Origin of the sequence: Belliella baltica DSM 15883 (genome assembly GCF_000265405.1) — a bacterium.
GTDB lineage: Bacteria > Bacteroidota > Bacteroidia > Cytophagales > Cyclobacteriaceae > Belliella > Belliella baltica.
This window is the reverse complement of sequence record NC_018010.1, coordinates 3,393,782-3,451,452: the sequence shown is the minus strand read 5'-3', so window position 1 is coordinate 3,451,452 and position 57,671 is coordinate 3,393,782. Positions and strand designations below refer to the sequence as shown.

The 57,671-nt window shown below is 36.1% G+C and carries 41 protein-coding genes and 1 CRISPR repeat array (2 of these 42 running past the window's edge); of the genes, 26 read left to right on the top strand and 15 right to left on the bottom strand.

What is annotated here, in order from left to right:
• The 3 genes from BELBA_RS15675 to BELBA_RS15665 all read right to left on the bottom strand — a co-directional run.
• Positions 1-69, bottom strand: the 5' portion of a protein-coding gene (locus tag BELBA_RS15675) for a hypothetical protein (RefSeq protein WP_041779410.1). The gene continues 786 nt to the left of window position 1, outside the view; only the first 69 of its 855 coding nucleotides appear in the window; the start codon lies at positions 67-69; its stop codon lies off the left edge, out of view.
• 20 nt (positions 70-89) lie between these two features.
• Positions 90-1,055 (bottom strand): vWA domain-containing protein, encoded by a 966-nt coding sequence (locus tag BELBA_RS15670; protein ID WP_014773655.1) that lies wholly within the window; start codon positions 1,053-1,055, stop codon positions 90-92.
• A 99-nt stretch (positions 1,056-1,154) separates the two neighbouring features.
• Complete coding sequence (locus BELBA_RS15665; RefSeq protein ID WP_157466107.1) at positions 1,155-1,730, bottom strand: peptidylprolyl isomerase; 576 nt, start codon at positions 1,728-1,730, stop codon at positions 1,155-1,157.
• 353 nt (positions 1,731-2,083) lie between these two features.
• On the opposite strand from BELBA_RS15665, the gene cas9 reads away from it, so the two are divergent.
• From cas9 to cas6, 5 genes are all read left to right on the top strand, one after another.
• A complete protein-coding gene (gene cas9 / locus BELBA_RS15660; RefSeq protein WP_014773653.1) occupies positions 2,084-6,142 on the top strand; it encodes a type II CRISPR RNA-guided endonuclease Cas9 in 4,059 nt (1,352 codons plus the stop codon).
• 161 nt (positions 6,143-6,303) lie between these two features.
• Positions 6,304-6,882 (top strand): transposase, encoded by a 579-nt coding sequence (locus BELBA_RS15655; RefSeq protein WP_014773652.1) that lies wholly within the window; start codon positions 6,304-6,306, stop codon positions 6,880-6,882.
• A gap of 52 nt (positions 6,883-6,934) precedes the next feature.
• Positions 6,935-7,831, top strand: a complete 897-nt coding sequence (cas1, locus tag BELBA_RS15650) for a type II CRISPR-associated endonuclease Cas1 (RefSeq protein ID WP_014773651.1) — start codon at positions 6,935-6,937, stop codon at positions 7,829-7,831.
• Positions 7,824-8,171, top strand: coding sequence for a CRISPR-associated endonuclease Cas2 (gene cas2 / locus BELBA_RS15645; protein ID WP_014773650.1), 348 nt, complete (start codon positions 7,824-7,826; stop codon positions 8,169-8,171). Before cas1 ends, cas2 begins: the two co-directional genes overlap by 8 nt.
• Before the next feature lie 147 nt (positions 8,172-8,318).
• A CRISPR array of direct repeats spans positions 8,319-9,651; the repeat unit is 46 nt; unit sequence GCTGTGATTCCCTTGGGAAGATATCAATTTGAAAGCAATTCACAAC.
• A 1,024-nt stretch (positions 9,652-10,675) separates the two neighbouring features.
• A complete protein-coding gene (gene cas6 / locus BELBA_RS15635) occupies positions 10,676-11,455 on the top strand; it encodes a CRISPR-associated endoribonuclease Cas6 (RefSeq protein ID WP_014773649.1) in 780 nt (259 codons plus the stop codon).
• A 1-nt stretch (position 11,456) separates the two neighbouring features.
• Here cas6 and BELBA_RS15630 read toward each other — a convergent pair whose 3' ends face one another.
• Both BELBA_RS15630 and BELBA_RS15625 read right to left on the bottom strand, forming a co-directional pair.
• The gene (locus BELBA_RS15630) at positions 11,457-12,554 is read right to left on the bottom strand and encodes a DegT/DnrJ/EryC1/StrS family aminotransferase (protein WP_014773648.1); all 1,098 of its coding nucleotides are present in this window, start codon (positions 12,552-12,554) and stop codon (positions 11,457-11,459) included.
• A complete protein-coding gene (locus tag BELBA_RS15625; RefSeq protein WP_041779720.1) occupies positions 12,529-13,842 on the bottom strand; it encodes a glycosyltransferase family 4 protein in 1,314 nt (437 codons plus the stop codon). The genes BELBA_RS15630 and BELBA_RS15625 overlap by 26 nt, the downstream gene beginning before the upstream one ends.
• Before the next feature lie 170 nt (positions 13,843-14,012).
• Here BELBA_RS15625 and BELBA_RS15620 point away from each other — a divergent pair, with 170 nt between their 5' ends.
• From BELBA_RS15620 to BELBA_RS15600, 5 genes are all read left to right on the top strand, one after another.
• Entirely contained in the window at positions 14,013-14,402 is a 390-nt protein-coding gene (locus BELBA_RS15620) for a Dabb family protein (protein ID WP_014773646.1), read from the top strand.
• A gap of 57 nt (positions 14,403-14,459) precedes the next feature.
• On the top strand, positions 14,460-15,800 hold the full coding sequence (locus BELBA_RS15615; protein ID WP_014773645.1) for a S41 family peptidase: 1,341 nt from the start codon (positions 14,460-14,462) through the stop codon (positions 15,798-15,800).
• A 134-nt stretch (positions 15,801-15,934) separates the two neighbouring features.
• Entirely contained in the window at positions 15,935-17,185 is a 1,251-nt protein-coding gene (locus BELBA_RS15610; protein ID WP_014773644.1) for a metallophosphoesterase, read from the top strand.
• 36 nt (positions 17,186-17,221) lie between these two features.
• Complete coding sequence (locus BELBA_RS15605; RefSeq protein ID WP_014773643.1) at positions 17,222-17,632, top strand: DUF4174 domain-containing protein; 411 nt, start codon at positions 17,222-17,224, stop codon at positions 17,630-17,632.
• 126 nt (positions 17,633-17,758) lie between these two features.
• A complete protein-coding gene (locus tag BELBA_RS15600) occupies positions 17,759-17,983 on the top strand; it encodes a hypothetical protein (RefSeq protein WP_014773642.1) in 225 nt (74 codons plus the stop codon).
• 53 nt (positions 17,984-18,036) lie between these two features.
• Here the strand turns inward: BELBA_RS15600 and BELBA_RS15595 are convergent, their stop codons facing one another.
• Together BELBA_RS15595 and BELBA_RS15590 are read right to left on the bottom strand one after the other, a co-directional pair.
• Positions 18,037-20,163, bottom strand: a complete 2,127-nt coding sequence (locus BELBA_RS15595) for an ATP-binding protein (RefSeq protein ID WP_014773641.1) — start codon at positions 20,161-20,163, stop codon at positions 18,037-18,039.
• Positions 20,164-20,347: 184 nt separating this feature from the next.
• A complete protein-coding gene (locus BELBA_RS15590; RefSeq protein ID WP_014773640.1) occupies positions 20,348-21,730 on the bottom strand; it encodes a hypothetical protein in 1,383 nt (460 codons plus the stop codon).
• 229 nt (positions 21,731-21,959) lie between these two features.
• On the opposite strand from BELBA_RS15590, the gene BELBA_RS15585 reads away from it, so the two are divergent.
• Both BELBA_RS15585 and BELBA_RS15580 read left to right on the top strand, forming a co-directional pair.
• Entirely contained in the window at positions 21,960-24,173 is a 2,214-nt protein-coding gene (locus tag BELBA_RS15585; protein ID WP_014773639.1) for an alpha/beta hydrolase family protein, read from the top strand.
• 88 nt (positions 24,174-24,261) lie between these two features.
• Complete coding sequence (locus BELBA_RS15580; protein ID WP_014773638.1) at positions 24,262-24,597, top strand: hypothetical protein; 336 nt, start codon at positions 24,262-24,264, stop codon at positions 24,595-24,597.
• On the opposite strand, the gene BELBA_RS15575 is transcribed toward BELBA_RS15580, so the two are convergent.
• Positions 24,594-26,885 (bottom strand): acyl-CoA dehydrogenase family protein, encoded by a 2,292-nt coding sequence (locus BELBA_RS15575; RefSeq protein WP_014773637.1) that lies wholly within the window; start codon positions 26,883-26,885, stop codon positions 24,594-24,596. The two genes, BELBA_RS15580 and BELBA_RS15575, sit on opposite strands and share 4 nt — an antisense overlap.
• A 164-nt stretch (positions 26,886-27,049) precedes the next feature.
• On the opposite strand from BELBA_RS15575, the gene BELBA_RS15570 reads away from it, so the two are divergent.
• Both BELBA_RS15570 and BELBA_RS15565 read left to right on the top strand, forming a co-directional pair.
• Positions 27,050-28,717 carry an RluA family pseudouridine synthase gene (locus BELBA_RS15570; RefSeq protein WP_014773636.1) on the top strand — a complete coding sequence of 556 codons (1,668 nt, stop codon included), beginning with the start codon at positions 27,050-27,052 and terminating at the stop codon, positions 28,715-28,717.
• Between the two features lie 115 nt (positions 28,718-28,832).
• On the top strand, positions 28,833-32,069 hold the full coding sequence (locus BELBA_RS15565) for a S41 family peptidase (protein WP_014773635.1): 3,237 nt from the start codon (positions 28,833-28,835) through the stop codon (positions 32,067-32,069).
• Between the two features lie 312 nt (positions 32,070-32,381).
• On the opposite strand, the gene BELBA_RS15560 is transcribed toward BELBA_RS15565, so the two are convergent.
• Positions 32,382-32,852, bottom strand: coding sequence for a copper resistance protein NlpE (locus tag BELBA_RS15560; RefSeq protein WP_014773634.1), 471 nt, complete (start codon positions 32,850-32,852; stop codon positions 32,382-32,384).
• A 296-nt stretch (positions 32,853-33,148) separates the two neighbouring features.
• On the opposite strand from BELBA_RS15560, the gene BELBA_RS15555 reads away from it, so the two are divergent.
• Positions 33,149-35,419 (top strand): outer membrane beta-barrel protein, encoded by a 2,271-nt coding sequence (locus BELBA_RS15555; protein WP_014773633.1) that lies wholly within the window; start codon positions 33,149-33,151, stop codon positions 35,417-35,419.
• 93 nt (positions 35,420-35,512) lie between these two features.
• Here BELBA_RS15555 and istB read toward each other — a convergent pair whose 3' ends face one another.
• Together istB and istA are read right to left on the bottom strand one after the other, a co-directional pair.
• Positions 35,513-36,256: an IS21-like element helper ATPase IstB gene (istB, locus tag BELBA_RS15550; protein ID WP_014770947.1), complete on the bottom strand. Its 744-nt coding sequence runs from the start codon at positions 36,254-36,256 to the stop codon at positions 35,513-35,515.
• Between the two features lie 15 nt (positions 36,257-36,271).
• Positions 36,272-37,828, bottom strand: coding sequence for an IS21 family transposase (gene istA / locus BELBA_RS15545; protein ID WP_014771937.1), 1,557 nt, complete (start codon positions 37,826-37,828; stop codon positions 36,272-36,274).
• A 158-nt stretch (positions 37,829-37,986) separates the two neighbouring features.
• On the opposite strand from istA, the gene BELBA_RS15540 reads away from it, so the two are divergent.
• Positions 37,987-38,280, top strand: a complete 294-nt coding sequence (locus BELBA_RS15540; protein WP_014770860.1) for a transposase — start codon at positions 37,987-37,989, stop codon at positions 38,278-38,280.
• Positions 38,277-39,113, top strand: coding sequence for an IS3 family transposase (locus BELBA_RS15535; RefSeq protein ID WP_014771031.1), 837 nt, complete (start codon positions 38,277-38,279; stop codon positions 39,111-39,113). Before BELBA_RS15540 ends, BELBA_RS15535 begins: the two co-directional genes overlap by 4 nt.
• A 997-nt stretch (positions 39,114-40,110) precedes the next feature.
• Here BELBA_RS15535 and BELBA_RS15530 read toward each other — a convergent pair.
• Both BELBA_RS15530 and BELBA_RS15520 read right to left on the bottom strand, forming a co-directional pair.
• Entirely contained in the window at positions 40,111-40,905 is a 795-nt protein-coding gene (locus tag BELBA_RS15530) for a Fic family protein (RefSeq protein WP_014773632.1), read from the bottom strand.
• A gap of 1,179 nt (positions 40,906-42,084) precedes the next feature.
• Positions 42,085-43,668 (bottom strand): ArnT family glycosyltransferase, encoded by a 1,584-nt coding sequence (locus tag BELBA_RS15520; RefSeq protein WP_014773630.1) that lies wholly within the window; start codon positions 43,666-43,668, stop codon positions 42,085-42,087.
• A 112-nt stretch (positions 43,669-43,780) separates the two neighbouring features.
• Between BELBA_RS15520 and BELBA_RS15515 the strand changes: the two genes are divergently transcribed.
• The 9 genes from BELBA_RS15515 (at position 43,781) to BELBA_RS15475 (ending at position 55,962) form a co-directional block, all read left to right on the top strand.
• Positions 43,781-44,911, top strand: coding sequence for a glycosyltransferase (locus BELBA_RS15515; protein WP_014773629.1), 1,131 nt, complete (start codon positions 43,781-43,783; stop codon positions 44,909-44,911).
• A gap of 8 nt (positions 44,912-44,919) precedes the next feature.
• Entirely contained in the window at positions 44,920-45,918 is a 999-nt protein-coding gene (locus BELBA_RS15510) for a polysaccharide deacetylase family protein (protein ID WP_157466106.1), read from the top strand.
• A 362-nt stretch (positions 45,919-46,280) separates the two neighbouring features.
• Complete coding sequence (locus tag BELBA_RS15505) at positions 46,281-47,105, top strand: ABC transporter permease (RefSeq protein WP_014773627.1); 825 nt, start codon at positions 46,281-46,283, stop codon at positions 47,103-47,105.
• A 32-nt stretch (positions 47,106-47,137) separates the two neighbouring features.
• On the top strand, positions 47,138-48,784 hold the full coding sequence (locus BELBA_RS15500) for a glycoside hydrolase family 10-like protein (RefSeq protein ID WP_014773626.1): 1,647 nt from the start codon (positions 47,138-47,140) through the stop codon (positions 48,782-48,784).
• Entirely contained in the window at positions 48,781-49,725 is a 945-nt protein-coding gene (locus tag BELBA_RS19160; RefSeq protein ID WP_014773625.1) for a GNAT family N-acetyltransferase, read from the top strand. The genes BELBA_RS15500 and BELBA_RS19160 overlap by 4 nt, the downstream gene beginning before the upstream one ends.
• Positions 49,726-49,864: 139 nt before the next feature.
• Complete coding sequence (locus tag BELBA_RS15490) at positions 49,865-50,293, top strand: response regulator (protein ID WP_014773624.1); 429 nt, start codon at positions 49,865-49,867, stop codon at positions 50,291-50,293.
• Positions 50,294-50,922: 629 nt separating this feature from the next.
• Positions 50,923-53,145, top strand: coding sequence for a sodium-translocating pyrophosphatase (locus BELBA_RS15485; protein WP_014773623.1), 2,223 nt, complete (start codon positions 50,923-50,925; stop codon positions 53,143-53,145).
• 74 nt (positions 53,146-53,219) lie between these two features.
• A complete protein-coding gene (locus BELBA_RS15480; protein ID WP_211208393.1) occupies positions 53,220-54,404 on the top strand; it encodes a geranylgeranyl reductase family protein in 1,185 nt (394 codons plus the stop codon).
• Positions 54,405-54,744: 340 nt separating this feature from the next.
• On the top strand, positions 54,745-55,962 hold the full coding sequence (locus BELBA_RS15475; protein ID WP_014773621.1) for a GAF domain-containing sensor histidine kinase: 1,218 nt from the start codon (positions 54,745-54,747) through the stop codon (positions 55,960-55,962).
• Between the two features lie 19 nt (positions 55,963-55,981).
• On the opposite strand, the gene BELBA_RS15470 is transcribed toward BELBA_RS15475, so the two are convergent.
• Both BELBA_RS15470 and BELBA_RS15465 read right to left on the bottom strand, forming a co-directional pair.
• Entirely contained in the window at positions 55,982-57,124 is a 1,143-nt protein-coding gene (locus tag BELBA_RS15470) for a 1-acyl-sn-glycerol-3-phosphate acyltransferase (RefSeq protein ID WP_014773620.1), read from the bottom strand.
• Between the two features lie 166 nt (positions 57,125-57,290).
• Positions 57,291-57,671, bottom strand: partial view of a T9SS-dependent choice-of-anchor J family protein gene (locus tag BELBA_RS15465; protein WP_014773619.1) — the 3' end only. 4,164 nt of this gene lie beyond the right edge of the window; only the last 381 of its 4,545 coding nucleotides appear in the window; its start codon lies beyond the right edge, outside the window; the stop codon is at positions 57,291-57,293.

Here is a 57,671-nt window from a genome sequence, read left to right as displayed (position 1 = left end):
AGATATTTCTAACCATGAGGAAGGAATAAGTAGAAGAATGAATAAAATAAGCCTGCTAGTTAAAATCATAATGATTGGATAACAATAATTTACAAGTTGATAGTTCGTAATGGGAAAATCATGTCAATAAATGCCAGACATAAACCAATAATAAGGAAATAGAAGTATTTGTTTGCTGAGGCTTCAACCATTCTACTTCCTGTGACAGCACCTTCTTCTCTTTCAATAGCAGCAATTAAATCAGGAATTTCTTGATTTTCATCACTCAGTTCAAAGTAAGCCCCTTCGGTTTGTGCTGCCAAGAATTTCAAATTTGTTGTCTCTAATTTCGTGATAGCGGGTTGATTAGTTTTTGGATCGATGATTAGGTTATTTCCTCTAGGAATTGTGGAACCTTGTGAAGTACCTACTCCTAAACTAAAAACTTTGATTCCTGAATTGGTAAGTTCATCGATGATTGGACGGAAATTATCACCAAAATCTTCTCCATCAGAAACCAATATAACAGACCTGCTATTGGTTTCTGGCCTTTCGTCGGTTTGAAATTTACTCAAAGCCATCTGTAAAGGCGCATTGATATCTGTTCCCTGACTAGGTACAAGTCCTGTATTCAGCCCATCGATATGGAGCTGCAATACATTTTGATCAAAGGTAAGGGGACATTGTACAAATGCTTCAGAACTGAAAATAATCAATCCGATCCTATCTCCGGCAAAACTCTTTGTTAGATTTTTCAATTCGAATTTCACTCTCTGCAATCTAGATGGGCCGATATCTGTAGCATTCATTGACTGAGATAAATCGATCGCTATAAAAATGTCTTTTCCTTCTTCTTTGATTTCTTTCATCGAGGTACCAACAGAAGGTCCTGAGAGCGCGATCAAAAAAAGTACAAAGTAAGAAGTACGCAACATCACTTTTATGAAAATGCGATGCTTTTTCACCTGTAGTTTTCTGTTGATGAGATAAAATCGATATAAATAAATGGTGTAAAGCAATATAAAAATCACTGCCAACCATGTTAATAAACTTCCGTCCGGATATGCCCAAATCATGCCTTGAAATTATGAAATATAAACGAAAATCGGATAGTAGTATTTGATTTTGTTTGAAAAAGAATGTTTTGTTACTGTGAATTGATAGGATAGCTCAAGTTAGTTTTCTTGAAGTTTTTCAATTTCAATATTTGTCATTTGAACTATACTAATTTTCATTGAAATGTCAGTAAGAGGCTCATCATCAGCATCCGTTTTTTGAATTACGATTTTATCTACGATATTCATTCCTTTGATTACTTGACCAAAAACAGTGTAATCATTATCTAATCTATTTAATCCATTTTTGTTTTGAACGATATAAAATTGACATCTTGCAGATAGTTTTCCAGGGTTATCATCTCTTCCTGCACCAACGGCGCCATAGACATGGGTAATTCCTTTGACAAACTCTGGTTCTAAGAGATATTCTGGGTCATTGAACCCTTCTTCAGTATCTGGGCAACCTGCTTGAGCGACAAAATTTGGAATTACTCGGTTGAAGGTCAATGAATCCCAATAACCACTTTGTGCTAAAGAAATAAAACTTGCCTTATGCTTCGGTGTTTCCTCAAATAGTTTGATGTAAATATTGCCATAACTCGTTTCAATCAATCCAATCGGATTGGTTTTTTGACCAAAGGAGCAATTAAGAAACATCAAACAGATTAGGGTGAGTGCTGCTTTTATTTTCATTGAGCTAATATATGAATCTAGATTTGAATAGCTTCTTCTAAGTCAGTTGAATTTTTAATGTTGAGAAATTTTAAAATATTAAGTTTGACATAAATTGTCGTACATTTTATAACTGGGGTGAAAATACCCACTTGTTGGTATTTTTTTATAGAAAAGTTTAGGTTATTTTAGAAAATCAAAAAAAGTGAGAGATTGATCAGTTAGGAGATTTTAGAAAACAAAAAAGACGACCCCGAAAGATCAAATCCTTCGGGGCCCTCTTAAATGTTTCCACAACGGAATAATCCTTATTGTGAATTGCTTCAAATTGATGACGCTAATATAGATTTTAAACTTTAAACTTTTATAAAAATATGAAAAAGATTTTGGGATTGGATTTGGGGACTACTTCAATTGGTTGGGCTTTTATCAAAGAACCTGAAAAAGATGTGGTTGGAAGTGAAATTGTTGATATGGGAGTAAGGATAGTACCTCTCAGTTCTGATGAAGAAAATGACTTTGCTAAGGGGAATACTATATCAATTAATGCAGATAGGACTCTTAAAAGAGGAGCCAGAAGAAACTTACAACGATTCAAGCAAAGGAGAAATGCACTTCTTGAAATCTTTAAAGAAAAGAAATTAATTTCTACAAACTTCAAATATGCTGAGGATGGTCCATCTTCTACTTTTTCAACATTGAATCTAAGAGCTAAAGCAGCCAAAGAAAAAATTGAGCTCCAGGATTTAGTGAAAGTCCTATTACAAATCAATAAAAAAAGAGGCTATAAAAGTAGTAGAAAAGCAAAGTCAGAAGAAGATGATGGTTCTGCCATTGATAGTATGGGTATAGCTAAGGAGTTATATGAAAATGACCTAACTCCTGGACAGTGGGTCTATGAAGCTTTGCAAAAAGGAAGAAAGAATGTTCCTGATTTTTACAGATCTGATCTTCAGGAAGAATTTAAGAAAATTGTGAATTACCAATCTGAATTCTTTCCAGATATTTTTAATGCATCTTTTGTTGAAGATTGGATGGGAAAAGCTAGTACTCCTACAAAGCAATATTTCAATAAAAAAGGAGTTCAATTAGCCGAAAATAAAGGAAAACGGGAAGAAAGAAGATTACAAGAATATAAATGGAGAGCTGAAGCAGTAAACTTTAAAATAGATCTTTCGGAAATCGCATTAATTCTTTCCCAAATTAATTCTCAAATATCCAATTCCAGTGGCTATTTAGGTGCTATTAGTGATAGAAGTAAGGAGTTATACTTCAAAAATTTAACTGTTGGGCAATATCTGTATCAGCAAATCAAAAAGAATCCCCATACAAGATTGAAAGGACAGGTTTTTTATAGACAGGATTATTTGGATGAATTCGAAAGGATTTGGAGTGTACAGTCAAGTTTTTATCCTCAATTAAATGATGCATTAAAAAGGGAGGTTAGGGATATTACTATTTTCTTTCAGCGTCGGCTTAAATCTCAAAAACACCTTATTAGTAATTGTGAGTTTGAAGATCATCATAAAGTTGTACCTAAATCACATCCTGTCTTTCAAGAATTCAGAATATGGCAAAACCTGAACAATCTCCTTCTAATTAAGAAAGACAATCTTAATGAGAAATTTGATCTCGAACTGGAGAGTAAAATTGCTTTGGCTAATGAATTGGCTTTTAAGAGGGAGTTAAATGTAAAAGATGCCTTGAAAATTTTAGGCTTAAAGCCTAATGAATGGGAATTCAATTTTACAAAAATAGAAGGCAACCGTACCAACCAAGCTTTTTTTGATGCATTTGCAAAAATCATTGAATTAGAAGATGGTGAGCCAATAGATTTGGGTGATTTGAAAGCTGATGATATTTTGGATCAGTTTTCTGAAGCTTTTTTGAGAATTGGCATAGATACAGAATTACTTCAAGTAAATAGTGATATCGAGGGGGCAGAATATGAAAAACAGTCCTACATTCAATTTTGGCATTTATTATATAGCTCTGAGGATGATCAGAAATTAAAGCTAAATTTGATCAGAAAGTTTGGTTTCAAACCTGAACATGCAAAAATTTTGGCAAGTATTAGTCTTCAAGATGATCACGCTTCCTTAAGTAGTAGGGCAATAAAAAAAATATTACCACATCTTCAATCTGGGCTTATTTACGACAAGGCTTGTACCTATGCAGGATATAATCATTCTTCTTCATTTACAAAAGATGAAAATGAAAAGAGGGAGTTGAGAGCAGAGTTGGAATTATTAAAAAAGAATTCTTTAAGAAATCCTGTCGTAGAGAAGATTCTTAATCAGATGATAAATGTAGTAAATGCGATTTTAAAGGATCCAGAGCTAGGAAGACCTGATGAAATAAGAGTTGAAATGGCTCGAGAGCTAAAAGCAAATGCTGAACAAAGAAAAAATATGACTTCCAATATTGCGTCAGCAACTCGAGACCATGATAAATATAGAGAAATACTCAAAAGTGAATTTGGACTAAAAAGAGTTACTAAAAACGATTTGTTACGCTACAAGCTTTGGCTTGAAACAGATGGGATTTCTCTTTACACTGGTAAGCCAATTGAGGCCAGTAAACTTTTTTCCAAGGAATATGACATTGAGCATATTATTCCCAAAGCAAGGTTATTTGATGATTCTTTTTCGAACAAAACTATTTGTGAAAGACAGTTGAATATTGATAAAGCGAATGTTACTGCGTTTAGTTTTCTTCAAAATAAACTATCTGCTGATGAGTTTGAGCAATATCAATCTCGAGTGAAATCGCTTTACGGGAAATTGAGTAAGGCCAAAATACAAAAGCTTTTGATGGCCAATGATAAAATCCCAGAGGATTTTATTGCTAGACAGCTTCAAGAAACTCGATACATCAGCAAAAAGGCGAAGGAAATTCTCTTTGAGATTTCAAGGAGAGTTTCAGTTACTACAGGAACTATTACCGATAAACTAAGGGAAGATTGGGGATTGGTAGAGATTATGAAAGAGCTGAATTGGGAAAAGTACGATAAGTTAGGTTTGACCTATACAATTGAAGGGAAACATGGTGAAAGGTTAAATAAAATCAAAGATTGGAGTAAAAGGAATGATCACCGCCATCATGCGATGGATGCACTTACTGTTGCTTTAACAAAACCAGCATATATTCAATATCTCAATAATTTGAATGCTAAAGGATTAAATAATAAAAAAGGAACAGAGGTTTTCGCCATAGAACAAAAGTATCTTAAAAGAGAAAATGGGAAACTTTGTTTTATTCCTCCCATAGAAAATATTAGATCTGAGGCTAAAAAGCACCTTTCAAGGATCTTGGTTTCTTACAAGGCAAAAAATAAAGTTGTTACAATTAACAAGAATAAAACGAAGAGTAAAGCAGGTTTAAATGAACAAATTGCATTAACGCCAAGAGGTCAGCTTCATAAGGAGACAGTTTACGGGAAGTCCTTTCACTACAGTACAAAGTTTGAGAAAATCGGTGCTTCTTTCAATGTTCAGAAAATTAATACTGTTGCCAAGAAAGAAGAAAGAGAAGCCCTTTTGAAAAGGCTAGCTGAGAATGGGAATGACCCCAAAAAAGCATTTACTGGAAAAAATACCTTGAATAAAATGCCAATATATTTGGATCTGGGGAAAAATATCAAGCTATCTGAAAAAGTTAAAACTGTTGTGCTCGAGCAAAATTACACCATCAGAAAAAATATTGATCCGGATTTGAAGGTGGATAAAGTTATTGATGTTGGTATAAAAAGAATATTAGAAAGCCGATTGGAAGAGTTTGGAGGTAATGCTAAGCTTGCATTTTCAAATCTTGAAGAAAATCCTATCTGGCTAAACAAGGAGAAAGGTATTTCAATTAAAAGAGTCAAGATTTCAGGTGTTAGCAATGTAGAATCACTTCATGTGAAGAAAGATCATTTCGGAGAACCAATTCTTGATCAGGAAGGAAATGAAATACCAGTTGATTTTGTCAGTACAGGTAATAATCATCATGTTGCGATTTACGAGGATGAAAATGGAAATCTTCAAGAAGAGGTAGTTTCCTTTTTTGAGGCCGTTGTTAGGCAGAATCAAGGTTTACCAATTATCAAAAAAAACCACACTTTAGGATGGAAGTTCTTATTTACGCTGAAACAGAATGAGTACTTCGTTTTTCCTTCAGATGATTTTGTCCCTGCTGACGTAGACTTGATGGATGAGCAAAATTACCATTTGATTAGTCCAAATTTATTTAGAGTGCAGAAAATTGCTAGAAAGAATTATGTTTTTAACAATCATTTGGAAACTAAAGCAGTGGATAATGATCTGTTAAAGTCCAAGAAAGAGCTATCTAAGATTACCTATCATTTTTATCAAACACCAGAACATTTAAGGGGCATAATTAAAATTAGAATTAATCACCTTGGGAAAATTATTCAGATAGGAGAGTATTAGAAAATGGAAATAGAAAAATCCTACCATATCTACAATCACGCCAATGTAATTGAGAATATCTTTCGTGAAGAAGAGAATTACGGGTTCTTTTTTCACCTCTTCCAAAGTTCTAAAACTTTGGAAGAGTTATCCTATATGCTAGTCGTTCAAAAATTTAACTTATGGAGCTAGGCCAATCCTACCATATCTACAATCACGCCAATGGAATGGAGAATATATTTCGTGAAGAAGAGAATTATAGGTTCTTTTTGCAGCAATGTGCAAAGTATTTGGCTGGAGTAGTAGATACTTATGCCTATTGCCTGATGCCAAATCATTTCCATTTGCTGGTGGGGGTTAAGGAAGAGGAGCAGTTAAAGTCAACTTTTCCAAAGTTCGAAACTTTGGAAAAGTTAATCTCCAAGCAATTCGCTAATTTCTTCAGTTCTTACACTCAGTCTTTTAATAAAGTGTATGATAGGAAAGGAAGTTTATTTATAAAAAATTTCAAAAGAACCCCAATCCTCGACGAAAGTCAATGGCAAGAAACTTTCCTATATATCCACCTCAACCCCGTGAAGCATGGGTTTGTCAAAGATCACCAAGATTGGAAGTGGTCAAGTTGGCATGCCTACCAGAATCTCAAAAAGCCTTCAAATCTGGACAGAGAATACTTTACCAATTTCTTTGATGGTTGGGAGCATGTGAGAAATTTGATGGAAATGAAAAAGGATTGGTTGATGAATAAAAATTTGGAGTAAGATTCAGACCTGGCAGGTTTCAAAAACCTGCCAGGTCTTTAAATAACAATTTATGATCAAAAGAACCCTCTTCTTCGGCAACCCTGCTTACCTCAGCACCAAAAACGAGCAGCTACATATCAGTTTTCCTGAGGCCGATAAAGCGGATAGGACAGTTCCTATCGAAGACTTGGGGATGATTGTATTGGAAAATCAGCAGATTACTATCACGAATGGCTTATTAGCCAAACTTACCGATAGAAAAGTAGCTATTGTTTCTTGCAATGCACAACACTTGCCGGAAGGCCTGCTGCTACCGATGCAGGGGCATTCTGAACAAACAGAGCGGGTTCGCTATCAATTAGAGGCTTCTCAGCCTCTCAAGAAAAATCTTTGGCAACAGACAGTATCTGCAAAAATAAAAAATCAATATACTTTGCTTTTAGAAAAAGGAAAAGAGTCCAAACGGATGGAGTACCTCTATAAAAATGTGAATTCCGGAGATTCTGGTAATCATGAAGCTCAGGCAGCAGCGATTTATTGGCAGAAATTGTTTGAAATCCCTGATTTTAATAGAGGTCAGCAGGGTATTCCCCCCAATAATTTATTGAATTATGGCTATGCCATTTTAAGAGCGGTGATTGCGAGGGCCTTGGTTTCTTCTGGGATGCTTCCAGGAGTGGGGATTTGGCACCGAAACAAATACAATGCGTACTGCCTTGCAGATGATATCATGGAGCCATACAGGCCTTATGTGGATTTGGTGGTGTCTCATATCGTAGAGACTCAGGATGATTTTTCAGTGTTGACTACTGAATTGAAAAAGGAATTGTTAAGTATCCCTGCTTTGGATGTGAAGATTGATGGGCAAAAAAGTCCACTCATGGTGGCAGCTTCTAGGACGACTTCCTCTTTGTTTGAGTGTTTTGCTGGAATCAGTCGAAAAATCATTTACCCGGAATATGGATGAAAAATATTTTTCAAGACTTAATCAATATAGAAGTTTGTGGGTCCTAGTCTTTTTTGATTTGCCCACGGAAACCCGCAAGGATAGAAAAGTAGCCACTTCTTTCCGGAAAAAACTGCTGGATGATGGTTTTGCCATGTTTCAGTTTTCTATTTATATGCGCTTCTGTGCCAGTAGAGAGAATGCGGATGTTCATATCAAGCGAACCAAGAAGAATCTTCCTCCTAAAGGGAAAGTTGGAATCATGTCCATAACCGATAAGCAGTTTGGGATGATGGAGGTGTTTTTTGGAACGAGTAAGCAAGAGACAGAGCCTCCATCGCAGCAGTTGGAGTTATTTTGATAAGGTTCGTAAAACTTTTCCAAAGTTCGAAACTTTGGAAAAGTTAAAATTGGTCAGTTCTCAATCTAAGGCTTCAGGATCCAATAGTTTTTTAAATTCAAAAATAATGTATAAAAAACAGCATACCAGCCACTTAACGTGGGGTATGCTGTGATTCCCTTGGGAAGATATCAATTTGAAAGCAATTCACAACAGAAGCTGATAAAATTAGCTCAAATAAGAAGCTGTGATTCCCTTGGGAAGATATCAATTTGAAAGCAATTCACAACCCTGTAGACTCGCTTGTCAGCATCAATTAAGCTGTGATTCCCTTGGGAAGATATCAATTTGAAAGCAATTCACAACTTGCTAAAATCTTTGAAGATACTCCGAAAGCTGTGATTCCCTTGGGAAGATATCAATTTGAAAGCAATTCACAACCTTTACCAAGCCTTGATAACTCCTGAAATCGCTGTGATTCCCTTGGGAAGATATCAATTTGAAAGCAATTCACAACTAGGTCTTCCTCCAGCCATACCCCAAATATGCTGTGATTCCCTTGGGAAGATATCAATTTGAAAGCAATTCACAACCACTTCTTCGCAATCGTATTCAAAGAAATGGCTGTGATTCCCTTGGGAAGATATCAATTTGAAAGCAATTCACAACAACAAGATATACTAAAAGCAAGTGCAAAGAGCTGTGATTCCCTTGGGAAGATATCAATTTGAAAGCAATTCACAACAAGAATTTGAAGGCATCTTAGACGAGGCAGCTGTGATTCCCTTGGGAAGATATCAATTTGAAAGCAATTCACAACCAGCTTTGTCCTGACTCTCAGGAGCAACTTGCTGTGATTCCCTTGGGAAGATATCAATTTGAAAGCAATTCACAACGGTGTTGTCAGTGCTAATTTCCAAGCTGCGGCTGTGATTCCCTTGGGAAGATATCAATTTGAAAGCAATTCACAACCACAAATACTTTGTTTTTAACTTCTGAAGGCTGTGATTCCCTTGGGAAGATATCAATTTGAAAGCAATTCACAACGAGGTCTCCAATTTTTCATCATTTCTTTATGCTGTGATTCCCTTGGGAAGATATCAATTTGAAAGCAATTCACAACTATTAACCTGGTATTATATATCGCACCATTGCTGTGATTCCCTTGGGAAGATATCAATTTGAAAGCAATTCACAACATGATTTAGATATCATGATGGACGTCTTGGCTGTGATTCCCTTGGGAAGATATCAATTTGAAAGCAATTCACAACGCTTCATTGTCCAGGGCAGAATATCTGCAGCTGTGATTCCCTTGGGAAGATATCAATTTGAAAGCAATTCACAACTGTATTTCAATCTGAGTTTGAATGGTCGCAGCTGTGATTCCCTTGGGAAGATATCAATTTGAAAGCAATTCACAACGAAACTAAAGCGGAATACTTGATTTTTGCCGCTGTGATTCCCTTGGGAAGATATCAATTTGAAAGCAATTCACAACGGTCCGAAGTCTAGTTGACCGTTCCAACCCGCTGTGATTCCCTTGGGAAGATATCAATTTATTCACGTTTTGATTATTTTCAAAGGAGTTCATGAATCTCCCTATGGTCGATTTGAAAGCAATTCACAACTACATGTTACCAATTAAAAAATAATCCTCCGCTGTGATTCCCTTGGGAAGATATCAATTTGAAAGCAATTCACAACCACACCTGAAGGATTTTATGAATGGCAAAGGCTGTGATTCCCTTGGGAAGATATCAATTTATTCACGTTTTGATTATTTTCAAAGGAGTTCATGAATCTCCCTATGGTCGATTTGAAAGCAATTCACAACACTAATCAAAGAATGAATTCATATTCATCCGCTGTGATTCCCTTGGGAAGATATCAATTTATTCACGTTTTGATTATTTTCAAAGGAGTTCATGAATCTCCCTATGGTCGATTTGAAAGCAATTCACAACGTACCTTTTGCATCTCCACACTCTTTACTTGCTGTGATTCCCTTGGGAAGATATCAATTTGAAAGCAATTCACAACTAAAGTAGTAGGTTTTATAATATATATATTGCTGTGATTCCCTTGGGAAGATATCAATTTATTCACGTTTTGATTATTTTCAAAGGAGTTCATGAATCTCCCTATGGTCGATTTGAAAGCAATTCACAACAACAATGTTTAAACAAAGGCCTAAAAACTAGCTGTGATTCCCTTGGGAAGATATCAATTTATTCACGTTTTGATTATTTTCAAAGGAGTTCATGAATCTCCCTATGGTCGATTTGAAAGCAATTCACAACTGACGTGCTTGGCGTTACTTATGGTAATGGCTGTGATTCCCTTGGGAAGATATCAATTTGGTTAATTCGAACATAATTATTGATTTTATTTAGACCTGTCAGGTTTTTGAAACCTGACAGGTCTTGTCTCTAATTATGATAAATAAATAAAAAATACCCAGAACAGGGTATTTTATCTCCTGACTTGAGTGGCTAAATTGCATAATATTTTATATTAGAACTATGCAATTTTTAATCAAACTCAAAAGAGAAAGTGAAGCGTGTCAATTTGCGCTGAACTATCAATATCAACTCTCTGCTGCACTAGAAGGGATTTTGGAAAAGGCAGATTTTTCAAAACTTCATCTGTTTTTGAATGATAAGGAGGAGTTTGTTAGGTACATCCCTTTTACTTTTTCACATTTGGACCTTGATCAAATAAAAATTATTGAAGAAAAGGGTTCTTTGGTGCATCTAGGAGAAGAAGGTACACTTGATATCAGAATCTTGCTAGAAGATGATGCTATAGATTATTTATATCAGTTGATTTACGGAAAAAGTATCAGGTTTAATTCAGGAGAAAGTTTTGTAGATTATAAAATAGTTGATCTAGAGGTAATTCCACCACCTGTTTTTAAAAGTGAGATGGTGTATAGTGCTGTAACACCTGTCTTTTTATATGATCAATCCCAGTCTGGAGGGTTTGAATTTATCTCTCCTTCACATGATCGGTATTCCGAGCTTTTTAAAAATGATTTATTAAAACGTTTTGTATCAGTTATTCCCGAATTAAAATCTATCACTGAATTGGAGAAATATTGTCCTGAAATAGAATTTCAGCCGATTTCTCAAGCTGAAGAAGAGGAGATTGTATTAAATATGTATCAATATGAACTGGTTCATTTGAAAGGATTTAAATATGATTTCAAATTAAAAGCTTCTCCATTGCTTCAAGAGTTTGGTTATTATGCTGGTTTCGGAGCTCAAAATTCTTTAGGGTTTGGATGTGTCAATGTAAAGTAATTCACTTTAACTTAAAGTTTTTGATCAACTTACAAATGTGAAGAACTTCCTGTTGGCTCAAAAAAGGATTTAGAGGTAAAGAAAGTACATGGGAGACAAGTTGCTCACTTGCAGTAAAATTTTGATCAAATAGATAAGGTTTCATCTTTGGAATTATTCTTGGATAATGAATGCTTGTTCCGACTCCTTTTTCTTCCAAATAGCTTTTTAATTGGTCTCTCTCTCTACATTGTACGGTAAAAAGGTGGGCGTTGTGAGTTGACTTTTCTATGTCTCTTGGCAATTTTAACCATTCTAAATGTTTCAATTCTTCTAGATAAACATGAGCCAGAAATTTCCTTTGTTTTTGCCAAGGCTCAAAATAGGGGAGGATTGTATTTAAAAAGCCTGCTTGAAGTGTATCTATTCGAGCATTTCTTCCAACAAGTATATGATGATCTCTTTTGATTTGACCATGATTTATCAAGGCTTTAAGTTTTCTAGCTAATTCCTCATCCTTACAGGTTAATGCCCCAGCTTCTCCTAATGCTCCAAAATTTTTGGTGGGGTAAAAACTAAAACAGCCAATGTCACCAAATAAGCCTGCACTACAATTGCCTTGAAAAGCCCCAAAAGCCTGTGCAGCATCTTCTATAACTTTTACCTGCTTAATTTTTGCCCAATCAATTAAAGTTGGCATGTCAACTAGATTACCATATAAATGAACAGGGATAATCGCTTTGGTTTTCGATGTGTAAACCTGATCTAAAAGTGATAAATCTATTAAACCTTCGGAATTGGTATCGATAAAAACTGGTCTTGCTCCACAGAGTAAGACTACCTCAGCAGTAGAAACCCAGGAGAGCGCAGGCACTATGACATCATCCCCTTGACCAATATTCAAAGCACGCAATGCAATTTCCAGTGCATCTGTTCCATTGGAACAAACAGAGAGAAATGGAGCACCAAGGTACTTTTTGAGCTCAGCTTCTAAAATTTCCACCTCCTCTGAGCCAGAGAAGATACCCTTTTCCAATAATTCAGAAAATTTATTCTTTAATTCCGTTTGAAGCTTTTTTGGAAATCGACTGAGATCAAGAAAGGGAATCTTTGCTGGCATCTAGAAGTTTGGCTAATTTTTTGGTTAAATTTTTTCTGGAATAAATTTCCGAATCTGCTGTATCATTTGAACTTAGCCCAGGCTTGAAGTTAGATAAAAATGATTCAATGCCTTCTTGGTCATTATGTTTGAACACCGCATTTCTAGTAGAAGATTTCAAAATTTGAGCAGAGTCCCCATTTGGATCACCTAAAGCCAAAACAGGCCTGCTTGTTGCTATATATTCAAATATTTTGCCAGGGATATTTCCTTTAGCATTTTTGGTGTCTGTTAGGATCAAGAGCAATAAATTTGCTCGCTTATAATATTCAAAAACTTCTTGATGACTCACATATCCTTCAAAATGTACATGTTTCTTTAGCCATTGATCTTTGCTTACAAGGTTTTCAACTGAGGAAGAAACTTTGCCTACGAAACGTAAGTTGGCTTTTTTTTCTTTTTCTTCGAAAACTGATTTGAAAGCCTCAATAAAAGGTATAGGGTTTCTAATGGCATCAATCACGCCTGTATATACGATTTCGATTGTACCATTTCCATCGTTTTGAGAACTCCAGTTATTAGGTAGGTCATCTGGATCAAAACCATTGGTTAAAAGTGAAATGTCTTTCCCCGCAATTTTTGATAAATCTTCCTGAAATGTAGGGCTGATGGTAGTGATGACATCTGCTTCTTGGAGAACAGTTTGTTCTAGTTGCTCATGCTTTTTTCTGACCAAGGTTGTCATAGGAAGCGTATCGAGAAATTCCCACTGAGACCAAGGGTCTCTAAAGTCTGCTAACCAAAAAATATTGGTCTTACGCTTGAGCGCCCTACCTATCATGTGCAAACTATGTGGTGGTCCTGTCGTGATGATAGCTTCAACTTGATTATTCACAATGATTTTCTCTAAAAAACCCACTGATGGTTTTACCCAAAATACTCTTGGGTCAGGAATAAGCAAATTAGCCCTTGCCCAAATCCCTATCTTGTCAATCAGAGACTTCTTCTTTTTTTCTAAAACTTTTGAGGTGTCTTTTATTTTTTCTTTTTTCAAAGAACGAAAAAGCGCATACGGTTCCCAAATTGGGAATTTGAGAACTTCCATATTGTGGTTAATCTCTTTTAGCAAACTCTCGTCTTTCAAATCAAAGTCAGGATTTTCGGGAGTGAAAATTAGAGGTTCCCAACCAAATTCAGGAAGGTACTTAGCAAACTTTAGCCAGCGCTGTACCCCTGAACCTGCTGAGGGAGGCCAGTAATAGGTAATGATTAATACTTTTCTTTTTATTTTCTCGGATGCTTCTATCATTTCATCAAAAATATTTTCAATAACCTTTTTAATGTTTGGCAATTAAAACTTTAAAGTTTCTGTTTTATTTTTTCTCGTTTACTCCTTTCTATTATCCTTTTATTTTAATCTAATGATTATTTCAGCGAGCAATTTAAATTTTTATATTTAGATCCTTCAAATAATCACTTATGAAATCAAGAAGAAATTTTATCAAAAAAGTTGCAATTGCAGGGGTAACGTCCTCTTTGCCCACGTCGTTACTTGCTCGTCAAAGTTCAAGTGGAAAGATGATTCATCAGGTGTTTTTTTGGTTGAATGATGGTGTGGATGTATCAGCATTCAAAAAAGAAGCTTCCAAATTGGGACTTTGCCCTACAGTGGATCAATTTTATATAGGTGAACCGGCGGCTACTGAAGAAAGAGAAGTTGTGGATGCTAGTTATCAGGTGGCATGCACTTTGTTTTTTGATTCCTTAAATGACCAAAATAAGTATCAGGTAGATCCCTTACATTTAGAATTTATTGAGAAGAATTCCATGAAATGGAATAAAGTTAAAGTGTATGATTTTGTAATCTGAACCAATTCAAGTATTTACATCGTTTATTACAGAGAAAATTATCTTTATAAGTTTAATATGAATATCAATTTATTAAGTCGCTTCTTCGTCCTTGTTTTTGCTTTTATAGCAATAATTTCTTGTAATCCAGAAGAAGAAAATCCTGATCCTACCAAGGTGGAAGATGCAGTAAAGGAGGCCATTGTTACCTCAATGCGCAACTGGTATTTTTGGAATACAGAGTTACCTTCAAATATTGACGTGACTGCATACAATACAAATGAAGAGTTGTTAGATGATATCATCTTCAAGCCTTTAGATCGTTTTTCATATTTGACTACTAGGGAGGCTTTTAATGCAGCCTTTACGGGTCAAGCTTCAGGTGTTCATGGGTTTGGATTTTCACTAGATGCTCAAGAAAATATGTTTGTTTCTTTTGTTTATGATCTTTCTCCAGCTGGTCAAGATGGTTGGCAAAGAGGATGGCAAGTGATTGAAATCAATGGGAGGCCTATAGCTGATTATAAAACTAGCTCAGGAGGATTTAATTTTCAATTGGGTCCAAATGAAGTTGGTGTCAGCAATACATTTAAGATGAAGTTGCCAGATGGAACAGAAAGAACAACGACCATTCAAAAAGCTGCATTCCAAACCAATTCAGTCTTATATAAAGATGTGATAGAGCAAGAAGGAAAGAAAATTGGCTATTGGGTTTATCAAAGTTTTCGTCAAACTCCAGGTCTTTCAAATCCAACGCGAAGTCAAGAAGTCGAAGATTCCTTCAATTATTTCATTGGAGAAGGAATAAATGAAATGATTATTGATCTTAGATATAATGGAGGTGGATCCGTTGAAGTGACCGAACAAGTATTGAATTATCTAGTTCCAAGCAATGCTGCAAGCAGTGTAATGTACACAAATAGACACAATGCTGATAGATCCAATAATAACAGAACAGTCAACTTTAAGAAGACTGGTGATTTGAACTTGAGTAAAGTTATTTTTATTACTTCTAGAGGCTCTGCCTCTGCGTCAGAATTATTGATCAATAGCCTTACGCCTTACATGGAAGTGGTTTTGGTTGGAGACAATACTTTTGGGAAGCCTGTAGGTTCATTTCCATTGGGATTTGATAGCAGAACATTAAGAGATAATAATGTAGAAGTGGTTCCTATTACATTTGCAATTGACAATGCAGAAGGCAATGCTGATTATTTCGATGGTTTTCCAGCAGATATATTGGCTCCTGATAGTCCTTCTCAAAATTGGGGAAGTTTAGAGGAGGTAAGGTTTCAAGCTGCTTTAGAATTTATCAGAACTGGCAATATGGGTGGAAGAATTTTAAGTGATTATTTTAAACCTAAATGGAATATGATTGATGATTTCAAAGGTTTGGAACAAGAGTTTCCAGTTTACTAACTGATTGATTTGAATCATCCTATTGTTGAAACTCCCAATTTAATTTTGGGAGTTTTTTATTTGATTAAAAGTCAAAAGAATTCGAACCATTCCTTATTGAATCATGTATAATCAAAAGTAAATGGTATGCTTATATGAATCAAATTGGAGGAATAATTTTCTTACTTGTCATATTTTTATTTTCAACTTTTCTGAATTGGTATGTTTTTCAAGCATTGAAGACTTTAATGACAGATGTTGAATCTGAAAAAATCAAAGCTTATGCTTTTGGGACTTATTGGTTGGTGTTTGTAGGAATTACCTTGTGGGTGGTGTTTACGTTTTATAGGATATTTCAAGAACGAGAAATCAGCACTGAAAATCAACAAGTACTGAATGTGTTTCTTACTGTCTTGGTAACCCAATTAGTTTGTGTTGTGTTTTTGTTTGGGGAAGATTTGGTTCGAAATGCACAAGCAGGTTTTTCTTTTATTTTCAATGGTAAAGAATCGACTTCATTTCCCTCTAGAGCAAAGTGGTTGAGTATTTTGGCTTTAACTGTGTCTCTTATTCCCTTTACCAGCTTTGTCTATGGTGTCACCAAAGGAAAATATAATTTCAAGGTTCAAAAGGAGATTATTTATTTTAAGGATTTGCCAGAGTCCTTTGATGGGTTTACAATTACACAGATTTCGGATATTCACTCTGGAAGTTTCACCAATTTTGAAGCAGTTCAAAAAGGCGTTGATCTTGCCATTTCCCAAAATTCAGATTTATTCGTTTTCACAGGGGATTTGGTTAATCATCATGCAGAAGAAATAGAACCAATGATTGATATTTTCAATAAAATAAAGGCTCCTTATGGTCAATTTTCTATCATTGGGAACCATGATTATGGGGATTATGTAAGCTGGAATTCAGCAGCGGAAAAAGAAGCTAACTTCAAAAAGTTTAAGGATCAGCACAGAAAACTAGGTTATCGATTGCTGCTCGATGAACATGTAAAAATAAAAAAAGATGGTCAGGAAATTACGCTAATAGGTGTAGAAAACTGGGGCGTGGGTTTTCAGTCTAAAGGAGATTTAAGCAAGGCCTTAAAAGGAACGACCTCAGATGATTTCAAAATATTACTTTCCCATGATCCCTCACATTGGGATAAGGAAGTAAAAAACAATCCAAACAAAATTCATCTCACTCTTTCAGGGCATACGCATGGAATGCAGTTTGGTATTGATACACCACTTTTCAAATGGAGCCCTGTCCAATATCGCTACCCAAATTGGGCAGGACTGGTAGAGGAAGCAGGTAGATTTCTTTATGTGAATAAGGGATTTGGATACCATGCTTTTTCTGGAAGGGTTGGAATTTGGCCTGAGATTACTGTGATAGAATTAAGGAAAAAGTAATTATATTGCTTTAATTCAGGATTTTAATGGATCGCTATGAATATTCTTTTTATTAGTTTGTTGTTGAATTTTATGTCTATACAGGATACAGTGGAAAGACTAGACCATCTAAAATGGAAAAATCGCTTGGTTCTTTATTTTCCACAAAATAAGAAAAGTAGGTTTGATTTTTCAGATAGTTTGAAGGCTGAAATACAAGAAAGAAAAGTAGCGTATTTTATTTTTCAAGGAAAGGATATTGTGTCTAATTTACCCATAAGATTTTCTGATAGTTATCAAGAATCAATTTTGAAAAGGTATAAAATGGGCTCAAAAACAGATTGTCTTGTATTGATAGGACTTGATGGAGGAGTGAAACTTAAAAAGGAGTTAGGACTTGACTGGAAATTGATACTTAAGGCAATTGATTCTATGCCGATGAGGGCTTCCGAAATAAAAGATAATTAACTTTTATATGATTATAGTAATATTAAACATTCTCTTACCATTAAACACCTAAAAAATACCTACTTGTAGGTATTTTTTTTAACCTACGATAAACATATTTTTAAAATCAATTTATAAAATCACCTTATGAAATTCTTTTATCTGAGTTCAGTGCTAAATGCTGACGGTTTTTATCAAGTTCACGAAAGAGATTGTACCAATATTCCAGACCCTTTAGAAAGAGATTATTTAGGTCCATTTAACAATGGAGAAGAAGCACTTAGAAAGGCGAAAAGTATGAATCCTGATGCTATAACATGTTCCGAATGTTGCACAAAGAAGGGTATTCATAGCAAGACTGATAAAAAATAGTTTAAATATAGATTTCATCTCTACTAGCGAGAAAACCTTTTGCGTTTGAAAATTTAGACTTTCAAAGTTGAACTGTTTTGTTGAGAGATTGATTTAGAAAGGGAGCCACTGGGGATAGAAAAAGAAAAAGTACTTCCTTTGCCTTCCTCGCTTTCAACCCAAATTTCTCCTCCATTCATTTCTGCATAATATTTACTCAAACTCAAACCTAAGCCAGTTCCTTTTTCTCCAGTTGTACCCGTTTTACTTTCAACCAAGATGTCCTTAAAAAGGGTGTTTACGATGGCTTTTGGCATTCCCACACCTTCATCTTTGATGTTGATGGTAGTATGTGTTTTATCAACTTGAGAAGTTAAAGTAATTTTCCCACCTTTCTTAGAATACTTAATTGCGTTGCCGATCAGATTTCTAAGAATTACTTGAATTTGATCCGCATCAGCGAAAACATAGACCTCTTTTTCTATATTGGAAATAAAATCAATTTCCTTCATATCAATAAGTGAAGAGAAAAAATCATGTAGGGTTCGTATGCTTTTGGAAAGCTCAAACTCTTTAGGATTGCTTTGAATCATTTTCATTTCTACAAGAGACCATTTAAGTAGATTGTCTAAGACAAGCATTATTCCACCAACGTTTTTATAGAGTTGAGGAAGAACTTCTCTAAACTCCTTTTCATCCATATAGTCATTTTGATAAAGTTCAAGTAACTGATGAAGACTGTTGATCGGCCCTCGAAGATCATGACCGATGATACTGAATATTTTTGCTTTGACTTGATTTGCTTCTTCTAATTCCAACGATCTTCTTTCTGACTTTTCTTTATCTCTTCTTTGTTTTTGATAGCTTCTATAAAGAATAAAAGCAACGAAAAGAATGAAAAGGGTGTAGATAATTAAAATATTTCTTTGGAATTTTTGCGCTTGAAGTTCTTTCTCTTTTTCCAAATCAAGTGTTTTTTGCTCAGCTTTCAAAAGCGCGATTTGTTTATCATACTCATATTCTGCTTCGAGTCGGGCAGTTTTACTTTCTAATTCTTGATTATTCAAACTATCCGCATAAGCTGTATAGATTTGATAGTTTTGTAAGGCTTCCTGAAATTTATTTTCTTTTTCTAAAATTTTGCTAAGCAAAAGATGTCCATTTCTAATCTCTTCTTTTGCCCCAAGTTCTTTGGCGAGAAGAATACTTTCCAGAGCGGTAATCTTGGCCTGCTTGAAATCTTTGATATCAAAAAATATTTCTGCAAGATTTGATTTATTGAGAAGAAATCCCCTCTTGTCATCTATTTCGAGGTCAATTTCTATAGAAGCATAAAAATTTTTCAATGCTTTATCTAAATCCCCTTGCCTCCTGTAAACTTGTCCCAAACTGTTTAAGGTAGAAGAAATTCCTTCCTTATCAGAATTTTTTTCAGAAATTGATAATGACTTATTGAGGTTAGCAATTGCCAAATCAAAGTCCCCATTAATTTCATTGATATTAGCGATATTATGAAGGGTAATAGATATTCCTCTTTCGTCATTAAGCAACTCTTTAAGTTGCATAGACTTCTCGAAAAAATTCAATGCATCTTTATATTTTTCAAGCTTATTATAGATCAATCCCATATTGTTGTACACAAATGAAATCCCCATAGAGTCATTTAGCGCTTCAGATAATTTCAGCGCTTTCAGATTGGATTCTAATGCAAGGACATAGTCAGATTGAAAATATTGAATTGTTGCTATGTTTTTTAGAGAAGAAGCAATACCCTTTGTGTCATTGACATCTTCTTTAAATGAAATTGAGCGGTTATAATAGTCTAGGGCTGTGGTGTATTCTCTAATTCGATTGTAAATGTTGGCAATGTTATTTAGACTTGTTGCAATACCTCGCTTATCATCCAACAGGATTCTGATATCCATAGCGGCTTTATAGTTCTCGATAGACTCTTCATATTGCCCAAGAAAATAATAGATGTTACCGATGTTATGAAGACATTCAGAATATTCAGCTGATTTATCTTTTAGATTTTTATAATACTGAATTGCTTTTTGATAGGCATCTAGAGCTTGATCAAATTGATCATTATGATAAAATTCAAAAGCCAACTCTTTATATAAAGCTGCCAAGTCATTGATATCATTGGTCTTATTACTTGATTTCTTTGAGATTTCTAGTTCAATTTGCGCACTTCTCAATTCTTGAGGAAAGGCAGATAAAAATTAAAGAAAAGAAAATAGAGTAAGGGTAATTATTTTTTTCAATTTCACTTTCAATTTTTTTTAAAAATTGAAAGTAATAAAAATTAATGCTTTTGCACAATTAGATTTTGTAAATAAGCTAATCTTACTTGAGAAAATAAGATTAGCTTATTTTTTTTAGTTAAAAGGTAAGGTTAAAGTTAATAATTGGCGTTGAAAGCTGTGAGTATGAACTCATGATTGTAGCTTTGGATTGTAGCTGTTGATTGAGAATATAATTTTCTGGATGGAATTTTAAAGAATACTGAATGTCTCCGCTTGAGCTTTTCCTAGAAAGATTGAAGTTTAAATTTTCTTTCTTATACTTTGCAAATAGATATTCTTGCGTGATTAAAGCAAAGCCTGAGGCTACACCCAATACTACGGCTGGAGAATCACTTTGCGCTAAAGCAGTAACCCCAAGACCTAGTAAAGCTGCTCCACCTGATGCATAGTTAATAGTGCTGCCTTGCCTTGCCGTAAGATTAACACCCTGAGTGTTTTTTTGACCTATATATGTTCCTAAGATTCCCATACCAGCTGGGACTAAAAGTAAGACCTGATCACCACCATTTTGAGCAATTTGAGTCGCTATGGCGAAACCGACACCGATACCGACAGAACTCATGTTAGTAGCATACCTGCTATCGCCTCTAGTATATGGATATTTCTTGGAGGCCATGTTTCCTAAGGCTAGTCCAGCAGTAGTACCGAGTATTGATGCAATACCAAATGGTCTTCCAGTATCGCCATTGGCTGCAGCAGCTATAGACAATCCTGAAAATGCTCCTAAAACACCATGATGCCGCATGATTTCAATGTGACCATCTGAGTATCTTCTGTTTTTTTGCATTTGAAAAGCTACCTCTCCTAAGGCTATACTTCCAACCGATGACATAATGAATGCTGCTTTCCCTTCATTGTTAGGATAGTTTCCTCCAGCCACTACCAAACCCAGAGATCCACCATATATCAAACCTAGAAATTTACCAGCATTACCCGCCCTAACAACAGAGCGATCAATATTTTCATATTTTTTAGGATTGATAATTGGACCTAATGCCCACAAACCACCAGTTATTAAAGGAATGCCTACTATGCCTGCATTATCTATTTCTAATACCGAAACTAAACTTGCCCCATAATATAAACCATACCCAATACTTACAGCCCTATCAATTCCTCTCCACTCAAATTCCTCAGGTTGAGGTTCAACTTTTTTGGGAGAACTCAATTCTCTATCCCACTGCACTTTCATTTTTTGATAAAGTGCCTTTTCTTCTTCAGAAAGTTTAGCGTAATAATTATTGAGGAAATCTTCGAAATCCAAAAGGTAAGAAATCTCTTCATCAGAAATCGGGTCACCTACTGCCTGCTTGAGCTTGATGGTTTTGTAGGTTTGTTTATTGGATTCTTCCCAATACCCTCTTGCGGTGTAGATTCCTTGAGCTGAGGATTGAATTTGAAAACTTAAAACCAATAAAAATAGGCTTAGAAATAAAATGTTTTGTTTGGTTTTTATCATCACTTGAATAGCGTTTGTAATAAAGAAAGATTAAAATTACGAAGAAAATATGCTGAAAATTCGAATGGTAGATGAATATTTCAACAAAGAATTCTTACGAATTCAAATATTTTTAGTTTTGAAAATTTGATAATTGAAATGTCAATTAAATGAAAATGAAACGGCTTATCACAAAAGCTGAAATAAATTGAAGAATCATTTTTATTTTCAATGCATTAAACTTCTTACTATGAAAAAAATCTACACCTTTAGTTTTGTGTTTTTGGTTCTCTTATCAATTCAAGATAATGTAATAGCACAAAAGACTCCCTTCACCATAGCAGATGCCATCAAGGTAAAATCTATGGGCAGTCAAAACCTTTCTGATGATGGAAAATATTTGGCAGGATTAATTTCAGATGGTAGTGCCCGATTCAATGTGGATCATTTTAGGTTTCAAGATCCAAGTTATAATAATGTCTTTACAGGAGATTTTGTAATCATCAATACTGCAACTTCTGAAGAAATCAGACCTTTTAAAACTGCCACAAAAGTCACTTCGATTTCTTGGGCACCAAATAGCAAGGAGTTGGCATTTTTGGAACAAAAGGGAGAAAAATTGCATCTCATGCATTTTGATTTAGAAAGGAAAAAGCTGAAAGAAATCAAAATAAAAGGAATGCCTTTGTTAGCAAATTCGGCTTTGACATGGACTCCGGATAGTGAATATTTGCTGGTCAATGCAAGAGATGCTTCTTGGATGGCACGTGCCATGGCTCTTTACAATGAAGCTACTAATGGTCCAATTGTAGTTTATGACGGAAATAAACCTTTTTTAAAATGGGATGAAATCAGAAACACCAATGCTTTGACCACAATATTGAAAGTGAATAAAAATGACGGTGAAGCTGAGCAGGTATTGGAAGAGTCTAATTATTCAGGGATATATATTTCGGAAGATGGACAGCATTTGATTTTCAATGAAACTTTCCCTACCAAAACAGCCTATGTTCGAAACGAGGGAGCAGAGTATCAAGTCGCTTACAAGAATCTTTCAAATCCTGATTCTACCTATTTGTTATATAAAAAGAACAAGCAGAGAAGGAATTTCAATTGGTCAGATTCAAAGTCTAAATATGCATGGATTGATTCAGGTCATGTTTTCGTCCAAACATTAGGTGCGGATGATGTCAAGAATTTGACAAAAGGAAAAGCTTATTCCGATGAAGAAAAGAAAAAAGAAGTGAAGTTTTCCATCATGACTTGGAGTCCACAGGAAGGGCAATTATTATTAAGTTCTGATAAAGGTTATTGGTTGGTAGATACTGATGGTGAGAACTTAAAAATGGTTTATGAATTTCCTGAAGACAAAGAAAAAGCACCAAACTTAAACTTGGCGAATTGGTCGAAAGATGAGCGATACTTGTATTTCAGCTACAGTGATAAAAATGAATGGAAAAGAGGATTTGTCAAGTATGATTTAGCGGAGCAAAAAATGGAAGACATTCGGATTGATAGCAATCTATATTCAGGTGTACAGTTTGCTAAAGATTCAGAAACAGTAGTTTTAAATTTATCGGATGGAAATATGCCCTCAGATGTAGTCGTAACGAATTGGGATTTCGGCGATATGAAACCACTTACAGATTTGAATCCTTGGATGAATGATAAGAAATTAACTCATTCAGAATTAATTACTTATAGAAATGTAGATGGAAAAGAGTTGAAGGGGATTTTATACTATCCTGTAGATTATGAAGAAGGAAAGAAGTACCCGCTAGTATGTGAAGTTTACGAGGGTTTTTTCGCAAATGGTTATAATAGAAATATGAATCTCTTCGCTAATCAAGGTTATTTTGCCTTACGCCCTTCCGTTGATTTGGAAATGGGTTATCCAGGAGAAGCTTGGGTAAAAGGTATCACTGCGGCAATTAATAAACTGGTAGATGAAGGGAAAGTGGATAATGATAAAGTGGGTGTTCAAGGAGGAAGTTATGGAGGATATGCTACTTCCTTGTTGATCACACAAACAGATAGGTTTGCAGCAGCGATCAATATTTCAGGAAAAGTTAATATCATGAGCTTTTTAGGAGATAGTCCAAAAATTGGAACGAGAAACTATACAGCTGCAGAATATGGACAAGATAGGATAGGTGGAACACTTTGGGATGAACCTTTGAAATACTTGGCTACAACTGCAGTGCTTCATGCAGATAGAATCAAAACTCCTCACATGATTATGACTGGTGAAGGAGATTGGAATGTACCAGGAACCAATTCTAGAGAGCTTTATTACGCTATGCGTAGATTAGGGAAAGACGTAGTTTGGGTAAACTACCTCAATGGTGGTCATGGTGCAGGAGCTGCTTCGAACGAAAGCGATTTTCATGATCATTGGAACAGGGTCTTTGAATTTTATGAAAAACATTTCAATAAAGAGAAAAAGGACAAGACTACTGAATAGTTAAGTTTTTGATATTAAGTGTAATAAGGAGGGTTAGTCGTTTCTTTTTTCGTGTGATTTAGATATCTTGAGTGTAAATCCCACCGTCATGAAGAAATTACTGATCCTCTTTTTTGTTGTCTTTAGCATTTATGCTTGTAGCAATGATCCCTTCAATATTACCGTTGAAGAGCTTGAAGCCGACCTTGTTCGAATTCGTATTGAAAATAATACGGAAAAGAATTATCGAAACTTGACTCTCATTATCACTTATTTAGATGATTCCAAGGAAAAAATTAAAGTTGACACTGTCAGTTACAAAATGCACCCCACTTCATCTTGTGAAGATTGCATCTTTTTGGAAGCGAAAGAATCAACTTTTATAGTTCAAAAGGTACCCGTTGGGACTAGGACTGTAGAAGCTAAAATGTATCAAACAGACTAATCTCGACTTGCAATAGGAGCGGCAATACAACTTTCAGGAATATCAAAAGCATCTGTCAGTGCCAAAGCATTTTTCCGAACTTCCCAACAGAGTTGATTGACTTCTTTTCTTATTGCTTTGGTTTTGACTCCTTCCATGTAGCCTTGTTCGAGGTACCAACCACGATTTTTCTCAATTGTATTAAGAGCGTATAATTGACAAAGCTGTAAAAGAGCATCTTTGCAATCCCCATCATTGGTGTCCATGACCTCTTTTTGGAATTCCTCCAAAACTACTCTTTCTATATAAGCCTGACCTACATTGACCAAATGATGCTGAACTACATTAAAAGCATCAAAAGAATCCATGCCGTCGTCAATATGTCGCTTGATTCTTTGTGCGGCACTTGACAAAATCGCCCTTTCACGGTATTTGAAAGCGCTAAGATGGAAATCCATATCAAGTAAATGGGTTTGTTCAGTACTCCTGATGATAAGTGGGTTCTTTTCTGTAATAGATGTTTTAGCTTGATTGGTGATGTAATTGAAAATGGTAAACATATTCATGTCTCCAAATTCCTGCCTGAACTCCGTCAATCTATTTTTAGCTACAAGTTGCATCAAGACTATATTGTCTCCTTCAAAAGTTGTATAAACATCCGTATCGTTTTTGAGTGTATCAATTCGGTTTTCAGATAAATAACCTTTGCCTCCGCAAGCTTCTCGACACTCTTGAAGTGTAGCTGTGGAAAAGCTGGTTGTATAAGCTTTGAGTCCAGCAGCTAAAGCTTCTATTTCTTGTGCTTTTTCCTCAGTTCTTTTGATAAATCGTTGGGTCAGATATTTTAGAGCAAAGTGTAGTGCATAGGTTGTTGCCAAAGGAGGCATCAACCTTCTTTGATGCATTCTGTAATTCATAATTGGAACTTCTTCTCCACCTTCTGGGCCAAATTGCTTTCTTTTCTCAGCATGTCTGATAGCTATAGTAAGTCCTGTTTTGGTAGCTGATAGAGCTGATTTTGGAATACCAATCCTACCTCCAACAAGAGTTCCGAGCATGGTGAAAAATCTTCTGTTATCTGAATTGATTGGACTTTCAAATTCCCCCCTTTCATTGACAGAAGCGAATTTATCCAACATATTTTCTTTAGGAATTTCTACATTATGGAAATAAATGACACCATTATCTACGCCATTTAGTCCCATTTTTCTTCCACAATCTTCGATTTTTACTCCTTTTACTAATTTTCCATCTGGGCTCCTTAATGGAACGATAAAAGCATTGACTCCATAATCCTCACCATCTATGATCAATTTTGCAAAAACTGTAGCCATCTGACCATGCATTGCAGCATTACCAATGTATTCCTTTCTAGCTTCAGGATTAGGAGTGTGGATGGTGAAAGTTTTACTATTATGGTCGTATGTGGCAGTGGTTTCCAACCCCCTCACATTTGAGCCATGACCTGTTTCAGTCATAGCGAAGCATCCTGGAAGTTTAAGACTACCTATATCCTTCAAATATTTTTGATGGTGTTTGTCTGTGCCTAAAAAGAATACGCTCATTCCCCACAGCCCAAACTGAACGCCGAATTTGATTACCATGCTCAAATCATGGTAAGAGAGTGTTTCCATGATGGTAAAATATCCCTCCATATCATCTTTCCCATTTGCTGATTTTGGGAAAGCCCATGCACCAAATCCTTGATCAGCTAGATTTTTGCACCATTGTAAAACTTGCTCTCTTTGCGCGATCAAACTTTCATGTTCTTTATAGGCAAATGAAGGATCTGAAATTACTGTTTTTACCTTTTTTATTAAATTAGCTTGATTTCCATCCAAAAGAGCCGTCATCTCTTGGATACCAAAGTTATAAACTTTGCTATGCTCAGTTGTGATGGTTTGATGTCCTGATTTGAAAGTATATCCTGCCTCTTTGCTCAACAAGCCTAAGGCTAACTCAGCAGCTTGAAAGTCATTAATAATAGTTTTTTCTATTTCTAAGGTCGAATCATGCCTTTTGACCAAGGCAATTCCAATTTGAGAAAGATCTTCTAAATTCTCTAAATCCAATTCTTTGATCTTCTTTTTCCAAGACTTCAATTCTTTAGGTTTTGGAGCCTTGGAAGGATTTATATTTTGGTTAAGCCAATCTTTTTCTTTCTTTTTGAGCCATCTTTGCTTCTTGATCAACTTTTGCATTACCTCAATTTCCGTTGGAGTCAAGACGCTATCTGCCCAAAGCGTGTAATATAAAGGAAGAAAAATATACAGTTTGGGATTCTTTTGAAGTTCTTCTGCGTAAATCATAAGTTTAAAAATGATTCAATTAAATATACTCACTTTAAATGATTAGGTTCTTCTTTTTAACAAGTTTATCCAAGATCTATAGTTTGAAATTGGTTTATACTTGTGAATTTTAGAAGAAACCAATTTATCATCCTACTTTTGTTTTTCAATAGTAAAAATTATCAGTGATTGATCGATTCATCCCTTTCCATAAGTCCATTGCTGGAATCGAAATTCCAACAAAATTCACCTTTCCTTTCTACTACCAAGCCCATCCTTTAGCTATACAAGCTGCTAATCAGCTTCAACATTACCTTCGGAATCAAAGCGATTGGAAACACAATTTTGGTATAGATTCTACGGAGTCTGGTTTGGTAATCGGAAAGATGTTCGGTGTCTTAGTTGTTCAAAATAAGCGCTCAGAATTTGGGTTTTTGGCTGCTTTTTCAGGGAAACTTGCCGATAGTAATGATCATCATTATTTTGTTCCACCTGTATTTGATCTGCTTAAGGAAGATGGTTTTTTCAAAAGAGGGGAACAAGTAGTAAATGGGATTAATCAAAGTATTGAAGTCCTAGAAGCTGATCAGGAGTATGTTTTTTTGAAGAAAGAAATGGCTAAGATGCAAAAAAAGGCCTCTGAAGAAATCGCCAATAAGAAGGAGGATTTGAATGCAGCTAGAAGGTTAAGGAAACAGAAAAAGAAAGAACTTGCTCATGTTTTGACTGGGTTTGAATTTGAAAAGTTACTAGCCGAGCAAATTGAAGAAAGCTTGAAAAACAAATATTTTTTTAATTTATTGGTAAAAGAGTGGGAGGAATCTTTAGAAGTCTTAAGGTCTAAGCTTCATGATTATGAAGAAAAATTATTAAGACTCAAGAAAGAAAGAAAAGAATTGTCTAATAAACTTCAACAACAAATATTCGATCAATATCGATTTTTAAATATTAATCAAGATTGGAAAAGTTTAAGGGAGATTTTTACAGAAGAGTTACAATTGCCAATTCCTGCCGGCGCGGGGGAGTGTGCTGCTCCAAAATTATTACATTATGCATTTTTGAATGATTTGAAGCCTATAGCAATGGCAGAATTTTGGTGGGGTCAATCTCCTAAATCAGAGATTCGCAGACATGGAGAATTTTACCCTGCTTGTAGGAGTAAATGTCTTCCAATCTTAGGCCACATGCTTGCTGGCATGGAGGTAGATGAAAATCCGCTTCTAAAAAATCCTGCTGAAGGCAAAAAGCTAGAAGTCATTTATGAAGATGATTTCTTGATTGTTATTAACAAACCTGCAGAATTCTTATCTGTTCCTGGTAAAAACGTAACAGATTCTGTTCAAAAAAGAATTACGGAAAAGCATCCAGAAGCTATTTTGGTTCATCGCCTAGATCAAAGTACTTCGGGAATCATCTTAGTGGCGAAGAATAAATTTACACATCAGCAACTTCAAGCACAGTTTATCAAGCGCACCGTAGAGAAACGCTATGTTGCAGTTTTGGAGGGGAAAGTCAAGGAGAAAGAAGGACTAATAGATTTGCCATTGAGGGTTGATTTAGATAATCGACCTCAGCAGATGGTTTGCTACAAATACGGTAAACCTTCCCAAACAAAATTCAAAGTTTTGAGTGAATCAGATGAATTGACTAGAATTCAATTTATTCCCATTACAGGAAGAACCCATCAACTGAGAATGCATGCGGCACATCCAAGTGGATTGGGGGCTTCGATTTTGGGAGATGATTTATATGGTAGGAAAGCAGATCGTTTGCATTTGCATGCAGAATTTTTAGCCTTCACCCATCCTGAAGATAATAATAGAATGGAGTTTGAGGTTGAGGCGGACTTTTGAGGTTTAAAATTGACTCTTGGATATTTTGAGTGCAATCATTTGTCCATTAATGTAAAAAACTCTTTTCACTGGAGTTAAATTCACTATTTTTAAGGTCTAATTTTAAATGATAAATATGAAATTCATAAAGATTTACTTGAGTTTACTTCTGAGTGGAATCGTAGGATTCTCATCTGCACAAGATGCACCTAATTGGCTCAGATATTCTGCTATTTCGCCTGATGCCTCAAAAATAGCTTTTACTTACAAAGGTGATTTGTACACAGTCCCGACAGCAGGAGGAAAAGCTACACAACTTACTTTTCATGAAGCACATGATTTTATGCCTGTATGGAGTAAAGACAGTCAAAAAATTGCTTTTGCTTCTGATCGATATGGCAATTTTGATGTTTTCATCATGGAAGCTGATGGTGGTTCAGCAGAAAGATTGACTTATCATTCAACTGATGAAATGCCTTATACATTTTCTGCAGATGGTCAAACAGTAATCTTTGGTGGTGTTCGTCAGGATTTGGCAGAACACAGACAATATCCAACAGGTTCTCAGCCAGAATTATATCAAGTTCCTGCCAAAGGCGGAAGAGTGGATCAAGTTTGGACTTTGCCAGCAGAATATGTAAAGGTTAGTGCAGATGGTAAAAGGATGATCTATCATGATAAAAAAGGTGGAGAAAATGAATGGAGGAAAAAACACCAATCAGCGATTACCAGAGATATTTGGGTTTTTGATAGTGAAACGAAAAGTCATAAAATGCTGACTAGTTTTGGAGGTGAAGATAGAAACCCGGTTTTTGCACCAGGAGAAAAAGACATTTATTATTTATCAGAAGAAAATGGGAGTTTCAATGTTTTCAAAATGAATATGGAAAACCCTTCTCAAAAATCTGCATTGACCGAACTAAAAGATTTTCCAGTTAGATTCTTATCGATTGCTGATAATGGCACAATGTCTTTTTCTTATGATGGAGAGCTATATACTTTGAAAGAAGGCGAAAGTCCTAAAAAAGTTGAAGTTGCTATTAAAACCCAACAAATTACCAATTCAGACAGCTTTATCACCATCAATGGAGGTGTTAGAGAAATGTCTATTTCACCAGATGGTAAGGAAATCGCATTTATTGCGAGAGGAGAAGTTTTTGTCACCTCTGTTGATGGATCTTTGACTAAAAGAATCACAAATACACCTGAGCAAGAGCAATTTGTACAGTTTGCTCCTGACGGAAAGTCAATAGTTTATGCTAGTGAAAGAGATAGTAAATGGACTATTTACCAAGCAAAAAAAGTAAGAGATAAAGAGGAGCCTTTTTTCTTTGCTAGCACATTGATAGAAGAAGAACCCTTAGTGTCAAATGAATTTGATAATTATCAACCCTTGCTTTCTCCAGATGGAAAAAAGCTAGCTTATATTGAAGCTAGAAGAAATCTTAAAATATTGGATTTGGCTGCTAAAACAACAGTGACTTTGATGGGGCCTGAGCAGCTGATGCATATGCGAGATGGGGATCAATACTTCAATTGGAGTCCAGATAGTAAATGGCTTTTGGCTTCCTACAGACCTACTATGGCCAATGGCGAAGTTGTTTTGTTGGATGCCACAGGCAAAAAACCTATGGAGAACCTTACTCAAAGTGGATATGGGGATAGCAGTCCTAAGTGGGTGAATGGTGGTAAGCAAATGTTATGGTTTTCTAACAGAGATGGTCTAAAAAGCTTTGCGACTAGTGGAGGTGCTCAAAATGATGTTTATACACTTTTCTTCACAAAGGATGCTTTCGAGAAATTTAGCCTCAGTAAGGAAGATTATGATTTGATGAAAGAAGTCGAAAAGGCTAATAAAGGTAGTGAAGAGAAAAAAGATGATAAGAAAGACGAGAAAAAAGAGGACAAAAAAGTTGAAGAATTGAAATTCGACTGGGAGGATTTGAAAGAAAGGAAAGCAAGATTAACTATACACTCTTCTTCACTTGGAGACGCGGTTTTAGACAAAGATGGTGAGAAGCTTTACTATTTGGCTAGATTCGAAAAGGGAATGAATCTTTGGAGTACTGACTTGAGAACCAAAGAAACCAAAATGGAACTGAAGCTGGATGGTGGAAATGGGAGTTTGGAATGGGATAAGGAAATGAAAAATCTTTATCTTTTAAGTGGGGGAAGTATTGCCAAAATCACAAATAATGGTACTAAACGTGAGACGATAAAAATTTCCGGCGAAATGAGCATGGATACTGAGGCGGAAAGAGCGCATTTATTTGAGCATGTGAAGAATAGAACAAAAGGAGTATTCTACACACCAGATATGCATGGCGTCGATTGGGATGCGTTGACTACTTCTTATGAAAAATATCTTCCTCATATTGGAAATGGATATGAATTTGCAGAAATGCTTTCCGAAATGATTGGTGAGTTGAATGTTTCTCATGCTGGAGGAAGATTCAGCAGAAGAGTTACTCAAGCTGATGCGACAGCATCTTTGGGTGTTTTTATGGATTATTCTCATAAAGGTCCAGGAATCAAAATTGCTGAAATTATCAAAGGTTCTCCTTTAGACAAATCAAACATCAATGTAAAGGCAGGAATGATCATTGAAAAAGTAGATGGAGAATTGATTTCAGAGGATAAAGATGTTGCGGAATATTTCAATAGAAAAGCTGATAAATTCACATTACTTGAAGTTATCGACCCTAGCAATAATAGTCGTCAGCAAATTACTGTGAAGCCTATTTCAATAGGTGAAGAAAATAGATTGCTCTACTCAAGATGGGTAAAGAAAAATCAGGAGGAAGTTGAAAAACTATCTGGAGGGAAATTGGGATATGTACATATTCCAGGAATGTCTGATGGACCTTACAGAAACACCTATGAAGAGATGATGGGCAAATTCCATGATAAAGAAGGTGTAATTGTAGATACCCGATTCAATGGTGGAGGAGATTTGGTTGCAGATTTGGCGATGTTCTTTACAGGTGAAAAATTTATTACCTATGCTACTGAAGATAGGGATTTGGGTTATGAGCCAACATTCAGATGGACCAAGCCAACTTTGGCCATGTTTAATGAGGCAAATTATTCAGATGGGCATTGTTTTGCTTGTGGTTATACTGATTTGAATATCGGAAAGACTGTTGGGATGCCAACACCTGGAACTTGTTCTTTTGCTGGATGGGAATCTTTACCTGATGGAACAAGATGGGGTGTAGTGCCTGTTTCAGCTAAAAACAAAGCAGGAGAGTGGATGGAAAACAATGAAACTGCACCACAATTCCAGGTAAAAAATATGCCAGGTAAAATTGATAAAGGTGTTGATCAGCAATTGGAAAAAGCTGTTGAAGAATTGTTGAAAGATGTCAAATAAGTTCTGATCGTGTGTCTATAATAGACGGATATTTATTCAATCTTAAAAAGAGATTATAGAAAAAGACCCGATTGTCGTGATCGGGTCTTTTTATTTTATCAATTAAAATCAATGTTTTATAATTTGGGTCTACTTGATATTCTGAAAAACAAGGCGTGTTGAAAAAAGCGATGTGAAGAGTTAATTGTATTACTTTGAATGAATAGTCTGTTTAGTAAGCATAAGTCTTATCAGCAAGTGCACGCTTTTGAGTTAAGCCATTTCTTATTTTCAGTAAGCCATAAATAACTGTAGATGTTTTTTTGATAAAAGCTATTCTTTTCTTAGTTCATATTTTTCAGCAAGTTCTCCTGTTATCCTATTACCTTCCATGTCAAGATGAAATAGGATATTTTCTCCAACAAAATATTGATTAGGCATATCCTCTTCATTTAGAGTAATTGTATTTCCAGCTTCGTTCCAAGTGAAAGTTCCACCAGTTTCTACAATTTGTTGATTATCCTTGCCCAAATAAATGACTTTTTTCACATAAGAATTACCACTTCCCAATTCGATGGTGGTTTCTATCCCCTCACAATCTGCACAAGGAAGAACTCCGGAGTAAACCCCCATATAATCTAAGGAGTTAAGCGCATTATGTTCTTCTTTAAATTCTTCAGAAAATTCTTCAGTCTCAAAGAGGGCATCATCAACAATAATTTCTTCCGTTGGACTTGATTTTTGACAACTGATCAGTAAAATAAAGCAAGAAATTGCAAGGTATAATTTCAATGTATTTTTCATTCTTTTTTTGATTTAGATAGGGTTAAAATATGCTTTTATTATAATCGGTAAAATTATGAATTAATCATGTTGAATTGATACGATTACTGGTTATGATATTTAATAAATTGTGTTTGTTAGTGACATTATTTGACCTTTTATCTTGTTTTAAAGACCAGTAAAATAAACAATTCATTTCAAATATTGGTATTAGATTAGTGGTTTGTCTACTCTGAAAAGCAAACCTAAATTTGTATATTAATTATAAGTGAAATAATATTTCTTTAAGCAGATTCAAACCTAATATAATCAAAATAATGATTCGAGTAAGTATTATTCTTTTATTCGTCTTATTGAGTGCCAATTTATCTTTTGGGCAATCTACCATATCTGGAAGAGTAGTTGATAAAGTAACGAAGGAAACACTTCCTGGTGCGTATGTTTTTGTTAAATCTGAATTAGGAGAGACAATTTCATCTACATTTACAGATGGGTCTGGTAAGTTTTCTTTTCAAAGACCGACTATCAATACCTATAATATAGAAGTTACATTTGTTGGGTACACAAAATCCACAAAGACCATTGAGAATTTTGATGGGGTTGATATTGGAGATATTGAAATCTCAGAAGATGGAGAGCTATTAGAAACTTTTGAAATCAAAGCTCAAGTTTTGACTGGAGAAGTAAGAGGAGACACTGTTGCCTTCAACGCAAATGCATTTAAAACTAGACCTCAAGCAAATGCAGATGAATTGATTGGAAAAATGCCGGGTGTAGTATTCAGGAATGGAACTATTGAAGTGCAAGGAGAAGTGGTAGGAAGGGTTTTAGTAGATGGGGAGCCATTTTTTGGAGAAAACCCTGCTGTGGCTATGGCTAATATTCCTGTGGAGATAATCGACAAAATTGAATTTTTGGACCAAAGAAGTGATCAAGCTGTTTTGACAGGCTTTGATGATGGAAATACAACCAAAACGATCAATATCATCACCAAGAAAGAAGTGAAATCAGGTTTGTTTGGAAGGCTTTCCGGAGGCTATGGAACTGATAACAACTACATAGCTACTGGATCTTTAAATTTCTTTAATGGAACTCAAAGAACGACCGTCTTAGGTTTGACAAATAATATCAATCAGCAGAATTTTTCTTCTGATGACCTTTCAGGTGCACTAGGTGAGAATGGCGGTCAAGCGGGTGGCGGAGGCCGAGGGGGAGGAGGCAATAATGCACTTCAGACTCGTGAACGTGATGGGATCACTGTGACCAATGCTGTAGGTGTGAACTTCTCAGACAAGTTTGATCAAGGAAAAGCGAAATTTACTGGCTCATATTTCTTTAATGACAGTAGAAATACACTCAACAGAACATCCTCAAGATCCTATATACTTCCAAGCGATAGTTTGCAATTGTATAATCAAGATAGAAGAAGTGTAAGTGAGTCTAAAAGACATCGCTTGGAATTGAGGTTAGATTATGATATTTCAGAACGTTCGGCAATCATTTGGAGATCAAGGCTAAGTTATGCCATGAGTCAATCTAGGAATGAGACTTTAGCTCAAAACTTGTTTGATCCACAGAATCCAATTAATGAAATTAATAATGTAACTCTTGGGGATAATAGGTGGTTTAGTTTTGATAATGACTTTACTTATCGCTATAAGTTTGCAAAAGAAGGTAGAGTATTATCTACAAACATTACTTCAAGACTGAATGAATCCAATAGAGATTCGAGATTGACATCAGTAAACACTGATTTTGGAACTTCTAGGGTTGATAGTTTGATTCAAAATTCTTTCAGTAATTCAAATAGCTTAAATTATAGAGTGAGCTTTGATTATAGTGAACCCATTTCTGAAAACTCTCAATTAAGATTGCAGTACAGAATAGGAAATGACATAGGGAAAACAGATCAAGAAGTTTTACAAAGACAAGCTGAATCTACATTTTTCGAACTAGATAGTGCTCTTTCTAATCAATTTGAAAATAAATACTTACAACAACAAAGTGGCGTTGGGTATCGATTTAATAATGAAAAGTGGAGAATTTTCACTTCTCTAGATTATGAAGTTTCTAATTTGAATAGTGATAGATTATTTCCTGGTTTTGAAAACACGCAACGAACATTCAAGAATTGGATTCCAAGAGCTGTGATCAATTATAATCTTTCTGAACAGACTAATATTAGAATAGACTACAGAGCTAGTACTGACGCTCCTTCTATCAGACAATTGCAATCTTTGATAGATAATAGAAATCCTATTCAAATTTTTGCGGGTAATCCAGATTTGGTACAGGAATATCAACAAAGATTGTTTGCAAGAATTAGAAGGGTCGATACCGAGTCTTCGAGATCCTTCTTTATGTTTGTATCGGGATCAAAAAGAAATAATTACTTAGGTAATTCTACTTTTATCGCAGCTCGTGATACCTTAATAGATGGAGATGTTTTGTTGAGACAAGGTGGTCAATTCAATAGACCGATCAACTTAGATGGGTTTTGGGATGCTAGATCATATTTGTCTTTTGGCTTCCCTGTTTCTTTTATAAAAAGTAATATAAACTTAAGCACTAGAGCCAACTGCATATAGCGGTCAAAGTGACCCCCTATCAGCGCTGCAAAGTGACCCCCCGGAGTTAAGTAGTTTTTTGGTCAGGAATAGTGGACTTACATCGCGTTAAAGTTATTGTTTTTCGGGATTAATATTACGTTTTCTTCTCAGGGATTCTCCCTTTAGTTCTATCCGGTGAGCATCGTGCACAATTCTGTCCAAAATAGCATCTGCAAGAGTTTGATCTCCGATTATTTCATACCATGCACTGACCGGTAACTGCGAAGTGATGATGGTGGACTTTTTACCATGTCGGTCCTCTATAATCTCCATCAGCAACATTCTGCTCTGAACATCCAGGGGTTGTATCCCAAAGTCATCGAGTATCAACACATCAAGTTTTTCGAGTTTGAGCATCTCTTTGATAGAAGATCCATCAGCCTTAGCCATTTTCAGTTGGGTAAGCAACTTAGTCGTATTCGCATAAAGGACTTTGTGTCCCTTGCTACAAGCCTGATTGCCCAAGGCACAGGCAAGATAACTCTTACCTGTGCCTGTACTTCCTGTCATCAGAATGTTTTCTCCTTTGTGGATGTATGCTCCGTCTGCGAGTCTCAATAGTTGATTTTTGTCCAGTTCACGCCCGGGACGAAAATCCAGTTCCTCGACAGTGGCTTTGTATCGGAAACGTGCACCACGAAGGCTTCGATCCATCCTGCGGTTTTGACGGTCATCCCATTCGTTTTCCACGAGCAGACTAATCAGTTCATCCGGTGTAAGGGATGACAGAGAGCCGGATTCTGTGGCATGACTGAAGCTTCGTGACATGCCGTAAAGCTTCATTTTTCTCATTTTTTCAATTGTTTCTTGTATCATTGGAATTGGTGTTTGTTAACTGAAGTATCTGTTGCCACGGATGTTGTGGTGTTTGGGCATCTGGGAAGACTCATCCAGCTGTTCATCGGAAAAACTGATTGCGTCTAAATTTTTGGAAAGGATCTGTTCAATCATAGGATAGGTGTAAACACCATACTCTGACGCTCTTTTGCAGGCTCCAGTGATCCGCTGTGAACCCACTTTACGGGCAAGATGAAGGATTCCGGAGCAGGATCTATAACCTTGCTCCGGATGGGGAATAGATTCCATCAGGCTGGATAGGAATTTCCCTACCTCCTTGCTGATCTTATTGCCTTCACTTACAAAGAATTCATAACTCCAATCGGATACATACTTCTGGTTTCCGGCCAGATGATCCCTTAGTGTCGTGTACTTATGCTTCCTTTTATCGCGTTTGTGTTTGGCTATAGGATGATACTTGTAAAAGATCTCTACCTGGTCATCATTGAAAAGGACTTTGACTTTCTTTCCCATATACTGATGGGGAACACTGTAGTAGTGTTTATCCTCCCCAAGACATATGTGGGTGTTTTTCATTACAGTGCACACTTTGACACTCATCAGCTGATAAGGAAGTTCGGGAAGTGCCAGCAGACTGTTCCGCTCAAGTGTCTCAAACTGTTCCCTGCGACTTTCCTCACCTCTGAGTGCATAGTCATTGTAGTTGGATACCAAAGGAACAAGTGCTTCATTAAGGCTTTCTAAGGATAAAAACACCTTTCCCTGAAGAGCTACATAAATCCGCTGATATACCAGTCTTACAGCACCTTCGACCAGAGACTTTTCTCTTGGCTGACGCGGTCTTGCCGGAATGATAGTGGTGTTGTAATGCTCAGCAAAGGTTTCAAAGGTCTCGTTCAGGACTGGAGAGTATTTGCTGCCTTTGGTAACTGCAGACCGGAGGTTGTCAGGCACGATTACCCTTGGAACCCCGCCGAAGAACTCCAGCATCCTTGTGCAGCTTCCGATGAAGTCGGGTTTCTTCTGGGTGTAAGTGGCTTCCACATAAGTGTATTGAGTACAGCCCAGCGTAGCCACAAATACCTCTACAGGAAAATGCTCCCCTGTATCGGGATCAGTGACATAGAGCTTTTTACCCGCATAGTCGATGAATACTTTATCTCCGGCTAGGTGCTCAAAATGCATCGTTAGCCCCTGCTTACCCACGTATTGCCGAATATGTTTGCGGAACTGGCTGGCCTGAAAACCGTCAGGATGCTTCTGTCGGTATTCTTCCCAGAGACGCTGACGTGTCATGCCTTTTATTCGCAACTTCTTAACGATCCCAGGCAATAAAGGAAGTAATACTTCCAGCCTGTCACTTTGCTGCACAGGGGCTGGTGGACCTAATATTAATTCAGCTAAACCTTCATCGGAAAGCTGATTAACCTCTTCAAAGGAAAGGCCTGTTTGTTGAAATCTTTTAAGATAGGACTTGACAGTATTGCGGGAGACTCCCGTCAATTTGCTGAGCTGCTTGGAGCCATGGCCTTCAAAATGGCCTCGTAAAATTTGTTTGATCTTGTTCATGGTAAGAGTGCGATTGGCCATGGGAATGCTTAATTGTTTGCACTCCTAACAGGACTTAAAAGCCTCTTATTCCATTCCAGAAAAATAACTTTTGACGGGGGTCAATTTACATCACCATATAATACTCCCCAAAATTGAGACCAGAGGTTAAGTTAAAAAAACCGTTTAAATTTAACCTTATGAACAAGCAAACAAGACGAAAGTTTTCTCCTGAGTTCAAGGCAAAAGTGGCCCTTGAAGCAATCAAGAATCAGTTTACATTGGCTGAATTGTCCAAGAAGTTCGATGTTAGCCCTGTGATTATCTCCAAGTGGAAGGGTGAGTTTTTGGATAATATGTCAGCTGTATTTGAAAAGGATCATTCAAAGAAAAAGGAAGAAGGCCCTGCCCTTGAGCAGCTCTATGCCCAGATCGGAGAGCTAAAAGTAGAGAATGACTTTTTAAAAAAAAGCTGCAAGAAACTGGGGATATGAAAGACCGGGCGACATTGGTTTGTTCCGATTATAAGGGGCTTTCTATAAGGAAACAGTGTGAAGTATTGGAGGTTCCCCGAAGCAGTCTATATTACAAACCAAAAGGGGAAAACGAGATCAATCTGAAACTGATGGGAATCATGGACAGGCATCTTACCGATCACCCTACTGAAGGCGTTGTGTCGATGGTCTATCTGTTGACAGGACTGGGCTTCGTTGTCGGCCCAAAGCGCATCAGGAGGCTTTTCAGGCTGATGGGCAGGGAAACCCTTTACAGGAGGAAGAACCTTACCAAATCCGGTTTGCGTGAATATATCAGGCCTTATCTTCTCAGGAACTTAAAGATTGAAAGGCCCAACCAAGTGTGGGTAACCGATATCACCTACATTCCGATGCAGAAGGGGTTTATGTTCCTGACCGCAGTCATGGATGTTTACAGCAGAAGGATACTGTCATGGGGTATATCCAACAGTCAGGACGCCAAATGGTGTAAGCAGGTAATCGAAGAGGCCATCAGAGAAAATGGTAAGCCAGAGATAGTCAATTCCGATCAGGGAAGCCAGTACACATCAGCCTTATGGATCAATTACCTTGAAGGGCTGGATATCAAAGTATCAATGGACGGAAAGGGAAGGGCTTTGGACAATGTATATATTGAAAGGTTCTGGAAGTCGATCAAGTATGATTACATCTATCTGAACCCAAGCGAGGACGGTTATGACCTGCTCAAAGGTGTCAAATGGTATATTGAATATTACAACCAAAAGGTTCATCATACCACTAGGGAGAAGCCTGGGGAAAGATATTATGGGCCAACCCGAAAAGCAGCATAAAGTAAAAGTTAGTTGTCCTATTTCCCAAGGGTACCCTTGGGAAATAGGACAACTAAAGAAGTATTAACAAATAAATAAATTAACTTAGCAACTGATACTTTTGGTCCAACAAATGGGGAGTGTTATAGACTGATCAATTAATAAAAGACAAAACAGACGCTCTTGACATTTATTGGTATGTAACAGATGGCAATATCGACCAAATGAAAGAACAAGTTGAAATGCTAAAAAACTTTTTTGACCATACCGGAGAATTACCGAAATGGAACAAATAGAAAAAACCGAACTCCTAAAATATAAGAGCTAACCGAAGTGCAGCGCAGCTGAATTCAGCTTCTCAGCTTCTCGAAATTTATCCCGACCCGCAGCTCAAATTGGTTCAAGTCTTCAGATTTACCTCCCTTCAGGGAGGTTTACCTCCTTTTTGGAGACTTGGACCTACCACATCGCAGTTTTCAAACTGCCCTTCATAAGTCTCCAGACTTTAATTCCAAATGTCCGCTTCTCGAAATTTGCAATTTCGAGAATTAGATAAACAGGATTTGCAATCCTAATTTCCTTCAACTGGATCAAGTTTTCAATTTTGCCTATTAGTTCAAGTCTTCAGACTTGGACTGTTTGCCTAAGTAGTTTTCAAACTTCCCCACAAAGTCTCCAGACTTTCCTTCAAATGCCATAGGCATTACGGACTTCTTAACCCGGTATTTCAATGCTAGGCTCAAAAATCAAGATCGATTTTGATTAGTGCCGTAGGTACGGACGACATCAAAACTAGCTTCTCGAAATTGTAACTCTTCAACCTTAGAATGATGTCATTCCTCCTTCTAATTTCATCCTTCCTCCTTTTAATGAAGGTCTCCAGACTTTAAATCCAATTCCATAGTTTACCTACCAAAGGTAGGCATGACCGACACATTAACCCAGCAGTTCACTGCTGATATCAAGAGGTGCGGGCCATTCATGAAGAATAAAACGAGGCTTGTTGCCAAAAAATCGGTTAATCACCAAGTCTTGATTCTAAATATTCTGTCATTCCTAGAGCAAAGTATTTCATCATCGGTTCATCACTTTCTTCTTTTTCACATCTTACAATAATTGAAATATATTTCTTCTGCTGAGTTTGGTTTGTAATTCGAGGAAATATAGGAGGACAATTATTTAACATTAAAATTGCTCCGATTAAAATCCTACATACCCTGCCATTACCATCTGCAAACGGGTGAATTTCATTCAAAAATTTATTGTGGAAATACGTAACCTGAGTTAACAAATGCTTGCCATATTCAGTATTATCAATTAAACTCAATTTTGAATTAAATATATCCAAATAGGAAGACATTATTATTTCTAAGTTGTAGTGAGGAGCGTAATGTTTGTTTTCAAAATATGGTTGTCTTGATCCAATAGTTGGAATGTTTCTGTAATTACCAACTAATTCAGGCCTAAAATCGGCTTCCCAAGCCAAAGGAGATTCCATTAAAGATCTGTGAATTTGTCTAATTGTATCTTCTGTTAGACTGAAATCCTCCAAGCTATCCAATAGGTTTTTTAAAACAGATTGATGATCTGATATAGCTAATAGGGAATCAAAATTTATTCCTCTTATGGTTTCATCATTAAGAAAATTAATAGTATCTCCATATTCCAGCTTTGAATCTTCAACACGCGCGGAGAAGAAAGAGTAGTCATTAATTAATGAGTTTTTAAAATCATTTGACCATTCTGTTCTAGGAAATTTCCTTTGAAATTTTAAAAGTATCTTATTAAATTTTAATAAATACTCAGGTAACATTTATGCCTTAGAACTATATTTATGAAACATAAACTTAGTCCACAATTTAACATCGTGAGGGTAAGCGAAAAGTAAGCTATCTTTTTCAATTAAAGTTTTTCCAAAAAAGAACTCAAAAAAATCTTCTCTAAAAGAAAGAGGAATATCATCCAAAAGAACAAGTTCTTTTGTTAATGATAAATTTCTCAATGTGATTATGTCTTTTCTATTTATAAACATATTACAAATATACTTAAATATTTTCTAAGCTTTAATTTTTCTCAGACATAAATAGTAAACGAAAGTTGCATATATTGGTTTAATTGTAAGATAATAAATGAGGCCACTTCTGGTTCAAATCTCCTGACTTGGACCCAAACCATAGCAGTTTTCCAACTGCCCCTCAAAGTCTCCAGACTTTCCTTCAAATGCCATCGGCATGACCGACCTCTTATCCCGGTATTTCAATGCCGGGATCTAAAATCAAAACCTTACTGGTTCAAGTCTTCAGACTTGGACCATCCATCTAGGCAGTTTTCAAACTGCCCCTAAAAGTCTCCAGACTTTAATTCCAAATGCCATACCCCATTAGTTCAAGTCTTCAGACTTAGACTCTTTGCCTAAGCAGTTTTCAAACTGCCCCACAAAGTCACTAGACTTTAATTCCAAATTCTCCAAGCAAACAGAAATTCGACCCCGAATGGGGTCAAAAATATTGGATAATAATTTTTCCTTTTCTTACTTCCTCCCAGTTTCACTGGGGGCTACTCAAAGTTAAAGCTCCCGACTTTCGGGACAGGCTCCTCAGGCTTCTTTCCTTGACTATTTATTTTTTTTTCCGCAGTTTTATAGTATTCCTATATAATTCCATCTACTTCGGCAGTTTTAATTCAAAGTTCGACATTCATCATTTTTTTTCCTTTAACCTTTTAACCATTATAAACCTTTAACCCTTTTTTTTCCTCTGTCTTCATCCTTTCAATTTCTTCCTCCAATTCGCAAAATTTGAAGCGCTCTGTCGCATAATTCAAAATGATATTAAAAAATATAAATCAGTTTTAAAACCAAATCAGCCTCCAAATCCCTTTAATCCTAATTCGTTCAATTCGTAAAATCCGTGGTATTCCTTTAACCTTTCGCCTTTTCCCAATTTGTATTCACCCCTCTGCATTCTTCTTTTTTTCTTAACGTTCCGACCTCCTATTTTCCTCCTTCTAAAAACCTAAACACCTTCACCCATCTGTCTTCTTTTTCTTCTATTACTTCATAGCCCATTTCTTCTACCAAATCAAGAAAATCTACTACATCAGGAATCTCTTTAGGATAAGCATGCTTGTAATAAGAATAAATGATCAGGGTGAATTTCTCAGGTGCCAACTCCTCAAATTCATTTAATCTCTCAATGGGGAAAAGAGAAGCTTGATGCTCGGGCTGAAAGGGTAGGAGCACTTCTTTGCTGAACTCCACAAAATTGTTAACTACGATTACTTCTTCCTCACTTCTCAATGCATCTTCAAGGGAATTTTTAAAATGGTCATAACCTTTTAACTGATGCTGATACCGCGCACTGTATATGGCAGGAACGACTAGCAGGATCACAAGTATAGCTTGTTGAAATGTGCCTTTCCAAATGTCTCTACTCCAGAGAACACTCGCAAAAACACTCAGAAAAACAGCCTGTTTCCAATCTCCTATGGCCATTCCCAAAAATGATCCAACAAGAATCATTGCTACAGTAATATTTCTGGTTTTAGGATCATCAAGCCAAGACGAAGCACCCAAACCAATTAAAACAGCCAATAAAGGGACTAAGATGATCAAATGCCTAGGGTTTAAATAAAGAGGGTTATAGTATTCCAAACTCGTTGTCATCCACCAAAAACCTGCAAGCATACAGCAAATAGCTATCGCAAATTCAGTTTTTATATTTTCATATTTTTTTAATCCTGTAAAAATAGCTGGGATACTCAATATGATCCACAACCAATATCCTCTCTCAATAAAGGTGAGCAAAGGACTGAAACTGATTCGCCATAACATTGATGACAAATCTTTATCAAAAAAAGTGTATTCAGAAATGTAGTGGCCTTGATGAACAGACTGAATCCTAAAGAAAGGGTCTCCAAATTCCCACCAATAATACCCTAAATATAAAATCGAAAAACAAATGGAAAGAACCCCAAAATAGAGATGAAATTTTCCCAATAATTTACTTTTCCAATCAAGAAACAGGATGAACAAAGGAAAGGGAAATAAAAAGACTATCGTTTCTTTTGTCATGAATCCCATCAAAAGGGCAATTACCAAGAGGAATGAAGAAGTAATAGGATGTACGTGTCTATAGGAAGCCACAAAAGGAATCAATATGGCCCAAAATACTAATAAGCTGTCTGGATAAACTTTAGTCAAAAAGTGCAATAAATAAACTTGTGTAACAAAGAAGATGACAGCCCAAAATTGTTGTCTTTTTTTAGGTACAATCTTGACTATCAAAAAAAGTGTAACCAAATATGCAAAGAGTGAAGCAAGACTTCCAGCTCTATCAGAAAACCCAAATAAAAAAGTCATCAAACCAGAAAAAATATAAGAACCAAATCTACTAGAGAAATGATAATCACTTAAAACATCATTTCCTTGCCAAAAAGCATGCCCAGTGGTGATGTAATAAACATCATCACTAAACGTAATACCATCATAACCCCAATACCAAAAAGCACATAAAAATATAGCGCCGCTCCAAAGGATAGGTGACTGAAACCAGGTTGAGCTTTTATGCTGAATCATGTTTTAAAGATAAAAGAAATTTTACTTTATCAATCCTCATCATTGCTTTCACTCAAATACTCACCCATTCCCCCAATTAACAATACTAAACAACATTTTCTTATCTTGCCACATGAACTCGAAAGTAAAAGTCCTGCATCTTATAAAGTCTCTTGGTAGAGGTGGTGCAGAAAAACTTATACCGGAAACTGCCAAACTACACGACCTTCAAAGGTTTGAATTTTATTGTATCTATTTCTATCATCAAGAAAATAATATTGTTGAAGAACTAAGAGCAGCAGGAATCCGCGTATTCTTATTCCCTTCATCAAACCTTGGTATTTTTAGACAAATCAATAAGGTGAAAAATTTTATTAAAATTGAAAATATTGATATCATTCACGCTCATTTACCTTGGGCAGGTGTATTAGCAAGGCTTGTAGGCAGAAAAATAAAGATACCGATAGTTTATACAGAACATAACACTTGGGATAGATATAATAAAGTCTCCTATTGGTTTAATAAGCTTACTTTCAAAAAACAGGATGTAGCTATTGCCGTCTCTAATGAAGTAGCACTTTCAATGGAGTTAAATATGATGATTTCTCCTCTAAAGCGCAAAGGAAGACTGAAAGTTAAAAACATCCTCAATGGAGTAAATACTGATTTTTTTAAAAAAGATGAAGCAGCTGGAGAAGCAATCAGGGCAGAACTTGGAATTCCTCAAAATGCTTTTGTAATAGGAAAAGTGGCAGTGTTTAGATCTCAAAAAAGGCTTTGGATATGGGTCCAACAAGCTCTGCAAATTCTTCAAATTGAGCCTAAAGTTCATTTTCTACTTGTAGGAGATGGAGATTGGAGAGAAAAAATCCTCAAACAAATGAAGGAATCAAATTATGCGTCAAATTTTCATTGGGTTGGTGTCCAAAAAGAAGTGATACCTTTCCTCTCAACCATGAACTTATATATGAGTAGTTCTGAGTTTGAAGGCCTACCCGTTGCAATGCTTGAAGCCATGTCTTGCCAAATTCCAGTTGTCGCTACAAGGGCAGGTGGAATAGGAGAAGCAGTTACACATGGCTTAGAAGGTATGCTTTGTGAAGTAGATGAATACGAAAAGCTATCTAATTTATGCTTAAGAATCATTCAAGTACCTGAATTGCACCAAGCACTTTCCCTCAATGCAAGGCTAAGAGTAGAAAAAGAGTTCTCAATGAAAAAAATGGTGTCAGAAATTGAAGAAGTTTATAATAACTTAGTATAATGTACTTCATGAATCAGTTAGATACAGGTGCCTGGATAATTTCACTAGACTTCGAACTCCTTTGGGGGATTTTTGATAAACCTGATAATAAGGTAAATACTCCTTATTTCAGCAATACTAGAGAACTAGTGCCCCGCATGTTAGATAGCTTTGCCCGTCATTATATAGAAGCAACTTGGGCAACAGTCGGGATGCTATTTGCAGAAAATAAAGAAGAATGGGAATCTTTCTTACCCAAAATCAAGCCTTCTTATCGAAATAAAGAATATTCTGCTTATGAATGGGTGAAAAAACATGGTCTTCAAAATGAATATCATTTCGCCCCTGATTTGATTAAGAAAATAATTGATACACCAGGTCAAGAGCTAGGAAGCCATAGCTTTGCTCATTACTACACTTTAATGCGGGGACAAACACCCTCTCAGTTTAGAAATGACCTTCAAGCAGCACAACGAATCGCAAAACATAAATTTCAAATCAATTTAAGTTCATTGGTTTTTCCAAGAAATCATATCAATCTGCAATATTTGAAAATATGTAAAGAAGAAGGGTTCTCACAAGTAAGAAGTAACCCAAAAGATTGGTTTTGGCAAGAAACGCAACACGAAAGAGTCATCAAAAGAATATACCGAACGGCTGATTGCTTTGTAAGCCTTGGAGGTTGTTCTTCTTTTGGTGAAGATGAAATCTACCAAGAAACAGAAAATTACCCTCTTGAAATTCCAGCATCTAGACTCTTAAGACCTTACTATCAAAAAAGTAATCTGATTAATAAATGGAGACTTCAAAGGGTTATGAATGAAATGACTAGCGCTGCTAAACAAAAAAAAATCTATCACCTATGGTGGCATCCTCACAATTTTGCGAATAATCCCAAAGCCTCACTCAATGAATTGGAAATATTAATAAATCATTACAAAAACCTAAAAGAAACTTATGGCATGAAATCTTTTTCCATGCAAAGTCTTGCCAATGCATTAAATGCACCAACTTTCAAATCAATGTAACCAATTATGATTATTCGCTATTATGCCAGTAATCTCAAGTTCTTGTATTAATGTTTGCATTGGATCAATATCCACAAATAACTTGTCCGCCGGGGCGGATCTAATATCAATTAGTATCAAAATCAATCAAAAAGCAGAAATATATCATACTATTGGGATCATTCCGTCAATACAGATAGCCAATTCACTCATTTACCCAGTCAACCAATAACTTTGTCATTCTTTAACAGCTTACCCCTTGCGGCAGGCTTAAATCTCTACCTTATTGATTTCCCATTATTCTAATTCATTTAATCTTTTAAACCCATTAGATAATCACTTATCTTTAAGCTAATTTTAAAACCAATTCCTTAACACACAACTTGGATACAGATAAAGTAAAAATTATTGAACCGACTTCCGGTTGGCAACTTGTAGATTTTAAAGAACTTTGGCGCTACAAAGACCTTCTCTATTTCCTAACACTGCGAGGAATTAAAGCAAGATATGCTCAATCTATCATGGGAGTTTCTTGGGCTATTATTCAGCCTCTTTTTACTACAATCGTTTTTACAATCGTTTTTGGTAGCTTAGCCAAAGTTGATTCTGATGGAATGCCCTACATTCTATTTTCCTACTTAGCACTTTGGCCTTGGAATTATTTCTCTGGAACTCTAACTGAATCCGCGAATAGCTTGGTGCAAAATGCAAATATGATAACCAAAGTTTATTTTCCTAGAATGGTACTCCCACTTGCATCAATCTTATCTAAATTATTAGATTTTCTAATTGCCTTCATTGTTGTAATTGGTCTTTTAATATATTTCAATGTAGTACCAGGATGGGGCTTGCTCTTTTTACCACTTTTGATCCTCCAATTGTTATTGACCTCCTTAGGTATAGGTATGTTTTTGTCTGCCCTTGCTGTAAAATATAGAGATGTCAAGCACGCCTTAAGTTTTCTTGTGCAATTGTTACTATATGCTGCACCTGTAGTTTACAGTACAACAGCAGTCCCTGAACAATATCAAAAATTGTATATTCTAAATCCTATGGTTGGTGTAATCGAAGGTTTTCGAGCTGCTTTTTTAAATCGGCCAATGCCTTGGGATTGGATTTGGCCGGGATCAATTGTAGCTGTTATAGTCTTTATATTTGGCATGTTCTATTTCCGAAGAATGGAGAGGATTTTTGCTGATGTAGCCTAATTATATTCAATTTCTTTAACACAACTTTGAATATGTATTCTCGATATTCCAACTTTCTCCTTCTCTCTGCCATATTTACCATTGCCACCTCATGTTCAACCTCCAAGAAAATAGTCTCCCAACCCTCACCAAACCCATCAATTAAAATTACTTCACCGCAACCTGAAAACATCAGCTTACCGGAGTCTAAAAAAGCAGAAAACTTTTATACCTTATCCGAAATTACCCTCAACCAAGAAAAAAGAGAATTTCGCGGTGTTTGGATCGCCACTGTTGCCAATATCGATTGGCCAAAATCAGGTAGCGACAACTGGGAAAAACAAAAATCTGATTTTATCGCAATTCTCGATTATTACGAGCAACTCAATTTCAACGCAATCATTCTTCAAGTCCGTGCCGCAGGTGATGCTTTTTACCCATCTAAATATGCCCCCTGGTCCAAATACCTCACAGGGCAGGAGGGAACTAAACCCAATACAGAAGAAGATCCACTTTCTTGGATGATCCTGCAAACACATTTGAGAGGTATGGAATTCCATGCTTGGTTCAACCCTTATAGAGCAACTTTTGATTTAAATACGGATAAACTAAGTCCCAACCATGACTTTTTTAAACACCCAGACTGGATGGTCAAGTATGGAACCAAATATTATTATAATCCAGGAATCCCAGAGGTAAAAGAAAAACTCACCAATATCATCAATGAAGTAGTCCTCAATTATGACATCGATGCCATCCATTTCGATGACTATTTTTATCCCTATAAGTTGGAGAAACAAATTTTTCAAGATGAACATACTTTCAGAAAATACAGGCAAAATGGGCAACAACTGGAAGATTGGCGCAGGCAAAATGTCAATAACCTTGTTGAGGCTGTATCTCAAACAATCAAATCCAATAAACCTTGGGTTCAATTTGGAATAAGTCCATTTGGTGTTTGGAGAAATATCGACAAAGATCGCAAAGGCTCCAATACCAAAGCAGGGGTGACCAATTACGACGAACTCTATGCAGATCCTTTGACGTGGATGAAAAATAAATGGATCGATTATCTCATCCCTCAAATCTACTGGAGCATGGACTTCAACTTAGCTGCTCATCGAGAACTTGTGTCTTGGTGGGCTAAAACTAGCTTTGATACAAAAATATATGTGGGAAATAGCGCCTACAAAATCAGAGATAACTTTGATGTAGCTTGGAATGACCCCAATGAAATTGGCAAACAAGTCGCTTATGCCAAATCAGTTCAAGGCATACAGGGCAATGCATTCTTCTCTGCCCAATCTTTATACAGCAAAAATAGAGATGTGGCTAGCGAGCTCAAAAACAAACATTACCAAACAAAAATCCTAAGTCCCAAATTTGAACCTAGTATCAATCCTGTTTCCTTGAAAAACACACAAGTAGAGTTGGTGAAAATAGGCGGTGACCTTCAACTCTTTTTCCCAAATTCAATTGATCCCATGTTTAGATTTGCGATGATCTACAGTGGAAGTGATATTGATCAAATTAAGAACAAATCCCAAATAGCCAATTTTCAAAAAATATTTCTTAACGAACGAACCAAAAATAGCATCACCTTACAATCAACTGCCGCTACATCTAAGTACATAGTCATTTCTTTCCTTGACCGCTATGGTCGAGAGACAGTAGCCAAAGTATTTGAAATGAAGCAATGAAATTCAGAAAAGCTATAAGTTCCGATATTCCATTAATCATTAACCTCCTGAAAATCTCTCTAGGCGAACAAAGAATGCCTAAAACCATGGCTTTTTGGAATTGGAAGCACATAGAGAATCCTTTCGGTGAATCTTTACTTTTACTAGCAGAGTCAAATAACCAAATTATCGGCTTAAGAGCATTTATGAAGTGGGAGTGGGAAGATCAGAATAGAACTTGGAAAGCGTTGCGAGCAGTTGATACAGCTATACATCCTGATTATCAAGGAAAAGGGATTTTTACCAAATTAACAAGAACACTGCTTTTGCAAGCTGCTGAAGAAAATTATGATTTTATTTACAATACGCCCAATAAAAATAGCTTACCAGGTTACCTTAAAATGGGTTGGCAAAAATTAGGTCACCTTCCAATACAAGTTCAGTTGAATTTAAATTTTAAAAACTCAAAGGTACCACTTCCAAAAGCGACGGATGCAAATACATTCATAAATATCTGTAAAAAAGTAAAAAATCGAAAGAATACTAGATTGTCAACAAATAATCATTTGAATTTTTTAATTTGGAGATACCTGTATTGCCCTCAATTTAACTATCAATTTTTGACAGATGAAAATACCTATCTTCTGATTTTTAGAATTAAAGAGACTGCGTTTGGTAGGGAATTTAGAATTTTAGATATTTTGACCCTTTCAGAAAACAAAAAGATTAATTTCATTTTATTAAATAAAGAAATTAGGAAGATCCAATTAAAATATGGGATTGTTTATTCAAGTTTTATGAAATCAAAGAGAATCTCTTTACCCAAGTTTTTTACTCTACCATTTTCAGCGTTTCTACCATTAATGACATTAAGAAAAGTTTCTGATAATACAGACTTACCTTATCAATTACTAGATATAAATAATTGGGATTTTACTCTGGGTGATATGGAACTATTTTAAATATACGTATAATTACCTATTGCATTTTTAATTTTATTTAACCTATTTTGACTAATATCTGTTGAATTCCACTTCTCAAGAGTAAAATGCAGTAGATTAACTTTTAACCTTTTTACCGTATAATTACAATTGACCAATTATGAATAACATCAACGAGTTTGAAGCTATATTGCTAGTAGATGATGATCCTGTTATCAATATGCTGAACTCTAAATTTCTCAGAAGAACAGGCTTTTTACATAAAATATGGAAATTTGAAAGTGGGGAAGAAGCTTTCAATTACCTCAGTCAAATTTTAGAACAACAAAAAGAACTTACAAACAAAAACCCTGTCTTGGTGCTTCTCGACCTGAATATGCCAATATATAATGGATGGGACTTCTTAAAAAACTTCGAAAACCTCAACGAGCATATCAAAAGCCATTTTAGAATTGTCGTACTTTCTAGCTCCTGCGATGGCAGAGATATAGATAGAGCCAACCTTGACAAAAATGTGCATGGATACATCATCAAGCCCTTTTCCATTGAGTCCATCGACGCCATAGAAAAATTCTTCACCTACTCCTAAGTTCCCCCCCCCCTCAAAAAAATCACATTTATCTCGAATTTAACATTTACAAGCAAAGCCCACACTTTAAACTATTAAGCAGTTAAACGATTAAGCAATTAACCGCTTCTTGAAATTTATAATTTCGAGATCTAGATGTATAAGATTTGCAATCCTAATTTCCTTCAAATGGATCAAGTCTTCAAAACCAGCATCCCTTGGGGAGGCCGGTCCCTTTTAGAAATGCTTCAACAGGCTCTTCAATTTTCTTCAAACTATCTCTTCGTGTTCCTCCGAGCTTCAGTGGCAATTATAAAATAAGCTCACTTCAAAAAATCAGTGGGATCATCTTTTCGCGAAATTCGAAGCACTTTGGCGCATAATTCAAAATGATTTTAAAAATTATAGATTAGCTCTAAACCCAAGTCAACTCCCAAATCCCTTTAATCCTAATTCGTTCAATTCATAAAATCCGTGGTCACCTTTTTTCCTTTAACCTTTTAACCATTATAAACCTTTAACCCTTTTTCCTATTTTCCTCCTTTAAACCTCTCTATCAAACCCAAAGATTATTCGCCTAATATTGCTTGCTAATTGAATAATAATATATTTGTTGCACAATTAAAAAAACAATAACCTAATCTAAGCATATGGAACAAGTATTTACTTACTTAGTCCCCGTCCTGGGGATCATCGGCCTTATTGTAATGGCTATCAAATCTGCATGGGTCACCAAGCAGGAAACTGGAGAAGAAACAATGGTTGAACTCGCTGGTCATATTGCCAAGGGTGCCATGGCATTTCTCAAAGCAGAATGGAAAGTACTTTTCTATTTTGTGGTGATAGCTGGAATTATCTTAGGCTGGTCTGGAACTTTAGTAGCCAACTCAAGCTGGATCATCGCCATATCTTTTGTAATTGGCGCTTTTTTATCAGCTTTTGCAGGATATCTTGGAATGAACATAGCTACTAAAGCCAATGTAAGAACAACTCAAGCTGCGAAAACTAGCTTAAAAAAGGCCTTAGAAGTTTCTTTTACAGGAGGATCCGTGATGGGAATCGGTGTAGCAGGTTTAGCAGTTCTTGGTATGGGCTCTCTTTTTATCGTTTTCTATAACATGTTTGTCATTTCTACAGGTGGTGATGTCAATGGAGATGCCATGGCAACAGCTTTGGAAGTTTTGGCTGGTTTTTCTTTAGGTGCAGAGTCTATCGCTCTCTTTGCTAGAGTGGGAGGAGGTATCTATACCAAAGCGGCAGATGTAGGAGCTGACTTAGTAGGTAAAGTGGAAGCAGGAATTCCAGAAGATGACGTGAGAAACCCAGCGACAATCGCAGATAATGTGGGTGATAATGTAGGTGATGTAGCCGGTATGGGCGCCGATCTTTTTGGCTCTTACGTCGCTACTATCTTGGCTTCTATGGTTCTTGGAAGAGAAATTGTATCTAATGATAATTTCGGTGGAATCGCACCAATTCTACTTCCATTGGTAATTGCTGGTATGGGATTGATCTTTTCCATTGTTGCAACATCCTTTGTGAAAATTTCTAAGGAAACAGATAGTGTTCAAGCAGCTTTAAACAAAGGGAACTGGATATCTATTCTTTTGACTGTAGGTGCTTCTTATTTCTTGATCGATTATATGTTGCCTGAAGGTGAATTGGTCCTTTCAAGAGGAGGATCTATCTCATTTACTAAAATGGGTGTTTTTGGTGCCGTTGTCATCGGCTTGATTGTAGGATTTTTAATGAGTATTATCACAGAATACTACACTTCAATGGGTAAACGCCCAGTGAACTCTATCATCAAACAATCATCGACTGGACACGCTACCAATATCATCGGTGGACTTTCTGTAGGTATGGAATCTACTGTTTTACCAATATTAGTTTTAGCAGGAGGTATTTATGGATCATTTATGGCAGCAGGTCTCTATGGAGTTGCAATAGCTGCCGCAGGGATGATGGCGACCACTGCCATGCAATTAGCCATTGATGCTTTCGGTCCTATAGCCGATAATGCTGGAGGTATTGCAGAAATGTCAGGATTACCAAAAGAAGTTAGAGAAAGAACAGACATACTTGATGCAGTTGGAAATACAACAGCCGCTGCAGGAAAGGGCTTTGCAATTGCTTCAGCTGCTTTGACAGCTTTAGCATTGTTTGCGGCTTATGTTGGTCTTGCTGGAATCAGTTCTATCGATATCTATAAAGCTGATGTACTTTCCGGACTTTTCGTAGGAGCTATGATTCCATTTATTTTCTCTTCACTTGCGATTGCAGCCGTAGGAAGAGCAGCAATGGATATGGTAAATGAAGTGCGAAGACAGTTCAGAGAGATTCCTGGAATTATGGAGTACAAAGCCAAGCCTGAATATGAAAAGTGCGTTGAAATTTCTACCAAAGCTTCTATAAGAGAAATGGTGGCACCTGGAGCAATAGCACTTCTATCACCGATTATTGTAGGGTTTGTTTTCGGTCCTGAAGTTTTGGGCGGTTTATTAGCAGGAATTACCGTTTCAGGTGTTTTGATGGGAATTTTCCAAAATAATGCTGGCGGTGCATGGGACAATGCTAAAAAATCCTTTGAAAAAGGAGTAATGATTGATGGTGTGATGCAATACAAAGGTTCGGAGGCACATAAAGCTTCTGTAACAGGTGATACGGTAGGTGACCCATTCAAAGATACTTCTGGCCCATCGATGAATATTTTGATCAAGCTAACTTCCATTGTGGCACTTGTTATCGCCCCTCATATTTCTGAAACACCACATGGTACAGTATCAGAAGTTGAAAAAGTAGAAATCAAAAAAGAAATCACTTATAAGGATGGTAAGAAGATTGAAAAAGTAGAGAAGATAGTAATCAATTGATAAACTAATGAATAAAAAGAAAAGCTGCTATTGGGAAATGGCAGCTTTTTTTATGTTTTTCAATTCAGTTCAACATGAAATCTTTTTCCAAAATCAATACTTTTCTATCTTTCGACATGAAACATTATGATGTGGTGGTAGTCGGTTCAGGACCGGCGGGTGGCATGGCAGCCTATGAAGCCTCAAAGGCGGGTTTGAGCGTCGCGATCTTAGAAAAAGAAAGTTTGCCTAGATATAAAACCTGTGGTGGTGGCTTGGTTTTTCGTGGAAGAGACATGCTGCCATTTGATATTTCAAACGTGATTGAAAAGGAGTATAATGATCTTTACATCTATTTTGACCATTTAGACCAACCACTTTTTGCTCATAGAACATATCCTGTGGTGACGATGGTCATGAGAGATAAATTTGACCAATTGATAATAGAAAATGCCAAGTCTTTTGGGGCAACTCTTTTGGAGAATCATACTTTAAAAGGATTAGAATTTGGAGATAAGCTTACTTTAAAAACTTCCCAAGGTGACATTTCAGCCACTTATGTCATCGCAGCAGATGGGGTTTTGGGTCCTACGGCAAAGTTTGCAGGTTGGACAGAAACACGTCAACTGATTCCTGCCTTAGAGTATGAAGTGGAAGTTCCTCAAGATGTATACGAGCGACTAGCCAAAGAAGCAAGATTTGATATCGATGTTATTCCTAAAGGATACGGATGGTGTTTTCCAAAGAAAAACCACCTATCAATCGGTGTGGGGACTTTTAAAAAAAGAAAAATCAATTTGAGAGAACATTACTATGCTTACCTCAAAATTTTAGGAATTGATGACGTGCTTTCTGAACAAGCGCATGGATTCCAAGTTCCTATTTCTCCTCGAAAAGATGGTTTCGTAAAAAATAATGTTTTCTTGACTGGTGATTCAGCTGGTTTTGCAGATCCTTTGACTGCGGAAGGCATTACAAATTCACTCTACTCAGGAGGACTCGCAGCTCAAGCAATATCGCAGCATTTCAACGACCCTGCACAAGCGGAAGCTAAATACTTAGAAGATTTAAACCTTAGACTCTTACCTGAATTGAAATTCGCGGGCTATTTGGCACATCTTTTTTATAATCAAAAGACAATTAGAAATTATTTAATGAAATCGAATGGTCAGCGCTATTGCGATAAAATTACCGATGTCTACACAGGCCATTTGGAATTAAATAAGGATATAAAAGATAGAATAATAAAGAATCTTGGATTAAGTTTCTTATTGAAATAAATATAGAGCTTGACATAATAATTTCTATGTATATCCGCTTTCTTAGCAGTAGTCATTCAAAATAATCTAAATCCTAAATTTAAATTGCTACGCCTCGGCAAAGTGTAGACTGTGAATTGTCGATACTTGTGAGCCCAGTTGACAATTATCCGCAAGATTATTTGTAATAAAATCACATAGTGGTGTCATATCGGATAATTATAAAATTCTATTTTACATCCTTTAAAATGCACTTTAACAATTCAAAAATGTTTTGTTTGTAAATACCTAAAAATAAGTTAATTATGATAGTTTTTTTCTATCTAATTTTACTGTTATTTGTTTCGAAAATTATTAGAAAATGAAAGCTTTACAGAACCCAATACCAGAAAATGAATTTGAAAGAATACTCCAATTGAGCGAGTTTGATTTCGACTATACAGATTTAGACAAACAATTTAAAGACCTCACAAAGCTTGCTGCAAAAGTAGCTGGAACAGATATTTCTTTAATAAACTTAATTGACTCATTTACCCAATGGTCCGTGTCTGCACATGGATTTCCTACCATGCAATTGCCGCGTGAAGATTCCGTGTGTCAATATACAATCATGGGAAGTGACAATTTTGAAATCAAAGATCTTTCAAAGGATGAAAGGTTTTTAGATAAGTTTTTTGTTAAAGATGATCCAAATCTTAGGTATTATTTCGGTGTTCCTTTGACTACTCCAGAAGGGAATAACTTAGGCGCACTGTGTGTATTGGATACAGAAGTGAGATCTCTGTCTCAAGAGAAAATAGAATTACTTCGAATTATTGCAGACGAAATAGTAAATCGATTTAAGATCCTCAAAGCCGTTCAAGATCTCAAAGGGAAAATGAATGAAATCAAGGAAAATCAAAAAAAGGTAGCCCATGATATAAGAGGACCAATTGGAGGGATTATTGGATTAGCTAAAGTGATTCAAGATCAAGGCAACAAAAATCAGTTGGATGAGGTCCTTGAGTTTATCAACTTGATACAAAGAAGTGGTAGTTCAGTCCTTGAATTGGCTGATGAAATATTATCTCAAGATTATACAAAAGCTGAAACTGATAAAGTTCAAATCAACCATGCAGTTGAATTCAGCTTAGAAACCTTAAAAGAAAAACTGCTTGATATGTACAGTGTGCAAGCAGTTCAAAAGAATGTAAAATTCACTGTAATCAACAATGATGGAAAAGATCATGTACCTTTCCCAAAGAATAAGTTGCTTCAAATAGTTGGGAACTTGGTCTCCAATGCCATAAAATTCACTCCTGAAAATGGTGCTGTACATGTGGCTCTTGATCTACAAGAGGATGAAGCGGACAAGGAATTGATCATCATTGTAGAAGATACAGGAGTAGGAATGAATCATGATAAAATCAATGAAGTACTCCATGGAAGTGCCAACTCAACTCTTGGAACAGGTGGTGAGAAAGGTTTTGGTTTTGGTTTAGCTCTTGTAAAGCACCTTATTGACAAAATCAATGGAACGATATCAATTGACTCTTATCAAAATGAAGGAACAAAATTCACTGTGAAGTTACCTGTCTAAGATAAAAAATTAGAGGAGGTCAATTTTTGACTTCCTCTAATACTCTTTTTTGATTATTGACAGGATTAGCATACATGGCGAGATAACTTTTTACTGCCATTGGATCATTTAAATCCACTACTTTTTGAAAGCGATTTTCAAAAACCTTTTTTTCTTCTATGGTGTATTGATCCTTATATTCTTCATCTCCATAAAGCAGGTCATGTGCAATATAATTTGTAGGCCATAATTTGTAGCCCGCAAGAATATTTCTATCCAACAAATCAGCAATCGCTTGGAATTGTTTGTTGGCATTCTGTTCCTGAACTGCGATCTGCTGAATTTCTTTATTGAGCAAATTGCCCACATGAATATGAATTCTCTTCTTCTGTCCCATAATTCCATTCAGCAAAGTCATAAAGTCTTCATTCTCACCTTTGACATAGGTTTCTGACTTTGCCTTAGCAAGTAATTCAGGCATCTTCAATACATCCGTTGGATCATATTCATAGGAAATGGAAATTGGTACGATATTGATTCTCTTGAAATAATCAATAAAGTTTTCTTCACCCGCTGCCATGGAGATCATCTTAAGAACTCCTTTGTGGGTTTCATCATTTCCATCCTTGGTTCGTCCTTCCCGCTGCGCAATCCATACAGATCTATTTTCTCTAAGCAGTGAATTTTTGATATAGGCAGAAGTGATTTTAGAGCTTTCCAAAAGTTCTCTCGCTGGCAAACCTCTTTTGATAGTAAAACTTCTAGTGAGTTTTGAAAGGGATTTTAAAAATGGTTTTTTAACCAAATTATCACCAATAGCAGTGGTTGTCATAGAGAGACCATGCTCATACAAACAAGCATTGAGCAAGGAAGTGTCTAAAATGATATCTCTGTGATTTGAAATGAAAAGGTAAGAAACGTTTTTCTCTAACTTTTCAAAACCTGAAGTGCTTAAGCCCTCAGAGCTTTTTTCCAAAACCTTCTGAACGGATGGATAAATAAAATTGATTTGAAAATCTCTGATAGAATGACAGTGAAGCATCAAATCTCTCCAATAATCGTCTGATACATCGGGAAAAGTGAAATTCATCATGGCCTTTAACATAGGGTGATGAATGATTTCTCTCAATGCTTCATTGACTTCTGTATCGTAAAAAGGTCTAATATCTTCAAAGGGTGACATGCTTTTCATTTTTGTGCTCCACAAAGAAACAAAAAAATGATGAAAGCTCAGGCCGAAAATAGGTTCTACGGTAATATATCAACTTAAAAAATACTTTCTGCTCGTAATAAAAATAATAAAGCCAACCCAAGTTGGGTTGGCTTTATACTTTAAAAGGATTGAAATTTTATCTAACGATTAATCTTTCTACCGTTGTATTTCCATTTCTATCAGTAATCATGATAAGATAAACCCCTTTTGCTAAAGAAGATACATCAAATTGTACCAATTCACCAGTTGATAAGTTGGATTCAATCAAAACACCATTGGCAGCTCTGAGTTCTACGTTTTGAAGTCCTTCAGTACGCTTCAATTCTACATTCACAACTCGAGAGCTAGGGTTAGGATAAACCTTAACTTTATTTGAAGCATTGACTGTAGGAAAAGCATACTCTTCAGACAAGGAAGTACAGCCATCCGCATCAGTAATCAACACAGTATAAATTCCTGCTCCCTGAATTCTCGTTTCATTGATTGAAGAAATAGCAATTAAGACGCCATTTTTAAA

What these genes read in the sequence shown, in the direction of transcription:
- BELBA_RS15625 (WP_041779720.1), bottom strand. Translation starts at nt 13,842, where the DNA reads ATGATAGAAGCATCCGAGAAAATAAAAAGAAAAGTATTAATCATTACC.
- BELBA_RS15630 (WP_014773648.1), bottom strand. Translation starts at nt 12,554, where the DNA reads ATGCCAGCAAAGATTCCCTTTCTTGATCTCAGTCGATTTCCAAAAAAG.
- BELBA_RS15510 (WP_157466106.1), top strand. Translation starts at nt 44,920, where the DNA reads ATGAATCAGTTAGATACAGGTGCCTGGATAATTTCACTAGACTTCGAA.
- BELBA_RS15615 (WP_014773645.1), top strand. Translation starts at nt 14,460, where the DNA reads ATGAATATCAATTTATTAAGTCGCTTCTTCGTCCTTGTTTTTGCTTTT.
- BELBA_RS15490 (WP_014773624.1), top strand. Translation starts at nt 49,865, where the DNA reads ATGAATAACATCAACGAGTTTGAAGCTATATTGCTAGTAGATGATGAT.
- BELBA_RS15610 (WP_014773644.1), top strand. Translation starts at nt 15,935, where the DNA reads ATGAATCAAATTGGAGGAATAATTTTCTTACTTGTCATATTTTTATTT.
- BELBA_RS15575 (WP_014773637.1), bottom strand. Translation starts at nt 26,885, where the DNA reads ATGATTTACGCAGAAGAACTTCAAAAGAATCCCAAACTGTATATTTTT.
- BELBA_RS15665 (WP_157466107.1), bottom strand. Translation starts at nt 1,730, where the DNA reads ATGAAAATAAAAGCAGCACTCACCCTAATCTGTTTGATGTTTCTTAAT.
- BELBA_RS15515 (WP_014773629.1), top strand. Translation starts at nt 43,781, where the DNA reads ATGAACTCGAAAGTAAAAGTCCTGCATCTTATAAAGTCTCTTGGTAGA.
- BELBA_RS15555 (WP_014773633.1), top strand. Translation starts at nt 33,149, where the DNA reads ATGATTCGAGTAAGTATTATTCTTTTATTCGTCTTATTGAGTGCCAAT.
- BELBA_RS15585 (WP_014773639.1), top strand. Translation starts at nt 21,960, where the DNA reads ATGAAAAAAATCTACACCTTTAGTTTTGTGTTTTTGGTTCTCTTATCA.
- BELBA_RS15600 (WP_014773642.1), top strand. Translation starts at nt 17,759, where the DNA reads ATGAAATTCTTTTATCTGAGTTCAGTGCTAAATGCTGACGGTTTTTAT.
- istB (WP_014770947.1), bottom strand. Translation starts at nt 36,256, where the DNA reads ATGATACAAGAAACAATTGAAAAAATGAGAAAAATGAAGCTTTACGGC.
- BELBA_RS19160 (WP_014773625.1), top strand. Translation starts at nt 48,781, where the DNA reads ATGAAATTCAGAAAAGCTATAAGTTCCGATATTCCATTAATCATTAAC.
- BELBA_RS15520 (WP_014773630.1), bottom strand. Translation starts at nt 43,668, where the DNA reads ATGATTCAGCATAAAAGCTCAACCTGGTTTCAGTCACCTATCCTTTGG.
- BELBA_RS15565 (WP_014773635.1), top strand. Translation starts at nt 28,833, where the DNA reads ATGAAATTCATAAAGATTTACTTGAGTTTACTTCTGAGTGGAATCGTA.
- BELBA_RS15590 (WP_014773640.1), bottom strand. Translation starts at nt 21,730, where the DNA reads ATGATAAAAACCAAACAAAACATTTTATTTCTAAGCCTATTTTTATTG.
- cas9 (WP_014773653.1), top strand. Translation starts at nt 2,084, where the DNA reads ATGAAAAAGATTTTGGGATTGGATTTGGGGACTACTTCAATTGGTTGG.
- istA (WP_014771937.1), bottom strand. Translation starts at nt 37,828, where the DNA reads ATGGCCAATCGCACTCTTACCATGAACAAGATCAAACAAATTTTACGA.
- cas2 (WP_014773650.1), top strand. Translation starts at nt 7,824, where the DNA reads ATGGATGAAAAATATTTTTCAAGACTTAATCAATATAGAAGTTTGTGG.
- BELBA_RS15580 (WP_014773638.1), top strand. Translation starts at nt 24,262, where the DNA reads ATGAAGAAATTACTGATCCTCTTTTTTGTTGTCTTTAGCATTTATGCT.
- BELBA_RS15605 (WP_014773643.1), top strand. Translation starts at nt 17,222, where the DNA reads ATGAATATTCTTTTTATTAGTTTGTTGTTGAATTTTATGTCTATACAG.
- BELBA_RS15535 (WP_014771031.1), top strand. Translation starts at nt 38,277, where the DNA reads ATGAAAGACCGGGCGACATTGGTTTGTTCCGATTATAAGGGGCTTTCT.
- BELBA_RS15500 (WP_014773626.1), top strand. Translation starts at nt 47,138, where the DNA reads ATGTATTCTCGATATTCCAACTTTCTCCTTCTCTCTGCCATATTTACC.
- BELBA_RS15540 (WP_014770860.1), top strand. Translation starts at nt 37,987, where the DNA reads ATGAACAAGCAAACAAGACGAAAGTTTTCTCCTGAGTTCAAGGCAAAA.
- BELBA_RS15655 (WP_014773652.1), top strand. Translation starts at nt 6,304, where the DNA reads ATGGAGCTAGGCCAATCCTACCATATCTACAATCACGCCAATGGAATG.
- BELBA_RS15670 (WP_014773655.1), bottom strand. Translation starts at nt 1,055, where the DNA reads ATGATTTGGGCATATCCGGACGGAAGTTTATTAACATGGTTGGCAGTG.
- cas6 (WP_014773649.1), top strand. Translation starts at nt 10,676, where the DNA reads ATGCAATTTTTAATCAAACTCAAAAGAGAAAGTGAAGCGTGTCAATTT.
- BELBA_RS15470 (WP_014773620.1), bottom strand. Translation starts at nt 57,124, where the DNA reads ATGTCACCCTTTGAAGATATTAGACCTTTTTACGATACAGAAGTCAAT.
- BELBA_RS15480 (WP_211208393.1), top strand. Translation starts at nt 53,220, where the DNA reads ATGAAATCTTTTTCCAAAATCAATACTTTTCTATCTTTCGACATGAAA.
- BELBA_RS15485 (WP_014773623.1), top strand. Translation starts at nt 50,923, where the DNA reads ATGGAACAAGTATTTACTTACTTAGTCCCCGTCCTGGGGATCATCGGC.
- cas1 (WP_014773651.1), top strand. Translation starts at nt 6,935, where the DNA reads ATGATCAAAAGAACCCTCTTCTTCGGCAACCCTGCTTACCTCAGCACC.
- BELBA_RS15530 (WP_014773632.1), bottom strand. Translation starts at nt 40,905, where the DNA reads ATGTTACCTGAGTATTTATTAAAATTTAATAAGATACTTTTAAAATTT.
- BELBA_RS15475 (WP_014773621.1), top strand. Translation starts at nt 54,745, where the DNA reads ATGAAAGCTTTACAGAACCCAATACCAGAAAATGAATTTGAAAGAATA.
- BELBA_RS15560 (WP_014773634.1), bottom strand. Translation starts at nt 32,852, where the DNA reads ATGAAAAATACATTGAAATTATACCTTGCAATTTCTTGCTTTATTTTA.
- BELBA_RS15620 (WP_014773646.1), top strand. Translation starts at nt 14,013, where the DNA reads ATGAAATCAAGAAGAAATTTTATCAAAAAAGTTGCAATTGCAGGGGTA.